This is a genomic window from Nocardia sp. IFM 10818, assembly GCF_054655275.1.
Window position 1 is genome coordinate 906,215 of record NZ_BAAHJH010000001.1, and the last position, 57,671, is coordinate 963,885.

Sequence of the window (57,671 nt, forward strand, 5' to 3'; positions counted from 1 at the left end):
ATCCGACCTGCAGTCCCGACCAGCTGCTGCCGAGGAAAATCGCTGCGGGGAGCAGGAATACGGTGAGCACGGGCAGGCGCCAGGCATCCGGGATCAGGAAGGTGAGCGTCACGCCGATCGCCGCCGCGAGCACGGGCACGACCAGAATGTGCGCGGCCGCGGGCAGCAGCGCCGCGAGCAGCGCACCCAGCACCGTCGTGCACACCAGCAGCCCCACCGGCGTCGCGGTCGGCCCGAATATGCGGCGCGCCAAGGCATACCAGGCGAGCAGGGCGAATATTGCCGCCATGATCATGGCGGCCTGGAAGAACCCGGGCCGATACGGATCGATGGGGACCGCGTATTCCGGCCGGATCAGCTCCACCGCCCGCCACATTCCGTAGGCGGCGCCCACGGCGGCCGGTATGGCGAGGAAGGCCACCACCGCCGAGCCGAGGACGCGCTTGATACCGGCCTCGCCGTGGCGGCGCACCTGCCACACCACCCAGCCCACCAATACGACCATGACGACCGCGAGGGCGATCAGCACCCACGGCGGCACGGTGATGAGCACACCGAACGGCAGGGCGAAGTACGCCAGATCCGTGTCACCGGAGGTGTCGGCGAGATCCCGCTGCCCGAATTCGCGGGCCTGGGCGAGGGTGTTGTCGCCCATCTGCTGCACGGTCGCCGGATTCACGTGGTCCGGATCATCCAGGCGATTGTGGTAGTAGGCGCTGTGCCCGGCGTACGCCCAGTCCAGCACCCGCAGTCCCGCGGGCTCGAAGGCCGCGAAATCGGTATTGCTGCCGGTCTGTTCGCCCGTGGCCAGCTGGGTGTTCAGCGAATCGGTATTCGGATGCGGCGCCGCCTTCCGCACCACGTCGATGAGGCCCGAATCGGGATGGGTGATGCGCCAGAGCATGACCGGACCACCGGCCCCGCGCGCCTCCAGATTGATGAGTACACCATTGCGATCGAAGTCGCCGGAGGCCACGAAGGCCTCCGCGCCGAGCAGCCCCATCTCCTCACCGTCGGTGAGCAGGGCGACCACATTGTTGCGCAGGCCGGTCTCCCCGGCTCGCAGCGCGCGCACGGTTTCCAGGATGGCGGCGACCCCGACGCCGTCGTCGTTGGCGCCCGGACCGGATGGCACCGAGTCGTAGTGCGCGACCAGGTACACCGTTCCGGTCGGGTTCGTCCCCGGTATCCGGGCGACAATATTGTCGACCCGCCCGACGCCGACGGAATCGGTGCCGAAAGTGCCCGGCCACTTTCCGATCCCGGACCTGATCTCCGTCTCCAGCCCCAGCTCACGCAGCTTCGCGGCCAGATAGTCGCGGACCAGATCGTGCTCGGCGGTCCCCACCGGATGCGGCCGTTGCGCGATCTCCTCGACAATCCGCGCGGCCCGCGCCGCGCTGAACTCGGTCCCGGACACCGACTCCGGCTCGTACCCGTGTGGTTGCTGCTCCCAGGCCGTGGCCACCGCCACCAGCAGCAGTACTGCGAATGCCAGAAATCCCGAAAGCCCTCGACCCACCCGCATTCCTAGATCGTAGGCAGGCCGGGGTGGTCGCGGACCCTGATCTTTCCCCCAATTCCGGTGCCCGGAGAATACGCCGCTCGGGTGACCGCGACCCCTGTCGCCACGGTCGGCTCGGGTGTGTAATGGGATTCGTAGACATCAGGATCGGAATCATCGGCGGCAGTATCGCCGGGTGCGCGATGGCAATGGCGGCCCGGTTCGCGGGCGCGGACGTGGTCGTCTACGAGCGCAGCGCGGGACGGCTGGAGGAGCGCGGATTCGGGATCGGCATGCCGCAGCCGCTGCGGGCCACGCTCATCGAGGCGGGCTATGTGGATCCCGGCATGCCCGCACACCCCATGTCGGAACGGGTGTGGATCACCAAGGCGGACGGCGGGGACGAACGCGTGCTGTGGCGGCAGCCCAGTCCGGTCATGGGATGCAACTGGGGACTGCTCTGGCAGGCTCTGCGAGACAAGGTCGCCGATGGCGATTACCGCGCCGGGGTCACGGTGGAGCGGATCGAATCCGACGGCGCCGCACCGGGCCTCGTCACCCGGGACGCGACCGAGCGCTTCGACTGCGTGATCGGCGCCGACGGCTATCGCTCCCTGGCGCGCCTGGGCATCGACGGCCGATCCGAACCGCATTACGCCGGATACGGCCTGTGGCGGGCCAGCTATCCGGAAGCGGCGCTGCCCGTTCCGGTCCCCGAACTGGAGACCGGTTTCGCCACAGTGGTTTTCCCGAACGGTCACGCCGTCTTCTACTTCATTCCCGACGCCCCGCCGCCGCGCGGCACGGGCCGCCGCCGGTTGAACTGGGGCGTCTACGCCTACCCGCCCAGCACCCCGCGCTCCGAGCACGGCCACCCGCCCGGATCCGCCCCGGAACTCGCCACTTTCATCAAAGCCCTCGCCGCACAACACTTCCCGCGCCGCTGGTCCCAGCTGATCGAAGCCACCGCCGACACCGAGATCGCCATGCACCCGGTCTACGACCTGAGCGTCTCGGCCTATACCCGAGGCGCCCTCGCCCTGGCCGGCGACGCCGGCGCCCTCGCTCGCCCGCACACCGCCTCCGGCGCCGTCAAGGCGATCGACGATGCCCTCACCTTCCAGCGGGCCCTGCGGGAGGCCCCCTCGCTTCCCGCGGCCCTGGCCGGTTACAACGAATCCCGGTGTGCGGAGGGCAATCGCCTCACCGCCCTCGGCCGCCGCATCGGCCACGCCCAAGTGGAGGAGACCCCCGACTGGTCTCGCATGAACGCCACCACCATGGCCGACTGGACCCGCCACACCCTCGCCGGCACCGGCCATTACCTCTACGCCGGCCTCGACGAACCACCCACCCGGGCATAGCTCTCGGGGCCTGTGCGCGTCCGGCTTCTTGAAGATCTCGTAGACGCAGAAACAGCCGTCGTCGCCGTGGCCCGCGGCGACGTTCGGCAATCTCCCGCATGACCGGCTTGCGCCGCGAACGGGACCGCATCGACCGGGCCGTCGCGGATCTGCTCGCCGCCCGCTCCGTTCTGGACGTCATCATCGGCGCGGCCCCGCCGCCGGACGCGGCCGGCCCGGACGCCTGCCGCGCGGCCTGAACCGGTTCGCCGGTCAGCGCAGGACGGTCTTGGTGCGCATCAGGAATTCGGCCAGGTAGCCGTCGTGGGGGAGACCGGGGGCCATCCACGGGGTGGGGTGGTTGCCGAGGTAGACATTGGCGATGGTGGGCTCGGCGATCAGTTCGTCGATCAGGATTTCGTCGGTGGTGATGGCGGTGAGGACGAGGGTGTCGCGCAGGGGGCGGATGCCGGCGGCGCGGTCCCAGGGCGCGATCCAGGCGCAGGGGAAACCCAGTTCCAGGCCCAGGGTTTCGGCGAAGGGGGTGTCGAGTTGGTGGACGGCCGGGCGGAGGACGGCGCTGCCGTCGCCGAGGTCGTCGAGGATGCCGTCGCCGCCGAGCCAGGGTTTGGCGCCCGCCGCCCGGTGGCGGAGGTATTCGTCCCAGCGGCGGGCGAGGCCGAGCGGGGCCACCGGCAGGACCGCGCGGTCGTCGGTGGCGGGCAGGCTGGGCAGCGCGGCGAGGCGTTCGGCCAGAGCCGCCGCCACGGGGGCCGGATCGCCTTCGACGAGAATGCCGGTGGCATTGACGCAGCCGACTCCGCCGCCGCTGCTGATGGACTCCACGAGGGTGTCGACGAGTGGCTCCCAGTCGGTTTCGGCGGTGATGAGGATTTTGGAGCGTCCGGGTCCCTGGGGAAGGATGCGGGGGTCGCCCGCGTATTTGCGTACGACCTCGGCTCCGCCGTAGACCATCCCGAGGTCGGCGTGGCGCAGGATCTCGTCGGCCGCGGCGTGATCGGTGGGCAGCAGGACGAGCCGGTCCTCGCCGAAACCGGCCTCGCGCAGCGCGGTGACCAGGCGGTGCGGGGTGAACGGCTCACGCCGGGAGGGACGCACGGCGACGCGATAGCCGAGGGCCAGGGCATCGAGCCAACCCTGTTGCACGGCAGGGTGATTGCCCGCCGCCAGGACGGCGAACACTTCACCGCGGCGCGTCCACACCGCGCTGCCGCCGCGGGTCAGCGGATCGCGCCACGACTCGACCGCGCCGGACGGACGGGCATTGCGCACGCTGTGCCGGATCCGCGCTGCGGCGTCGGCGATTTCGCCGGTGGCGGTGCGTACCACCGTGATCGGTATCCCGGTGGCGGCACTGACGGTGCGCTGATACTCCGCCGCGCTCAGGCCCGCGATCGACTCCGTGGCGAAGGCCCGGGCCGCCGCCGCGAAGGCCGCGATCCGATCGTCGAGGGGCAGCTCCGGCGCGCGGCGCAGCGCTTTCAGGGCTCGGGCCACGTACAGCGGGGGAGCGAGACTCAAGGCCGCGACCGGGTTTCCGGTGACGTCTCGGATGGTCTCCGGTCGCCGGGAGCGATACGCGCCGCCGGGGCCGAGGACATCGAGGGACAGCATCAGTACACGCCCTCGATCACCGTCGCGCCGCTGAAGGACGCCACGGGAGCGACATCGGCGACGGAATCGCCGAAACCGGGTGTCGCCGGGGCGATCCGGGTGGCGTAGTCCCGTTCGATATTGTTGACCAGCAGCGCCGTCCGGCTCATATGGTGCACGACGATCTGCCCGCGCTCGCCGTACGGGACCACCCGGCCGGTGTCGGGATCGATCACCCGGAACGTGGTGTACGGGGCGAAGGAGTCGAAGACGCACGGCTCGTCGTCGCCGAGGCCGGGCCGCTCCACCGAGGTCCCCAGCATCATGGTGCTGCCGTAGCCGCCGACCAGCGTGGCCTTCGGGAACACCTCGTCGCGCAGCAGATCCCGGGTGTCGGGATCCAGATGCGTACCGCCCCAGATGATCGCGCTGACCTTCTGATTCACCAGTTCGACAAGATCGTCGTGCTGAGCGAGGCGTTCCAGCATGGGCGGGGTCGCGAACAGCACGCCCACGTCCTGAGTGGAGAGAATGAAACCGATCTGCTCGATCAGGTGATCGGTGTACGCGGAAGCCATATCCATCCGGCCCTCCGCGAGGAGCTTCTTCACCCAGCGCGGGTCCAGGTCGATGGCGAAGTTCAGCCCGCCGCGCGCCGCCGCCGTGTCGACCGCCATGGCTCCGACATTGTGCGGGCCGGTCGGAACGGCGCTGAGCCAGTTGATGTTTCGTGGCACGCCGTGCGCGTCGAGGCGCTCGCTGAACCAGGCGACGCTGAGCCGCTGCCACTCCGCGGTGAACATCACCCGTTTGGGCTGGCCGGTGGTGCCGCCGCTCTCGTAGACGGCGGCCGCGTGCTCGTCACCGTAGCCCCGCGGAATCAGGTCGCGCACCCCGACATCGCGCAGCTCGTCCACCACATTGGGGAACAGGGCGAGATCATCGAAATCCCGGACGTCGGTGAGCGGATCGAAGTCCAGCGTCTCGGCCCGCCGCAGCCAGAATGGCGACCCGGTCTCGGGGCCGAAGTGCCACCGCATCATCTCCCGGACGAATTCCGCGCCATTCCGCTCTGTCATGAAACATCCTTTCGAGTGATCGAAAATGATTCTGACACAACGAAATACGACTGACCCTCCTGTAGAAGTCTACGAAATGCCGGTCGGTCCCGGTGGCGGTTTTCGTGGCTTCCTGCCCTGGCCGCCCCCACGGCATCGGCTGTGTACTCGGTCACACAAGTTGTGGCGAAAGCAAGGGGATTCCTTGCTGGACAAGGAGTTCGCGTGGCGATCCAGCGCAAGCACACCATGTACGACTCGACGATCGTCGACGCCGATCCGGACACCGTCTTCGCCGTCGTGCGCGACGCCCTGAAAGTGGTGTCGATCGTGTCCGGGCCCGCGGCGCAGAACGTGCACTGGGTGGGAGACGCCGGGCCCGAACGAGTTCCGGCGCTGTACAACTTCACGCTGGCCTTCAGCGGCGGCCTGGTCCAGCAGGAGGTGGCCGGGCGCAACGAGGTGGAGCGCTCGCAGACCTACCGCTCCATCGAGCCGACCATGGGCGTGGACCGCTATATCGCCACCATTCGCGTCCGGCCGATAACCAATGATCCCAACCGCTGCTTCTTCGATTGGACGCGCGAGCTGACGATCGCCGAGGACGCCGAGACCGAAGTCGTCGAAACCATTATCGCCATGATGGCCAAGCAGACCGACGCCATTCGCGACCATTTCGCGCAGAAATAGCGAAAACCGCAGCGCGGCACTATTTATCGAAACAAAGGAGAAAGCCTTGACCGATACGTCCGGTCGGCAACTCGACATCGCCTGGCCCGGTCTGGGTATCACGGTGACCGCGGAGCTCGACGGCCGCAATCCTGAACTGGCCGACGCGCTGTGGGAGGCGCTGCCCTATCGGAGCCTGCAGGGGCACGCGCTGGTCGCGGGGCAGCACCTCTATCACGTGGCGCCCATCCCGTCACTGCTGCATCTGCCCGCGTCCACCCGTATCCCGGACCGGCGCGACGCTCCGGACGGGACGGTGTTCTGTTCCGCGCTCCAGCATCTGGGCATCAAATACGGCGAACTGACCGAACCCATGCCGGCCTCCCCGGTGGGCCGGATCCGTTCGGAGGACATGCCCGCCCTGCTCGAGGCCGGGCAAGCGATCTGGGATTCGGTCTATTCCAACAACGAACCGATCCTCGCGGAGGTCCGCAAGGCGGGAACCGCGGGCGGCCACCGCATTCCGCATCTGACCGCCGCCGATCCGGAAACCAATCGGCTCATCCACGACGTGCACGCCGAGACCGAGCGGATCTGGCTGGACCCGCCGGCCGAGCTCGCCGATCTGCACGGCGGGTCGATCCCTTCCGGCGCGGGGACCTTCGACACGGTGTTGCCCACCCTGCTGTTCGTCAATGGCGAGACCCGCCCGCTCGGGTACGCCACCTACGGCGGCCTGGTCCGCGGCGCGGTCCAGGACATGCCGATGGATTCGCTGCGGCACATGGCGCGACTGCTGGTCGGCATTCCGGCCGAATTCCTGGGCTACTGCGGTCTGGAGAAGCTGTGGGCCTTCACCCAGCGCTTCCTGGCCTGCCTGGACGATCTCGACCGCGACGACTTCCTGGCCGTGACGAGCCAGCTGGCCCTCTACGTCAACTGCCTGGGCGGCTGGAATCTACAGCTGTACCCGTGGGCCACCGGCGACCACCTTCGCCGGCTGCGCCCGGCCGAAGTGGGTCAGCAGGCGTGAGCGAGCTGCCCGAGCTGCCCGAACGGACCGACGCCCTCGTGATCGGCGGCGGCGTCATCGGCGCCTCGATCGCGTATCGGCTCGCCGAGGCCGGCGTCGGCACCGTCCTGCTCGATCGCGGCGCGCTCGGTTCGGGCTCGTCGGGGACCACGGCGGGGGTGGTCCGCACCTACTTCCCGGGCAATGCCCTCATCAGCGGCCTTGCGGTCCGGAGCCTTTCGGCGTATCACGCCTTCGCCGAAAGCACCGGGACCGACCTCGGCCTGGAGCGGATCGGCTTCCTGGTGTTGTTCACCGAGGAAGAGCAGGTGGAGGACTTCCGCCGCGACTATGCCGCCCAGCGGGCCGCGGGTGTCGACGTCGAGCTCGTAACACCGTCCGAAGCAACGAAATTCAATCCTCTGGTCGACCCGGGAGCCATTGTGGCCGCGGCCTGGTCGCCCGCGGCCTACGCTTGCGATCCGGCCGCGATCGTGCGCGGCCACGCGGCGGCCGCCCGGCAGGCGGGCGCTGTCCTGCGCACCGAAACATCCGTCACCGGTATCGATCCCGACGGCCTGGTCCACACGGCGGCGGGCAGCATCCGCGCCGGCGCCATCGTCTGCGCGGCGGGTCCCTGGGCGGGCGCGGTCGCCGCCATGGCGGGCGTCCACCTGCCGGTGACCACCTATCCCGTGGACATGCTCCTCACCGACGCGCCCACCCCGCAGCCCGTGCTGCCGATGACCCTGCACCCGTCCGGCCTGCGGATTCGATCCTGGGGCGAGCGCATTCTCGTCGGCATGGGCCGCCCGGGCGCGGGCGAATCCCGGGAGGGCTGGCTGCGACGGGTCTCGGGGCAACTCGGCGCCACCTTCCCGGCACTCACCGGCCGCGGCCTCGAGCTCGGCTGGAGCGGTGATCTCGATGTGAGCCCGGACGGGATGGCCTTCATCGGCCGCGATCCCGCCCGCCCCTTCCTGTACGCGGCAGGATTCTCCGGCCAGGGCCTGTGCCAGGCGCCCGCCGCCGGAGAGCTCGTCCGCGACCTCGTGCTCGACAAAGAAGGAAATGGTCATGATCGTCTTGGGGTGCAACGGCTTCACCCGCGTCTCGGAATTCTTCGCTGAGAACTTCGGCGCGGTCGGCATCGACAAGCACTACCTGCTCGGCCACGATGCCGGCGCCGCGCTGTTGATCGACGGCGAGCTGGTCGCGGCCGTGGAGGAGGAGCGGCTCAATCGCGAGAAGAAGACCACCGACTTCCCGGTCGACTCGGTGCGCTGGTGCCTGGACCGGGCGGGCCTGCGGTTCTCGGACGTCGATCTGATCGCCATTCCGTGGAATTGGTCCAGCGAGGTCATGGACGAGGTGCTCGCCGATGTGACCTCCGCGCCCATGCCGCCCGAGGTGAAGCAGGGCCTGGTGGACGCGCTGCGCAGGCTGCATACCGAAATCGTCGGTCCCGAGGCGATTCTCGCCGATTTCGCCGCCCGCACCGGTTTCACACCCGATCCGGCCACAGTGGTGTTCGTGCCGCACCACTTCGCCCACGCCATGACCGGCTACTACATGGCGGGCATGCGAGACAGTGCGTTCCTCATCAGTGATGGTCGCGCGGAACGATTCTCGGCGCTGCTGGGGGAGATCCGCGATGGCCGGATCCGCGTGTTCGAGGAGTCTGCGATCGGTGCGGAGTACTCGATCGGCATCCTGTTCAGCGCGATCACCCGCTTCCTGGGCTTCGTGCCCAACAATGACGAATACAAGGTGATGGGCCTGTCCGGCTACGCCGGGCCGCCCACGCCCAACCCGTTCGTCGAGGAATTCGTCGAATTGCACCCCGATGGGCGCTACACCTTCGCCCAACCTCTCGCGACGGAGGATCCGCACAGCCTCGATTCGCTGTTCGAGCGGTATTTCGGTCCTTTCCAGGACACCCTCGAGTACAAGGCGCGGGTGGCCGCGGCCGCCCAGGAAATGCTGAATGTCGTGACCGCCCATCAGATTCGCGCATTGGAAGCCAAGACGGATCTGAACCATCTGTTGTTCGAGGGCGGTGTCGCGCTGAACTGCCTCAACAACACTCCGCTGTTCGAGGGCTCGCGATTCGACGATATGGACGTGAGCTTCGGCGCCAGCGATACCGGCATCGTGATCGGCGCCGCGGTGCACGCCTGGGTCAACCACCCGGACACCATCGGCAAACCGAAGCCCGCGCCGCGAATCACCCCGTATCTCGGACCGGAATACGACGATTCGGCGATCGCGCAGGCCCTGCGCGAATTCGGCGACCGAGTCGAATGGAGCAGGCGCGACGACGACGAACTCGTCGACCTGGTGGCGAAGCTGCTCACCGAGAAGACCGTTATCGGCTGGTACGAGGGACGGCTCGAGCACGGCCCGCGCGCCCTGGGGCATCGCAGCATTCTGGCGAACCCGAACTTCCCGGATATCAAGGACGTCATCAATACCCGGGTCAAACACCGTGAACCCTTCCGTCCCTTCGCGCCGCTCGTGCTGGAATCGGAGGCACCGAAGATCTTCGACATGGGCCGCAAAACCCGTTCGCCGTACATGACTTTCGTCTTCCCGGTGCGGCCGGAGTTCCGCGAGGTGATCCCGGGCGCGACCCATGTGGACGGCACCTCCCGGGTGCAGACCATCACCGAGGCGGACACCCCGCGGCTGGCGGCGCTGCTGCGCCGGTTCACCGCGCTGACCGACGTGCCCTGCCTGATCAACACCTCGTTCAATGTGGCGGGCGAGCCGATCGTCTGCACCCCGGCCGACGCACTGAAGTGCTTCCTCGGCACGGAGATCGATTACCTCGTGCTCGGCGATTACCTCGTCGCCAAGGCCGGTCCCGCCGCATGATGTCCGGCTCGGAGACGCCCACGACCTTGCTGCTGCTCCGCCACGGCGAAACGGCGCTGACACCGGAGCGGCGGCTCTCGGGCAGCGGCGGCTCCGACCCGGCCTTGTCGGAGACCGGGCGGCGGCAGGCCGAGGCCGTCGCGGACCTGCTCGCGTCGCCGGTGCGGCGCGCGGATCACGGCCCGGTGCGCGCGGTGGTGTCCTCGCCGCTGCGCCGGTGCCGGGAGACCGCCGCGGCGGCCGCGCGCCGGCTCGGCCTCGAGGTCCTGATCGACGATGGGCTGCGCGAGGCGGATTTCGGCGGCTGGGAAGGGCTGACCTTCGCCGAGGTGCGCGAGAAATGTCCCGGCGCATTCGCGGCCTGGCTGACTTCACCGGCGTCGATACCGGGCGGTACGGGCGAATCGTTCGAGTCCGTGGCGCACCGGGTCGCGCTGTCGCGGGACAAACTGCTGGCGCGATACGCGGGGGAGACCGTGCTGGTCGTCTCGCATGTGACGCCGGTGCGGCAGCTCATCCGGCTGGCGCTCGGTGCGCCGCCGGAGTCGCTGTTCCGGCTGGACACCGCCGCGGCTTCGCTCTCGGCGGTCGCGTACGACGGGGCGGGAAACGCGGCGGTGCGATTTCTCAATGACACGTCGCACTTGCGGTGAGACCGGTAGGCCGGTGGAGGTGTAGATCGCGGGCGGACCGGGAACCCCGAGGGCAGGGTTGAGTCTCCAGCCCAGTCTTCGCGGCGGACAGCTGTCGGAGGCGATTGGCCGCGCGGCGCCGTTCGCGGTTTGCGCGCACCCATGGACCGAGGTCCTCACGATGTCTGCCCTGCGACCCCCCATTCCGATCATGGCCACGTCCACCATGGCCGCCGACTCGACCCCGTTGTGCACCGTCGCCGGCGAGGTCGATATCCGCTCCGTGGACGCGCTGCGCACCGCACTCGCCGGCACCTTGCGCGAGGGTGCGACAGTCATCGTCGATCTCAGCGGCGTCACCTTCTTCGGCACGCCGGGCCTGCGGGCGCTCATGGACGCTCGCGACTGGGCCGACCAGCACGACTGCGCGCTGTGGATCGTCGGATCGCCGTGCGTGAAGCGCCTCCTGGAGGTCATGGATCTGGCCGACGACTTCGGCATCCTGCACTGACGCCTGGCCCGGCCGGCCGGGGCGCCGAGCGCGCGCCGGTCGGCATTAGGATGGCCGGATGCCCTTGATCGAGGTGACCCATGCGGCCCATGTTCCCGAGGCCACATTGCGCGAATTGGCCGACAAGCTCCCGCATCTGGTGTCCGTGGCGGTCGAATGCCCGGAGGAGCCCTACGACGGTGATCTGCAACCGGGTGACGTCGAGATCCGGTTCCGGGCGCTCGGGCCGCTGGATCGCGGCGGGCTGGACGCGGTGATCGAGATCCGGTCCAAGTATTTCGAGAGCCGGGCGGCGAATCGGCAGCAGCGGGTCGACGAATTGCACGAGCGGATCGCCGAGTCGACGGCGCTCGCGGATTTCGGCATCTACCTGTCATTGCCGGTCGCGGCCTGGGCGCAGACCGAATGAGGTTGCGGGGGAATCGATTCGGTCAGCCGTCACGCATGGCCGCGGCGGCGCGCTTGATCGCCTGCCGGATGCGGTAGTAGGTGCCGCAGCGGCAGACATTGTCGATCTCGTCGATGGCGTCGTCGTCCGGATCCGGGTTGCGCGCGAGCAGCGCCACGGCATTCATGATCTGACCGGGCTGGCAGTAACCACATTGCGCGACATCGAGATCCAGCCAGGCCTGCTGAACGGGGTGCAGGGTCTCGCCGTCCGACAGCCCTTCGATGGTGGTCACGGTGCGGCCGTGCACGCGGTCCATCGGCAATCGGCAGGGCAGGACGGCGGCCTGGTCGAGCAGGCAGGTGCAGGCGTGGCAGACCTCGATGCCGCAGCCGTACTTCGGGCCGCGAACCCCGAGGATGTCGCGCAGTACCCACAGCAGCGGGACTTCCGCCGGCACATCCACGGTGACGGGCTCGGCATTGAGCGTGAACGAGTATTCGGGCACGGCGGCTCCTAGCGCGGGAACGGTTCGAAATCGATCTCGGACTTCGCCGGGAACCGGTGCACGGGTTGCCCGGTGGCCTGGATGAGGGCGGTGGCCACGGCTCCGGCCGCGACCGGGACCGCGAGTTCGCCCGCGCCGCCGGGCCGGTCGCCCGAGTCCAGAATCGACACCTCGAAAACCCGTGGGGTGTCCCGCATCCGGGCGAAGTGGAAGTGGGAGTAGCTGCCTTCCAACGGCAATCCGCGCTCGATGTGCAGTCCCGCGGTGAGCACGGTGGAGATGGCATCGGTGAGCCCGCTCATGATCTGGGCCTCCAGCCCGAGCGGGTTCACCGCCAGCCCGACATCGACGGCGAAGTACGCCTTGGTGACGCGCGGCGCTTCCCCGGTCGCGTCCAGCTCCACCACGCACGCGATCACCGATCGATGCTCCGTATGCAGCGAAACACCCAGTGCGACACCGGGTCCCAGCTCGCGACCCCAGCCGCTCATACGCTCGACCTCGGCGAGCACCCGCCGCGCCCGATCGGATTTCGCGGTGCGCTTGCGATAGGCGAGCCGGTCCTGTCCGAGCAGGCGCGCGATCTCGTCGACCGCGATCTCCTCGCAGACCCGGGTATTGGCCGAGTACACCGAACGCCAGCTGCCGGTGTGCATGCGCACCGGCGCCTCGGTGAGTCCGTAGGTGACGACACCCAGGTCGTACGGGCACACCACCGAGGTGAGGAAGACCGTCTCGGCGAAGGACAGATTCCCGATCATCGGAACCTGGGCGACCATGGCGGTCAGGCATTCTCCGAGGCCGTGCCGGAAATCGGTTTCCACCGCGGCCACCCGGTGCTCGTAGCCGACCACCCGGCCGCCGGCGATATTGGCCCGCACCCGATGGTGACTCGCGGGCCGCGCCCGCCCGTGCCGCATATCGTCGACCCGGGTCCACATCAACCGGACCGGCCGCCGCAGCGCGCGCGAGGCCTGCACCGCCTCCAGCGGCGCGTCGAAGAACAGCCGCCGGCCGAATGATCCACCGGCGGGAACCACAGTGGCGCGCACCGCATTCGGCGGCAGTCCGAGATGCCCGGCAATGGTGTGGGCCGCGACGATCGGCGTCTGCATGGGCGCCCACACCTCGGCCCGGTCGGCACGCACATCGGCCACCGCGCAATTGGACTCCAGGGGGGCGTGCGGAACGAAGCCGAAATCGAAGTCCAGCTCCACGGTGGACGCGCCCGGCGCTATATCCTGCAAGCGGGGAATCACGAAGGGCGCGATGGTTTTCCGCAGCGTCGCCCGGATGGTGTCATCGGATTCGCCGTCGACCGGCCCCGGATTCCACGCCACCCGCGCCGCGTGCCGGGCCGCGATGGCATCTCCGAAGGTCCGCGCGCAGATGGCGACGCCGGTCTCGATCAGCGCGGCGTCGATCACCCCCGGCATTGCCCGGATGGCCGCCAGATCGACCGCCAGCACGGTCCCCCTGATGGTCGGCGGGCGTGCGACGACCACCGGCAGCGCATCCGGAATCCGCAGGTCCATGGTGTATTCGTGGCGTCCGGTCACGATGGCGCGGGCATCCGGCCGCCGCTGCGGCCGGCCGATGATCCGATGCCGGGACCGCGGTTTCGGCGCCGCGACCACGGCGGCCAGCGCCGGATCCGCGGCCGCGCGGCTCAACTCCCCGTACGACAGCCGCCGCCCATCGGCCGCCGCCACGAACCCCTCGGCGGTCCGCAATTCCCCCGCGCCGATTCCGAGCCGGGCCCCGGCGGCCGCGAGCAATCGCGCCCGCACCGTGGCCGCCGACCACCGCACCGGATCATAAAGACTGCGAACCGAATTCGAGCTACCGGTCATCTGGTTGAACAGCAGTTCCGGCCGCGCCGGCGCGAGCTCCACCGCCACCCGCTGCACCGGCAGCTCCAGCTCCTCCGCCACCAGCTGCGCGCCCACCGTGACAATGCCCTGCCCCACCTCCGCCCGCGGCAGCTGCAGCGTGACCCGCCCGTCCGCGTCGACGGTGATCACCGCCAGCAGTCCGCTGGTCGGCGCCCCCGCGAGCATGAGAATGTCACCGAGATCGAGGAATTCGGGCACCGGCGGCGCCTGCCGCCACCCGGGTCCGGCGTCGGCCCCGGCTCGTGGCGCGATCGTGGCGACGGTCAGCAGCGGTGCGGCGACGAGGCAGGAGAGGAAGTCGCGCCGCGTGGTCACGGCGCCATCCTCTCGAGTGATAGCGAAACGGCATTACGACACGCCGGTTCGCCGGTGTGGCGGCGTTGGGCGAGGTTCTTCGCCGAACCCGACCACGCGGACAGGGGGATCGGTCAGTATTCGGCATAGCCCGGCAATGCCGGTACCGCCGGGGCTGCTCGTCTTCAGGAGATTCGCATGGGTTCTTCGATATTCGCGGTGTTCCTGCCGCTCGCCCTCGCCCTGGTCATGTTCGGCCTCGGCCTGACCCTGACGGTCGAGGACTTCGCGCGCGTGCTGCGCTATCCCAAGGCGGCCGCGATCGCGCTGTTCTGCCAGATCGTGGTGCTGCCGCTGCTGTGCCTGGGCCTGGTGTACCTGTTCGGGCTGGAAGGGGCGCTGGCGGTGGGGATGATGCTGCTGGTCGCCTCGCCCGGCGGCACCTCGGCGAATCTGTTCAGCCATATCGCCGGCGGGGACGTGGCCTTGAACATCACGCTGACGGCCATCAATTCGGTGCTGGCGGTCTTCACCATGCCGATCGTGGTCACCCTGTCGATCGCGGCATTCCTGGGCGACGAGGCCGGGATCGGCCTGCAACCGGCCAAATTCGTGCAGGTGGTCGCCATCGTCCTGGTGCCGGTCGCCCTCGGCATGTGGGTGCGGCGGCGTTTCACCGAATTCGCCGAGCGCATGCGCCGGCCGGTCAAGATCGCGTCGGTGGCGGTGCTGGTGCTGGTCATCCTCGCCGCGGTCATCAGCGAGTTCGATACCGGGCTCGACCATCTCGGGCAACTGGGCGGGATATCGCTGCTGCTGTCGATTCTGAGCCTGACCATCGGATACTTCGTGCCGCGCCTGTTCCGGGTCGATACCGGGCAGTCCATCGCCTCGGCCATGGAGATCGGCATCCACAATGCCACCCTGGCCATTGCCATCGCGGTCTCGGTGCTGGGCGACGAGACCATGGCCATCCCCGGCGCCCTCTACGGCATCATCATGTTCTTCCCCGCCGCCGTGGCCGCGACGCTACTGGCCCGGCGGACGAGGGAAGCGGCGCCGGCGCGGCAGCCGACCGGATCTCAGTAGTCGATGCGGTCGGTCTTGGCCAGCCACGCGTCGAACGGCGCGGTGCGGTTCGGCAGGTCCAGCTGGTCGACCGGGGTGGGCCACAGCTCCCGCGGCTTCTTCTCGAACAGGTCGTAGAACTTCAGATCGTCGAATCCGGCCACCGCGGCATCGTGGCGATCGGCGGCGTAGACGATCCGGTCGACGCGCGCCCACAGCGCCGAGGACAGGCACATCGGGCACGGCTCACACGAGGTGATCAGCACGCAACCCTCGAGGGAGAAGGTGTTGAGCTGCTTGCACGCGGCCCGCATGGCGCTCACTTCGGCGTGCGCGGTCGGATCCAGGGTCGCGGTGACCCGGTTGTTCCCGAGCGCCACGATCTCGCCATCCTTGACGATCAGTGCGCCGAACGGCCCGCCGCCATTGGCCACGCTGTCGGTGGCCAGCTTGATCGCCTCGTCCAGCCAGGCATGTTCGAGCTCCTGGATGCTCATTTCTTGGATGGCCACGAGAACTCCTTGTCAAATGAAACTTGTGTGAAGGAGTACACAGCCAATCCGGCGCAGTCAGCTAGGGGTGGAAGACCTGAAGACCCCCGCAGGCTGAGACCCGGTTTTCGTAGACTTTCACAAACGGGCCCCAGCTTGTTACCTGGTCCGCGGGGATCAGTAGGTGTAGAAGCCGCGGCCGGTCTTGCGGCCCAGGTAGCCCGCGTCGACCATGCGGCGCAGCAGCACCGGCGGGGCGTACTGCGGCTCGCCGAATTCGGCGTACAGGGATTCGGCCACGGCGAGCGTCACGTCCAGGCCGACGGTGTCGGTCAGACGCAGCGGGCCCATGGGGTGGGCGCAGCCGCTCACCATGCCCTCGTCGATGTCCTCGGCGCTGGCGAAGCCGGTCTCGTACATGCGAATCGCATTGCACAGGTAGGGGATCAGCAGGGCATTGACGATGAAGCCGGCCTGATCCTTGGACTCGATGGTGCGCTTGCCGAGGATGTCGCGCGCGTAGGCGGTGACCTTGTCGGCGACCTCGCGGTCGGTCTTGAGGGTCACCACGATCTCGACCAGCGGCAGCACGGGCACCGGGTTGAAGAAGTGCACGCCCACCACGCGGCCCGGATTGGCGGTGGCATTGGCCAGCCGGATGACCGGGATGGACGAGGTATTGGTGGCCAGGATGGTCTCGGGGGAGACGATGGCGTCCAGCTTGGTGAAGAAGTCGGTCTTGAGCGACTCGATCTCCGGGGCCGCCTCGATGACCAGTTCGCGGTCGGCGAAATCGTCGATCGAGGTGGTGAGGGTGATGCGGGCGCGGGCCTCGTCGGCGGCGGCCTGCTCCAGGCGGCCGGACTTCACCGCGCGCGCCAGGGACTTCTCGATGCGGGCCACAGCGGCGTCGGCCGCCTCGGTGTCGCGCTCCAGAACCAGGACCGATCCGCCGGCGCGAGCCGCCACCTCCGCGATACCGGCACCCATGGTTCCGCCGCCGATCACTCCGATGCGTTGCACTGTCGCTGTCTCCTTGTACTCGGGTTTCTCGGCGCCCATCTTGCTCGATGGGGCGTGCGCACTTTCCGCAGGGCGAGCATTGTGAGGACTGCGTCTCACTCCACGACGCCGATGGAAATGCGAGGCTTATCGGAATCGCCCGGGGCGGCGACCAATTCCCAGGTGGCGTCGATCATGGGCGCCAGCAGCAATTCGCCGAACTGGCGGACCAGGACCTCGATGATCTGGGTGGATTCGCGCCGGGACGTGGAAGCCAGTCCGGCCTCACGGAGGCCGGCGACCTCGCGGCGGGTCAGCTCGACCAGCGATTCGAGCAGGCGCATCCGGGCTTCCGTGGGTTCCAGCACCACGCGCCGGATGTAGTTCACGACGGCGGGGTTGTCACGCAACATCTTTCGCACCGTCTCGTCGCGTGCGGCGGCGACCTCGGCGGGCGTGCCGGTGGGCGGCACCGAGGAGACCGCGGCGTCGAAGTAGTCGACGACGAGCCGGTCCACGGCGTCGACCAGGCCGGCCTTGGTCTTGAAGTGATGCTGAACCAGGCCGAGGGTGACGCCGGCCTCGGCGGCGACCGCGCGCAGCGAGACCCGGGATTCGCCGTGCTGGGCGAACAGATCCATGGCGGCATTGCGGATGCGCGCCTTGGCGGTCAGGTCGTCGTTGGTGGCCCGTGGATTCAGCACATCGGCCCTCGAGTAGTCGGCATCAGGCGATTCTACGACGTGTAGTAATCAACTGGTCTCATGTCCATAAAATGTTACTGTTGACCTACTGACTATACAATCGTATTGTTCGCTGCCATGGAGGATGCAATGCGGCCGCCCCTCGCCGGTGTCGAGGTCGTCTCGCTCGCGGTGAATCTGCCCGGGCCGCTGGCCGCCGCGCGGCTGGCCGAGCTGGGTGCGACGGTGATCAAGGTGGAGCCGCCCGGCGGCGATCCGCTGGCCGCGGCGGCGCCGGACTGGTACGGGCGGCTCATTGCCGACCAGTCGGTACTCGCCCTCGATCTCAAGCAGCAGGCCGATCGCGCAAAGCTCGACGAACTGCTGGCGACCGCGGATCTGCTGATCACCTCCATGCGGCCCAGTGCGCTGGCCAAGCTGGGACTGGCGCAGCCGCAGGAGCGCTTCCGGCAGGTGTCGCTCATCGAGATCGTCGGGCACGCCGGCGATCCGGAGGTGCCGGGACACGATCTGAACTATCAGGCCGTGCATGGAACCTTGCTGCCGCCGAGCATGCCGACCGTGCCGCTCGCCGACATGCTCGGCGCCGAGCGCGCGGTCTCCACCGCGCTGGCCGCGCTGGTGCGGCGTGCGGAAACCGGTGCCGGACAGCCCTATCGGGTCGCCCTCGAGGAAGCGGCGGCGCGTGCGGGCGATGCGGTGCGCTATCGCCTCACCGCACCGGGCGCGATACTCGGCGGCGCGTTCCCGGGCTATGGCATCTACGAGTGCAAGGACGGTTACGTCGCGCTCGGCGCCGTGGAACCGCACTTCTTCCTGGGCGCACTGGCCGCCTTCGGCGCCGACGGCAGCCACGAGGGCTTCCGCACGGCCTTCGCCGAACGGACCGTCGCCGAACTCGAAGCCATCGCGGCACGGGAAGACCTGCCGCTCAATGGAATCAACGCCGAGACCGGAAAGTAGACACCGATGTCCGCACTCTTCCCCGATTACCGCCCCACCTGGGAGGCCGAGCAGCACCGCGAACTGCGCAAGCACGCGGCCGAATTCTTCAAGAAGGAGGCCGTGCCCAATCGCGAGCGCTGGACCCACGCGCATCAGGTCGACCGCGAGTTCTGGAACAAGGCCGGCGACGCGGGCCTGCTCGGCCTGGATCTGCCCGAGGAATTCGGCGGCGCCGGAGGCGATTTCGGCATGCAGGCGGTCGTTCAGGAAGAACTGGTCTATGCGCACGACAACGGCTTCGGGTTCTCCGTGCACTCACCGATCGTGTCGCACTACATCTACAACTACGGCAATACCGAGCAGCGGAAGAAGTGGCTGCCCGGCATCATCAGCGGTGAGCTGGTGCTGGCCATCGCCATGACCGAGCCCGGCACCGGATCCGATCTGCAATCGGTGCGCACCACCGCCATTCGCGAGGGCGACCACTACGTCATCAATGGCTCGAAGACCTTCATCTCCAATGGAACCCATTGCGATCTGGTGGTGATCGTCGCCAAGACCGATCCGAGCAAGGGCGCGGCCGGTGTCTCCCTCATCGTGGCCGAGACCAAGGATCTGCCCGGCTTCGAGCGCGGCCGGGTGCTGGAGAAAATGGGGCAGCACGCCCAGGACACCCGCGAGCTGTTCTTCTCGGATATGCGGGTGCCCGTGGCGAATCTACTCGGCGAGCAGGAGGGCCTGGGCTTCTACCAGCTCATGGAACAGCTGGCCCGTGAGCGCCTGATCATCGCGAGCCTCTGCTCGGCCCTGGCGGAAGCCGCCGTCCTGGAGGCGCTGCGATACTCGCGCGAGCGCGAGGCATTCGGCCGCCCGATCGGCAAATTCCAGCACAACGCCTTCACCCTCGCCGAGGTCAAAACCGAGGCGCTGGCCATCAAAACCCTTGTCGACCACGCGATCCAGCAATACATCGACGGCAAGAACGACCCATCCACAGCCTCGATGGCCAAGCTCTTCGCCGCCGAGACCTGCGACAAGGTCGTGGACAAATGCCTCCAACTATTCGGCGGCTACGGCTACATGATGGAGTACCCGATCGCGAACATGTACACCGGCTCCCGCGTGAACCGCATCTACGGCGGCACCAGCGAAATCATGAAGGAAATCATCTCGCGCTCACTCTGACCGGGATCAACTCTCGGGACTCACTCAGAAGGGTTTCCCGGAATGACAAGCCAGGCATATATTTTCGAGGCCATCCGGACGCCGCGCGGGAAGGGCAAGAAGACCGGTGCCCTGCACGGGCGTGCGCCAAGTTCATCACTGGATATCGGAGAGGCCGCGCCGTCTTCTTGGCGCGCGCCGAGGAACTGGCTGAGCGCTATGGAGCGCGCTTCCGCGAGCCTGCGCCGAGTAGCGCGCGGCGGTGGCGGGGAGCCGTGACCACGCGCCGCGGAGCGGCTCCCGCTTGAGCCTTAAATCCAAAGAGGACCAACGGGTTTCACGGATATCGGCGCCGCCGTCCGGTGGTCGATTCCAGTGGGTCCCATGGGGTCGGTACAGCTGGGAAGCGATACGACGCTTGGTCCATCACCGCGGATTGGCCCAGAGCTTGAACGGCTGCGCGTCGTCCTGATCGGCCCAATCGGGCTGAGCTGTTGCCACTGCGGCGTGCTTCTTCTCATCCCGGAGGAACTGTTCATAGACCTTGTGTGCCTGCGCTTCTGCGTCCGCTCTCGCCGCCTTGTACTGCTCGATGATGGTCTGCTCGAGCCGTGCGGTTCCCTCGGCAACAGCATGCGGCGACAGTCTGATCTGGGTGATCTGCCCGTAGGCATCCACCTCGATCGCCATACTGCGGTCCGTGGCGCGAGCCTGCGCTCGCACCTCCCCGATGGCCTTGTCGATCTGTTCGGCCCGCGCGCGACGCTGGTCCACGAGCTCCCCACCCCTTCATCCTGGATCGTCCATGCGGGGACGTCTTCCCCCGACTGCTCAGCACTGTACCGGCAACGTGCGTCGGCTTGTCCGCCGTTCATGGCGACCACTACTATTCGGCAGCGTTGTGACCGGTGATGGGGGACTCGTGAAGCGAAAACTGTTGGTGGGGTTGTAGATATGGTTGCCTTTGATCCCGAGGGATAAAGTGAGTGACGAGAAGATCACAATCTCCACGGTACTCGGGTGGAAGCTCGATTCGGCGCGCTTCGCGGGTGCGCAGGCGATGAACGCCGGCATTACCCTCGAGGCTGAATCCATCAATGCCGACAAGGCTATTCAGGGGTCCGAATCCTACTTCGGTGAGGCCGCCGGTGCTGCCGCCCGCACCATGTCGACCAAGTTGAAGAACGAGGCGGTTGCGTCCGGTGAGGTCCTCGATGCCATTCATCGGCAGATCGACACCACGGCCGCTGAATTGCAGTCCGATATTGAAAACCTGCAGTCGGTCGTCGACGAGGTTGAAGAATCGGAGTGGAACCTCTTCTACGATGACGAGACCGGTGACGTGCAGTCATACGATTCGAACTGGGAGACGATCAAAAAGAGCTGGGGCAACCCGGCTTCCGTTGGATGGAAGACCGCTGACTGCCTCCGACTGAGTGCGAGTCTCAAACAGGCGTTCTGGGATGTACAGGAAACCGACAAGGTCGGCGCGCGCAACCTGGCCACGCAGCTCGAGAACGTATCCCAGGATGTCAAGCTGGTGCTGGCCGGCATACCGGACAATGCCGCACTCAAGGATATTCTCCTGAACTACCAGGTGGATACGACGAAGTCCGAGATCGTTGTCTGGCCCGACGCGACTCTGCTGGAACTGATCAGGTTGAAGTATCCTGACATTCAGGCGGTGGAGATGACGGTCGAAGAAAAGGCCGCGATGGATGAACTCTGTAACCCACTCTACGGCGGCAATCCGCTGAACTATCAGACGTTCAACGAAATCAAGAACGAAGCAGAGGCGTTCGGAAAGACCAACAAGTACACCGCAGTATATGACGGCTCGAAGGATGATGGTCATGCGGATGCGGCTCGGCACGCCTACTGGAATGCGCGTATGACTCAGGAGTTCGGTGCCGAGTGGGCGGAGCAGTATTCCAGCGCCCATGAAATGGTCGGCGGAAACGGTCCGCAACGTGAGGCGATGGACCTCAAGAACAATGAGATTGGCCGTCAGATCGGCCTGGCGAATATGAACGCATCACCGGAAGATCTGCAATCAGCGGTCATCGCCGCGGTCGATAGGGGCGACACTATCGTCATCCACAGACCCAACGGGTCCGACGCTCCCGCTCAGATTGCCTTCAGCAATACCGTTGGCTGGGACCAGACCAGAAGTCCTGCGGGCGTGGATATCCCACTTCCCGGAAAGTGAGTGTGAGGTAAGTGAAAGTAGCCACGATCGTTGTCGGCGTCCTGATGGTGCCGCTGCTGGCCGGATGTGCGGCCAAACACGAAAAGCCTGCCGCGAAAACGTGTCTATCCGAAATCCGCCTCGACAGGGAGCCGCAGCCGCTCGGCTCGAGCCAGGCGCTGACGGCGGCGATCAAAACCGCTGGGCGCGGGCAGCAACCCGTCAGTCTCGGCGAGGTAACGCGCGCCGCCGGTTGGTCGGATGGCTGGGACACGGTGATCGACGCTTCTGCGGCTAAGGACGATGAGCGGATGAACACGAGCGCCCAGACCCCGACGGGTACTTGCTGGAAGGGACTACCACCCCGGATCGGTTCCGGCCCGGTGTCTTCCGGGTACTACGTCTTCCTCAAAGATCGGCAGGTGGTGCAGTCCGTGGTGTGGGATACCGGGCATGAATTCCTGGTATTCGGTTCCGTTGAACGACTGACTCCGGAATCCATGCTGAACCCCAAAGGCGGAGAACTCAGAACATACTGAGTTGGGTGGGTCAACAGGCGGCGCGTAGGCGCGAAACCTATTGTGGCCGTGACAGCCTCAACAGCGATCACTTGCTGTCATGCGAGTAGGTCGATCATTGTTCCGATGTCACGGTGCTGTGCTTGCTGGTAGGCGACCCAGGCTACAGCGAGATCCTGCCAAGGGAGCCCGACGGGGGCGTAAACGGATCGAGCGGTGGCGGTGGTGCGGCCCGAGTGCTCGTTCCGTAACAGTGCACCGAGGGTGACCGAGGCCGCTCGGGTGGAAGGCTGTGTCGGTGCCAGGGCACCCCCGGCTACGGCCAGTTCGCGGCTGTCCACCGCGATGACTGCCGATTCGATCAGATCGGTTGCGAGCTCGCGCTTTTCGGGTTCGTCGGTGCCGAGGGTGGTGAAATGCTGTCCCAGCCGGGTGTCCGCGAGGCTCAGCAGGGGTTTTCGTGACCAGGTCGCGAGAAGTACGATGTCGGCGACTGCGGCGATCTCTGTGGCCGAGGTCAGCACGCGGCCGCCGTGCCGGGAAGCGAAGGTCGCGGCTCGGCCCGCATCGATGTCATGGACCACGAGGTCACCGAACCGCCGCAAACCGAGAAGTCCCCTCACCGTGAGCTCGGCCTGCGCCCCCGCGCCGATCACGCCCAGCACCGCATCTCCTCGCGGATCAGCGGGAGCCAGGGCGTGGGTGCCCAGCGCCGCGGACAATCCTGTCCGCCAGGCTGTGATCGTGGCGGAGTCCATCAGTGCGAGCAGTTCCCCGTCTGTGGTGCTGTGCAGCGCGATCACCCCGCGCAACGCCGGTTGGGCGGCGGGGAACTTTGCATTCACCTTCACGGTGTACGCGTCGATGCCGGGAATGATCCCCGGGACCAGCACCATCGCAGTGCCCCCGAAGGGCAGCTCTGTGCGCACACGCTGCCCCACTGCAGGCCAGGAATCCGCATTGCGGAAGTGCTCGGTCAACGCGGCCATGCAGGACATCGGGTCGAGCACCTCGGCCAGGTCGCTACGGGTCAGAATCCGGGTCATGGCGAGGTCAGCATCCACTCGAGCCGTATTCGACACGATATTTGGATCTCGAACGAACCGGCCTCAAAAACACCCTCCGAGAACAGCTTACGAGCGAATCGGTCGTGATCCTACTTCGGAGTGTTTTGATCGCACGGCCTATTACGGGTTGATGCTGCATCGTCTGGGGCGGTCGGCCGAAGCGCTTCCACTGCTGCGCACGTCCCGGGCCCGGTCACGGATATCGGTACCGAATCTCCCGCTCGCTCAGGAGAAGTCGGCGAGGTGGTCGCGGACCCATTCGGTGTAGGTCCGGGGCGCGTGTCCGGTGAGTACTTCGACCACGGTGTTGACCTCGGCGGGCTTGCCGACGGTCGCGGCCATCAGGTCGAAGAGCGCATTGATGAACGCCGGGTCCATGAACTGTGCCATCTGCGCCCGCACCGGGGCATCGTCGAGCTCCTCGAAGGTGAGCGGGCGATTCAGCGCAGCGCCCAGGATCTCGACCTGTTCCACCTGGGTCAGCGATTGCGGGCCGGTGAGGTCGTAGATCTTCCCGGCGTGCCCGCCCGCCAACACCGCCGCGGCGACGTCGGCCACGTCGTTCTCATGCACGACCGAGGCGGCGGCCTGGCCGTACGCGGCGCGGATGACATCGCCGCCGGCCAGCTGCATGGCGAAGGTCAGTGAGTTGATGGCCGGGAACAGCAGACGCAGGAACGTCCATTCGATGCCGGAGTATTCGACCGCCGCTTCCACCTCGCGGTGGTACTGCGCGATCACATCGGGCTGAGTCTCCGCGCCATCGACCACCGCGCCCGAGGACAGGAAGACGATGCGCTTCACCTCGGCGCGCTTGGCTGCGACCAGCAGCGGTGCGACCTCCATGCCGTAGGGCAGCACCAGGAAGATGGCTTCGACGCCCGAAACCGCTTCGGCCAGCGCGGCTTCGGAGGTGAGGTCCCCCGCGGCGACCTGTACGCCGGCCGGGAATCCAGCGGTTTCGGGGCGGCGGGTCAGGGCGCGTACCGGCTGGTCCGCGGCGAGCAGGGCATCCACGGTCTGACGGCCGAAGTGAGCGGTGGCGCCGACGACGAGGTACATGGTTTCTTCCCTTCGAATCAGCGACCCTGGCCGGTCGCACACTTCGAACCGTATCAGAACGGAATGATCTATTCCAAACCAGCTTTCCGGGTTGACCGGAATGATTCATTCAGATTCACGGCCCCGGAAGTGCCCTCGGCGGGGCACGGTATGGATGGGAACAGTACCGACCGGCATCTTCTTTGCCGGTCGACTGATGATTGAAGCTGAATTCACCCTCTGACGGCAGCGGATGATCTTTGTGTCGGTTCGGGCGCGAGGCCATCGACACGAACACTCCCGGTGGATGCTCGGTGTTCCACGGCATCCTCGATCGCGTCGATCACGCGGAGACTGCTCGGCCGCATATCCGTCCAATGCTGTTCCACGTATTCGAGGCACGACGATCGCGAATCCGCACCGAAAACGGTGGACCAGCCGGCCGGAGCCGGTGCGAAGGAAGGCCACAGCGAATGCTGGCCCTCTGCGTTGACCAGGACGAGGAAGGCGCCGTCTTCGTTGTCGAAGGGGTTGGTGTTCAAGGGGTATCACCTCATTGCTTTCGGATGGACAGGTAGAAGGGGAGGACGATGCCGGGTTGTGGCGCCGGTCCGGGATCACCGGCGGCTGGCGCGGCGATAGCCCAGCGCCGCGGGTATCGCGAACACTGCGACCATGCCCAGGGACCAGGCCAGCGTCAGCACCAGCGGACGCGCCAGCGGTCCGCCTTCGGACAGCGCCCGCATGGCCTCCACCGCGACCGAGATCGGCTGGTTCCGGACCACCGGCTGGATCCACTCCGGATAGGCGCCGATCGGGACGAACCCGGTGCTGAAGAACATCAGCAGTGACGTCAGGATGGTCGTGCTTTCCACCAGCGTGGCCTTGGGCGCGGTGGTGGCGATGGCGGTGACCAGCGCCGCGAACCCGAGCCCGAGCAGCATCGGGATCGCGGCGAAGGCCACGGCGGCGAACGGTCCCTGCTGGAACCGGAACCCCAGCACACAGCCGAAGGCGACAATGACCGTGGTGCCGAGCAGGATTCGGACGCCTTCGGCGAGCATCCGTGCGGCGAGGCCGGAGGCGCGGTGGATGGGCAGCACCCAGAACCTGGCCAGCAGTCCCGCCGCTCGTTCCCGCCAGAGCATCGAGCCACCGGCCGCGGACCCAGACAGCGCGCCGACGACCGCGACCATCGGCACCGATCCGTACAGCGCGCTGTGCCCGGAGAATCGGCCGATCTGATCGCCGATCACGGTATCGAGCACGAGCAGCAGCAGGCAGGGGATGACGAGGGTCTCCAGCAGGGTGACCGGGTGGCGGGTCCACCTCAGCAGGAGCCGCCGCGTTTGAATCAGGGTGTGCCTGATGAGCAGGGCCGGGCCGGCCGGCGTTCGGTCGGGCGCGTGCCCGGGGAACAGGGCTACGAGCGGTTCGTGAGCCGGGGCGGTCATGCGTTCCTCCGGGTGTTCAGCCGCCAGGCCAGCGGAACGGTGACCAGGAGCATTCCCGCGATCCAGTACAGCGAGGGACCTACCAGGGCGAAGGTGACAGGGGCGTGCTGGTTGCCGGTGTCGCCGGACAGTGCTCGCAGCACGTCCGCGAACCGGGAGACCGGCTGATTGCGGACGAAAGGCTGTATCCAGTGCGGAAATTGGCCGACCGGAGCGAGGCCGGTGGAGATCATGCCGAGAATCAGCGGCGGCAGGCCCAGGATCTGGGTGGTCGATTCGGGACTGCGCGCCGCGGTGCCGATCACGTCGGCGGCGAGGGTGAGGGCTAAGCCGATGCACAGTGCGAAGGCGAGGTAGGCGAGGGTGTGGACGGTGTCCAGCCGGAATCGGAAACCGATCACGTGCCCGCAGGCCAATGCCGACGCCAGCGCGAGGCACAACCGCGTGAACGCACCGGACAGCCGCGCCGCGACGGGGACGAGCGGGGCGACCGGCATGGCGGTGAAGCGGCGATCCAGTCCCGATACCGCGTCGGAGGCCGAGCGCACCGCCGCCGAAATGGCCGTGAACGCACTCGCCTGCAGGATCACCAGCGGCATCATGAACTGGGCGTAGCTGCTGAAACCCGTTCCGGAGAACGACATCACGCGGTTCATCGGGAGATAGAACCCGGCGGTGCAGACCACCGGGGCGAGGACCGAGGTCAGCACCTCCCCGGACCGCACGGCAGGCACGATCTGCCGGATGCTGAGCGCCCACCACTGCTGTCGTGAGGTAGGGGTCGCACGGACCGATTCGAAGCGGAGCGCGATGGTCACAGCCGCACCTCCGCCGCGAGGCCGCGGACGGCGGTCTCGGCGTGGGATATCTCCGGGCGCGCGACCCGCCCCGGATCCTCGGTGAGGTTCAGGAACACGTCGTCCAGGGACGGCCGGCGCAAGCCGATATCGGCGAGTTCGATTCCGGCGCTGTCCAATAGCCGCAGCGCCTCGGCGACGGTCTGCGCTCCGTCCGGAGCCGGCAGGACGACCCGCTCCGCGGTCGTCGGGCCGGTGGCGTCCACGTACGCGGCGAGTGGTCGCAGTACGTGCGCCGTGATCTCCAGCTCGGTCGGAGCCACCGGGACGATCTCGCAGTAGCTCGCGCCGGTGCGGGCCTTCAACTGGTCGGGGGTGCCCTCGGCAATCACGGTGCCGCGGTCGATCACGACGATGCGATCGGCCAGCGCATCCGCCTCCTCCAGGTACTGTGTGGTGAGCAGAGTCGTGATACCTTCCGCGCGGAAGCTTTTCACCAGTTCCCAGACGCCCTGGCGGCTGCGCGGGTCCAGGCCCGTGGTTGGTTCGTCGAGGAACACCACCTCCGGTCGGACGACGAGCCCGCAGGCGATATCGATTCGGCGGCGCATACCGCCGGAGTACGCGCCGACCCGCCTCGACCCCGCGTCGGTGAGTTCGAAGAGGGTGAGCAGCTCGTCCGCGCGGTCTTCGGCGGCCCGTTTGCTCAGCCCCTGCAGGCGGCCGAACAGCACCAGATTCTCGAAGCCGGAGAGCATATCGTCGAGTGCGGCGAACTGGCCGGTGAGCATGATCGACCGGCGGACCGCGGCCGGATCACGGACGACGTCGTACCCGGCCACGAGCGCTCGCCCGGCGTCGGGGGCGAGCAGGGTGGACAGAATATCGACGGTGGTGGTCTTTCCCGCGCCATTGGGCCCGAGGAGCCCGACGATCTCGCCGGGCGCCGCCTCGAAGTCGACGCCGCGCAGGGCGGGCAGGGCGCCGAAGGATTTCTCGATGCCCTCGACGGTGATTCCGCCACTGGAATTCATTGGTGTGCCTCTCATTTCGGTTATGCCGCCGCGATGTACGCGGTGTCGGCGAGCGCGTCCACCGTGTCGGGCAGGGGAGTCAGGTGGGAGTCGAGCGCCCGCGCGATCGCCGGCAGCGCGTGCGGGGTGACCATTTCGCTGTGCTCGGCGTCGACGTCGTAGACGGTGATCTCGCCGGTGACATAGGGCTGCCAGCCCGTCGGCGGTGCGACCTGGGAGCGGCCCAGGGCTGCCCGGAAATAGAGGATGTCGCCGAGGAAGCGGGCCTTTCGATGTTCGGACATGATGCGCCCGGCGGCATTGAAGGACCTGGTCAGTCGTTCCAGCAGATCCGCCGAGACGAGCGCGGCACCCCACCGGTCGTTGATCAGGTCGGCCGCCTGCTCCGCGGTCGCCGCGGCGGGCAGGCCGCGCAGGCCGAACAGGTCACCGAATTCGGTGAGCAGCGCGCCCACCCCCAGTTCCTCGGTAGGTACGGCGAATGCGCCATTGGAGGAGTCCGTATCGAGCAGCGCCAGGACGCCGACTTCGGCGCCCTCCGCTTGGAGCCGGACCGCGACGGCATGGGCGATGATTCCGCCGAACGACCAGCCCAGCAGGTGGTACGGACCTTCCGGCTGCACGGCGCGGATCTCGCGCAGATAGCGGTCGGCATAGTCGGCGACGGACTCGGCTGCCGGTTCCCCGGACAGCTCGGGCGCCTGCAGACCGTAGATCGGCCGTCCCGACCGTAGGTGCTCGGCGAATCCCAGGTACGGCCAAGAGATTCCGGATGCCGGATGAATGCAGAACAGCGCCGGTTCGTCACCCTCGGACCGGATCGGCAGCAGCACCTCCAGGCCCAGCGCCGTCGCTTCGGTTCCGCCGGTGGGCGAGGCCGAGAGAGCGGACAGGGCAGCGACGGTGCGGTGCTCGAATACCTGTGCCGGCGTCAGCGTGAAACCGGCCGCCCGAGCCCGCGCCACGAAGTGCATGGCGGTGATGCTGTCGCCGCCGAGGGCGAAGAAGGAGTCGTCGATGCCGATGCGGTCGACGCCGAGGAGTTCGGTGAACAGGTGCGCGAGCTGGTGTTCGGTGTGGGTTCGGGGTGGGCGGTATTCGGTGGTGTGGTCGGTGAATTCGGGTTGGGGTAGTGCGTTGCGGTCGAGTTTGCCGACGGGTGTCAGTGGGATTGTGTCGATGATGGTTATTGCGGCGGGCACCATGACCGCGGGCAGTCGCTCGGCCAGATAGGCGCGCAGCCCGGCGATTTCGGGCACCTCCCCCGCGGCCGGATCGGGCACGACGTAAGCGGCCAGTGCGGTGGTCCCCGCCGGTGTGCGCGCCCCGATGGTGATGGCGTACTCGACACCGGGTGCGTCGGTGAGGGTGGCGTCGATTTCGCCGAGTTCGATGCGCTGTCCGCGGATCTTGACTTGGAAGTCGCTGCGGCCCTGGTATTCGAGTGTGGGTTCGGGTTCGTGGGTCCAGCGCACGAGGTCACCGGTGCGGTACATGCGTTCGCCGGGTTCGCCGTAGGGGTTGGCGACGAATCGTGTTGCGGTCAGGCTGAATTGGTGCAGGTATCCGGGCGCGAGCGCGGGGCCGGCGAGATAGAGCTCACCGGTCACACCGGGTGGCACGGGGCGTAGCCAGGTGTCGAGGACCAGTAGCGAGAATCCGTGCACGGGTCCGCCGAGGGTGATCGGCTGGTCCGGTGTCAGTTCGGTGGATTTGGTTGCGACGATGGTGGTTTCGGTGGGCCCGTAGAGGTTGATCATGCGGCGTTCGGGTGCCCATTGCGCGACGAGGTCCGTACTGACCGCCTCACCGCCGACGGCGAGGCACCGCAACCGCGGCAGATCCAACGGGCGCAGAGTGGCAAGCACCGACGGCGTGATCAGCGCATGACTGACCTGTTGACCGCGCAACAAATCTTCCAGGTCTGGCCCGCTGTAGGCCTCCGGTGGTGCGATGACGAGTGTGCCGCCGGAGCCGAAGGCGAAGAGGGCTTCGAGGATGGAGGCGTCGAAGGCGGGTGAGGCCACGTGCAGCACTCGCGAGTTCCGGTCCAGCCGCATGGTTTCGGCTTGCGTGGCAACGAGATTCGCCAGGCCGTGGTGGTTGATCTGTACCGCTTTGGGTTTGCCGGTGGATCCGGACGTGTAGATCAGGTACGCGATCTGATCGAGGGTGACCGTTCCGCCCCGCTCCGCATCCGACACCGGAGCGTCGGCCACGGCCATGATTTCCCGGATGGTGGCGAGGTCGTCCAGACGCAGCCAGTCCATGCCATCCGGCAGAGTCTCACCGCTCTCACCGGCTGTGAGACCGATCAACGCCTGGCAATCGACAAGCACATGTTCGATACGGTCCACCGGGTGGTTGGGGTCCACAGGCACGAAGGCCGCGCCCGTCTTGGCGACAGCCCACAACACCACCAGCGATTCGAGTGACCGGGTCAACGCCGACGCCACGAACTGTCCGGCGCCGACGCCACGGCGCAGCAGCACGCGGGCGAATTGATTCGACCAGGCATCCAGTTCGGCGTAGGTCATGGTGTATTCGCCGAAGACGAGCGCGGTCGCGCGGGGATCGTCGGTCGCGCTCTCGGCGAGGATCTCCGGAAGTGTGCGCGGGGCAACGGATTCGGCACCGCGCACCGGCACCAGCGCATGCCGTTCCCGTTCGGTCACGGCGGTCAGGTGGGCGATGAGCCGATCCGGATGGGCGCTGATCTCGGTGAGTAGCGCGACGAATCGGTCGAGCAGGATGCGTGCCCGAGCGTCGTCCAGGTGGGAGGCCCAGTAGTTGATCGTGAGCCTCAGCATGCCGTGGCCATCGGCGTCGGGCTGCGGCGTGACCTTCAACGTCAGCGGATACGGTGCGGATTCGGTATCGGTGATATCGACTACCTGAATACCGCTGCGGTCCAGTGCGGAACGCAAGCCGCCGCGATCGATCGGGACCGATTCGTAGACAGCCATGGTGTCGAACAGCTGAGGCAGGCCCACGGCGCGGTGGATATCCGCGAGCCCGACATGCTGGTAGTCCAGCAGCCGTGCTTGCTCGACGCCGATGCGAGTCAGCAGGTCGGTGATGCGTTCGGTGGGGTCGAGTCGGATGCGGACGGGGATGGTGTTGATGAACAGGCCGATCATGTCTTCGACGCCGGGCAGGTGCGGGGGTCGTCCGGAGACGGTGGCGCCGAACACCACGTCGGTGCGTCCGGTGAGCGTGGTGAGCAGCATCGCCCAGGCCAGTTGCAGGGCGTTGTTCATGGTCGCGCCCGCGGTCTGGACGACGGATTCCAACTGCGCGGTGAACTCGGCGGGCATCTCTACCGATACCGTGCCGTGCTCGCTGGTGGCGGAAAGGCCCGGCTCCCCGAAGACGAGCGTCGGCGCGTCTATGCCGCGCAGCGCGTCGAACCAGGTTTCGACGGCGGTGCCTTCACGGTCAGCGAGCCAGGACAGGAATTCTCGATAGGACTGAGTCGGCGGTAGCGCCGTGCCGAGATCCCGCTCGCCGGCGAGATATCCGGTGAGCAGTTCCCGGATCAGCAGCGGCATGGACCAGCCGTCCAGAACCAGGTGATGGCTGGTGATCAACAGGGTCCACGCGTCCGCGCTGGTGCGTGCCAGCGTCAGCCGCAGCAGCGGCGCACGACCGAGGTCGAACCGGGTGCGGGCATCGGCACCGGCCAGGCGCTCCAACGCGTGTTCGCGGTCCTGCTCGTCGGCGATCTCACGCAGATCTACTTCGCGCCAGGCTATTTCGGCGGCCTCGAGCACGATCTGGCGCGGGCCGTTGGCGGTGTCGGCGAACGCGACGCGCAGAATGTCGTGCCGGTCCACCATACCCTGTGCGGCAGAACGCAATCGGGCGGCGTCGATGGGGCCGGTCAATGCGGCTCTGGTCTGGAGCAGGTATCGATCGGCGTCCTCGGGATCGAACTGCGCGTGGAAGTACATACCCTGCTGCAGTGGCGACAGCTCCCACACGTCGGTCAATGCCGGGTAGTCGCGACGCCACTGGTCGAGATCGGCCTGCGTGACCCCCGCCAGATCGAAATCCGACGGGGTGAAACCACCGGCCCCAGGCAGCAGCGCATGAGCGGCCAGTGCTGCCAGCGCCCGCGCCCACAGGTCGGCGTACTGGCTCACCACGGCTGGGCAGATCAGCTGATTCGCGAAGGTCCAGGTCGCTTCCAGACCGGCGTCGGACCACACCGCCGCCACTGCCGCCGTCGCCGCACCGGGGTCTGCGGTCGATACGAAATACCTCGGCAGCCAAGCGGAATCATCGTCGGAATCGGCATGGCCGAGGTACTCGAACCGCAATTGCGGCGTCGCCCCCGCGAGCGTCGCATCGCCCTCGAACGGGTACCGGAGAACACCGAAGCCCAGACCGCGGTCCGGGATCTCGCGCAGCTGTTGTTTGACGGCCCGAATCGCTTCCCCCGCCGCCGGCCCGGCGGCGTACGCGTCCACGAGATCCACACCGGACAGGTCCAGCGCCACCGGATGATCAATGGCGAATCGGCCGAGGGTGCGGTCGAGGGCCGCGCCGGACACTCCGGCGTGAGCCCGCTCGCGTCCGGTCACCGCCACCAGGGTCGTCGGGTGGTCGCGCCACCGGCTCACTGCCATGGCGAGTGCGGTCAGCAGGATGTCTTCGGCATCGCAGTGGAATTGGCGGGGCAGGTCGATCAGCGCTCGACGGGCGACGTCGGCCGGTACCAGAGTGTGCAGTTGTGCCACGGTCCGGGCTGTCTTCGACGCGGCAGGCAGGGCCCGCGCATCCAGCGGCGGATCGTCCACGGCCAGTACGCGTTCCCAATCCGGGAGTTCATGGTCGCGCAGCGCGGTTCGTCCGAGGAGCTGGTGTGCCCAGGCGCGCAAGGAGGTGCCGGCGGGAGCCAGCGGTTCGCCCGACCATGCGGCCGACAGATCGGACAGCAGAATCGACCACGATTCGTGATCGACGACCACCTGATGCAGCACCAGCCATAGCAGCGGCGCGGCCTCGGACCGCTCGAGCAGCACGAACCGCGCCACGACGCCGTCGGCGGGATCCAACTGCGCGGCAGCGCGATACGGTATGGCATCGAGTATGCGGCCCACGAGGTACGAGTCGGATTCGACGACGTCCAGCAGGGCGCGGGCCGCGATCGTGCCGGGAGCGCTGATTTCCCAGTGCCAGCCCGTATCGTCGCGCCGCAGGGTGCTGCGCAGGACGTCATGGTGATCGATCACGGTTTGCAGCACCGTGATGAGCTGCTCGCGGGTGATGTTCTCCGGCAACGTGATCAGCGCCGCACGACCGGCGCGGGTCCAGGTCTCGCCGAATTCGGCCAGCGCGCGGACGACGGGTGTGGTTGCGACGGAGCCGATGCCGCCGCCGGGTAGCTCCGGCACCGTGTTCCCGGCAGTGATGTCGTCGGCGACGGCGGCCAGGGCGGCCACGGTGCGGTGCTCGAAAACGTCCCGGGCGGTGAAGGAGAGCCCCGCGTCGCGGGCCCGCGAGACGAGCTGGATGGTGATGATGCTGTCGCCGCCGAGCGCGAAGAAGGAATCGTCGACGCCGACCCGGTCGACCCCGAGGAGGTCGGCGAACAAGCGGGCGAGTGCTTCCTGCGCGGGTGTCGCGGGTGCGCGGTATTCGGCGGCGCTGTCGGTGAAGACGGGTTCGGGTAGTGCTTGGCGGTCGAGCTTGCCGACCGGGGTCAGCGGGATGGCATCGACGACGGTGATGGCCGACGGAACCATCACCGCGGGTAGTCGTTCGGCCAGATAGGCGCGCAATGCGCCGGTGTCGAGCACGGATTCGTTCTCGGCCACCACATAGGCGGCGAGAGCAGCCGTTCCGGCGGGGGTGCGGGCACCGATGGTGACAGCGAATTCCACTCCGGGAGCGGCGATCAAGGTCGCGTCGATTTCCCCGAGTTCGATGCGCTGGCCGCGAATCTTGACCTGGAAGTCGGTGCGGCCGAGGTATTCGAGGGCGCTGGATTCCAGACCCGCCCCGGGTGTGGAGTCCGGGAGCCACCGGACCAGATCGCCGGTGCGGTACATGCGTTCGCCCGGCGCGCCGTAGGGGTTGGCCACGAAGCGGGACGCGGTGAGGCCGAACCGTCCGGAATAGCCGCGTGCCAGCGCGGGTCCGGCGAGATAGAGCTCACCGGTCACACCGGCCGGAACCGGGCGCAACCACGAGTCGAGTACCAGAGCCGCCATGCCGCGGATCGGCGCTCCGATGGTGACCGGATGCCCCGCGCGGAGTTCGGCGGGTCCGGTCGCCCAGATGGTGGTTTCGGTGGGGCCGTAGAGGTTGACCATGCGCCGGCCCGGCGCCCACTGGGCCACCAGGTCCGCGCCGACCGCCTCGCCGGCGACCGCCAGGAACCGGAGGTCCGGCAGCTGGTGCGGTTTCATGGTGGCCACCACGGACGGAGTGATGATCGCGTGCGTGACGCGTTGTGTCCGAAGCAGTTCGGTCAGCTCGTCACCGCTGTACACCTCCGGTGGCGAGACCACCGCGGCGGCTCCCCGGGCGAAGGCCAGCACCTGCTCGGAGACGAACGAGTCGAAGCTCGGCGACGCGACCTGCAGCACCCGGGCTCGGGAGTCCATGTCGAACGATTCCTGTTGGGAGGCAATCAGATCGGCGACGCCGCGGTGGGAGATGAGCACGCCCTTGGGGATGCCGGTCGATCCGGAGGTGTAGATCATCCAGGCGGCATTGTCCAGGTGTGGGCGGCGCAGGTCCGTCGGGTGCGGGGCGTCGACCTCGGAATCGTCGAGCGTGAACCACCGGACGTGGCCCGGCAGCTGCGACCGGAGCTCAGGGCCGGTGAGCCCGAACATCGCACCGGAGTCGTTGAGCATCAGCTCGATTCGGTCAGCGGGCTGGGACGGATCGATCGGCAGGAAGGCGGCACCGGCCGCGGCCACCGCCCAGACCCCGATGATCAGCTCGGGGGAACGAGGGAAGGCCAGTGCGACAACGGTTTCCGGGCCGACCCCGGCCCCGGCCAGGAGCCGTGCGATGCGGTCGGATTCCGCCTGCAACGCCCGGTAGGTCATGGTGCGGTCACCGGAGACGATCGCAATGGCGTCGGGGTTGCGCGCGGCGCCGTCGGCAAGGATCTCGGGAAGGGTGCGCGGCGCCGCGGACTCGGCGACGCGCATGGGCGCCAGCACCTGCCGTTCGCTCGCGGTGACCGCCGGGAGGTGCGCGATGGACCGGCCGGGCCGCGCGGCGATTTCGGTCAGCAGCAGCACGAAGCGATCCAGCAGGTCTCGCGCCTGGTCGGCGTCCAGCTGGGAGGTCCAGTAGTTGATGTCGATCTCGAGGACGTTTCGGCCGTCGGCATCCGGTTGCGGGAAGACCTTGAGGCTCAGCGGGTATGGCGCGGTGTCGATATCGGAGATGTCGAGCACGCGCATGCCGGCCAGCTCCAGCGCCGCGTTCAGGCTCTCCCGATCGATCGGAACCGATTCGTACACGGTGATGGTGTCGAACAGTTGCGGCAGGCCCACGGCGCGGTGGATGTCGGCGAGCCCGATGTGCTGGTGATCGAGCAGTCGTGCTTGTTCGACGCCGATGCGAGTCAGCAGGTCGGTGATGCGTTCGGCGGGGTCGAGTCGGATGCGGACGGGGATGGTGTTGATGAACAGGCCGATCATGTCTTCGACGCCGGGCAGGTGTGGGGGTCGTCCGGAGACGGTGGTGCCGAAGACGATGTCGGTGCGTCCGGTGAGTGTGGTGAGCAGCATCGCCCAGGCCAGTTGCAGGGCGTTGTTCATGGTCGCGCCCGCGGTCCGGACGACGGATTCCAAGCGCGCGGTGATCTCGGCGGGCAGCTCGGCCGAGACGATGCCCGAGGTGGCCGGGCCCGAGTCCATCGGTGCCGGAAGCGCCAGCGTGGCCGCGTCGAGACCCCGCAATTCCTCGGTCCACAACTCGATTCCGGCGTCGTGGTCGGCCGCGAGCCAGGACAGGAAATTTCCATAGGAATGCGCCGGTGGCAGTGCAGCGCCGGAATCGATTGCGCCGGCGACATATCCGGTGAGCAGTTCCCGGATCAGCAGCGGCATGGACCAGCCATCGAGGACCAGGTGGTGGCTGGTGATCAGCAGGGTCCAGGTATCGGCGCCGGTACGGATGAGGGTGAGCCGCAGTAGCGGGGGACGGGTGAGGTCGAACCGGTTACGGGCATCGGCGTGGGCCAGCCGATCCAGTTCGCGATCCCGATCGTGCGCCTCGGTGAAATGGCTGAGATCTTCCTCGCGCCAGCAGACTTCGACGGTGTCGAGCACGAGTTGACGTGGACCGTCCACGGATTCGACGAAGGCGACGCGCAGACTGTCGTGCCGGTCGATCAGGGATTGCGCCGCGGCGCGCAGCCGGGCGGCATCGATCGAACCGGACAGGTTGGCACGAGTCCGGATGAGATAGCGGTCGATATCCGCGGCATCGAATCGGGAGTGAAAGTACATGCCGTGCTGCAGCGGCGACAGGGGCCACACATCGGTCAGTTGCGGATATTCCAGGTTCCAGCGAGCCAGATCCGATGCCGGCACCGGGATCAGGCTGAACGGCTCGACCGAGGCATCCACCGTCTCCTCGGCCGGGGTCGCGACGGTGGCCAGGGCGGCCACGGTCTTGAGATCGAAGACATCGCCCGCGGAGAAGGCGAGTCCGGCCGCGCGGGCGCGGGCGACGAGCTGGATGGCGGTGATGCTGTCGCCGCCGAGGGCGAAGAAGGAGTCGTCGATGCCGATGCGGTCGACGCCGAGGAGTTCGGTGAACAGGTGCGCGAGCTGGTGTTCGGTGTGGGTTCGGGGTGGGCGGTATTCGGTGGTGTGGTCGGTGAATTCGGGTTGGGGTAGTGCGTTGCGGTCGAGTTTGCCGACGGGTGTCAGTGGGATTGTGTCGATGATGGTTATTGCGGCGGGCACCATGACCGCGGGCAGTCGCTCGGCCAGATGGGCACGCAGCCCAGCGATTTCGGGGGTTGGGCCATTGGTGTGGGGCACGATGTAGGCGGCTAGCGCGGTGGTGCCTGCGGGTGTGTTCACTCCGATGGTGATGGCGTACTCGACACCGGGTGCGTCGGTGAGGGTGGCGTCGATTTCGCCGAGTTCGATGCGCTGTCCGCGGATCTTGACTTGGAAGTCGCTGCGGCCCTGGTATTCGAGTGTGGGTTCGGGTTCGTGGGTCCAGCGCACGAGGTCACCGGTGCGGTACATGCGTTCGCCGGGTTCGCCGTAGGGGTTGGCGACGAATCGTGTTGCGGTCAGGCTGAATTGGTGCAGGTATCCGGGCGCGAGCGCGGGGCCGGCGAGATAGAGCTCACCGGTCACACCGGGTGGCACGGGGCGTAGCCAGGTGTCGAGGACCAGTAGCGAGAATCCGTGCACGGGTCCGCCGAGGGTGATCGGCTGGTCCGGTGTCAGTTCGGTGGATTTGGTTGCGACGATGGTGGTTTCGGTGGGCCCGTAGAGGTTGATCATGCGGCGTTCGGGTGCCCATTGCGCGACGAGGTCCGTACTGACCGCCTCACCGCCGACGGCGAGGCACCGCAACCGCGGCAGGTCGGAGGGCCGCAGCGTGGTCAGCACCGAGGGGGTGATGAGGGCGTGACTGACGTGGTGGTTGCGGAGCAGGTCTTCCAGGTCGGGTCCGCTGTAGGCGTCGGGTGGTGCGATGACGAGTGTGCCGCCGGAGCCGAAGGCGAAGAGGGCTTCGAGGATGGAGGCGTCGAAGGCGGGTGAGGCCACGTGCAGCACTCGCGAGTTCCGGTCCAGCCGCATGGTTTCGGCTTGCGTGGCAACGAGATTCGCCAGGCCGTGGTGGTTGATCTGTACCGCTTTGGGTTTGCCGGTGGATCCGGAGGTGTAGATCAGGTACGCGATCTGATCGAGGGCGACCGCTGCGCCCCGCTCCGCATGCGAGATCGCGGTGTCGGTTGTGGTGATGATTTCCCGGATGGTGGCGAGGTCGTCGAGGCGCAGCCAGTCGACGCTCTCCGGCAGGCGCTCAGCGATCTCACCGGCTGTGATGCCGATCGGCGCGCCGGAATCGGCGAGTACGCCCTCGATGCGTTCCATCGGGTGGTTGGGGTCCACCGGCACGAAGGCCGCCCCGGTTTTGGCGACAGCCCACAGGGCCACCAGCGATTCGAGCGACCGGGTCAGGGCCAGGGCCACGAACTGTCCGGCGCGCACACCGCGACGCAGCAACACGCGGGCAACTTGGTTCGACCAGGCATCCAATTCGGCGTAGGTCATGGTGTATTCGCCGAAGACGAGTGCGGTCGCGCCGGGATCTGTACTCGCAGTTTCGGCGAGGATCTCCGGAAGCGTTCGCGGGGCAACGGATTCGGCCCCGCGCACCGGCACCAGGCTGGTGCGCTCCTCGGCGGAGATGACGGTTACCTCCGACAGCGCGGTGGCCGCACCCGCGCTGAGAAAACGGTGCAGGAACGCCAGGAACCGTTCATGCAGGGCGGCCAGCTCCGCCTCGTCGTAGCGGTTCGGGTTGGCTTGGAAGTCCAGATTCGTGCTGTGGCCGCCGATACCCGGATAGACATTGACGAACAGGTCGTCGATGAGGCCGGAGATCAACACGTGCAGACGCCCGACCACCGGACCGAGATTGATCCGATTGTCGAACATCATCAGATTGACCGTCGGCCCGAACGAGGTGGCGATATCCATCGCGCGGCCGAGATCCCGGAAGATGTCCTCCTGCCGGTAGCGCTGCCGCCGCAGCGCACCGGTCAGCTCACGCTGGGTGGCCGCGACCAGATCACCGACCGCCATGGACGGCTCGCGCCCCAACCGCAGCGGCACCACATTGGCGACCATGCCGCCGGAGCGACGCAGGGCCGCCGTGGTGCGGCCTGAAACCGGAAGTCCCAGTGTCACTTCCGGCGCGTCGGTCATCGTGCCGAGATACGCCGCGAAGGCGGCCACCACGATCGGGGCGATGCTCATCGACTCCTCGGCTGCCATCTTGTTCAGCAGTTCCGCTGTCGCTGTGGGTAATTCACCGGAGACGAGGATCGGATGCGCGGCCACGCCGCCACCGCGCCCGGCCAGCGTGACGGGGTCGGTGAGCGCGGCGAGGTGGGTGCGCCAGTGTTGTTGATCGGCGGCCATGCGGCTCGAATTCCGGTAGGCCACATCATCGTCCACGATGGCGCGCAGGTCGGCGGCGCGGGCCGCCGGAATCTCGCTGCCTGCGGCCATGGCGTCGTAGATCTCGCTGACCCGCTGCATCATCGTCATGGCGCCGGTGCCATCGATGATGATGTGGTGCATGCGGGAGTACAGGAACCAGTACTCCTCGTCGATGCGCAGCAGGGCGACGTGGACCAGCCGGTCTGTGTAGAGGTTCAGCGGAGCCGAGTACTCGGCTCGCATCCAGGCCAGCGCGGCCGCCGCCGAATTCGGTTCGTCACGGAGATCGACGAATTCGACCTCGATCTCCACTGCGGGATCGACCACCTGAACGGGTACGCCGCCGGTGTCGATCAGCCGGACACAACCGGTTCCGAATTCCCGCCCTGCCTGCTGGACGGCTCGGGTGAGCAGTGCGACATCGACCGCGCCCGAGAACTCGACGTACTGCGCGATGGATATCGGCGCTGTCCCGGCGACCTGCTGGGCGAACCAGATTCCGCGCTGCGCGGCGGACAACTCGAATGCGTCGGTGAGCGGCGCGGCATCGGCCGCCGAGACGGAATGAGACATGAAAGATCCTGTGTACTCGGAGCGCCCGGAAAACGGCCGAGCGCGAGGAGAAGCTCGAATGGGATGACGGTTCGGAAGTCCGGGTTCAGCCGGCGTGGCGTTGCGTGCCGAGTTCGGCCGCGGTCAGCGGCTCGGCGGAGATGCTCAGGTACTGCTGCAGCGTCAGGCGCTCATCGAGTACGAGCCAACGGACGGCGTCGGAGAGTGTGGTTCGGCGCGACCGCACGGTCACTCCCACCGTGGCGGCGGGAGCGAAGACCTCGCTGCGAACCGGCAGCGCCGCGGCGTTGATCTTCGCCAGCGCATGCCGGACCACGACCGCTTCGAATTCGGGTACGTCGGCGAGCGCCACCGTGCTACCCATTCCCGCGCCCAGCCGAATCAGCATGCGAGCCATCCGATTCGACCACCGGTCCAGGCCCGCGGCGGTGAGATCACATCCGCCGAGGGAGGCGACGACGGCATCGTGGTGCGCGGGTACGGCCGGAAGCTCGGTCACAGTCGTGGCGCGGGTGGGTGATGTCTGCTGCGCGGGCATCGGATCGGATCCTCTCGGGTCGCTGAATGGTTTGTGTCGGCCGGTGGTCGGCGGGCACAGGAGCAGCCGGGCCAACTCGGCACGAATATCTGGCGATGCGGTATCGAAGCCGGGCGGGCCGAAGGTCGAAATCCGTTCGGCCGGAAGGAACGTGGGCGGCCCCGCCACGGAGACGGTCGTCCCCAGGGCCGCCACCACCCATACGAGGCCGATCATCACACCGCGATGAGCCTTTCGTCGGTACACCGGAACCGGTGGCCGGGTGGTGCGCAGGCTGAGATGTCCGCGGAGCATGAGTCTCGTTCCTGGTTTTCGACATGGGATTGAATGAGGCACCCTCGGCCGCCGCCCCCGTGGATGGGGCGCAGGGCTATTCCGCGGTTCGCGCGGAGGTCACAAGGGGTGCTGGTCCCGACCGATGGACGAGGTCTATTACGGCGGAACCACATCAAGTGTGAAGCCCCGGGACAGGCCCGAACAATGGCGAAGTATTTAGCTACCAGTAAGGTTCGCTAATCGCCGGGAATGACTCGAATTTCTCAGCGTGATTCGGTTCCGGCGAGAGTGGCGGAAACCTGCTGCGCTGTGCGGGCGAAGGCCAGGACTTTGGCGGATGCGGTTTCCGCGCGCCAGAACAATCCGTATTCGAAGGGCGGAACGTCGTCGAACGGGATGTAGACCAGGTTGGGGCGAGGGTAGTACCGGGTTCCCTGGGCGGCGGCAATGGTCACGCCTCTGCCGGCGGCGACCAGTGTGAGAAGTTCCTGCCAGTAGGTGGTGATGGGGATGTGGTGGACGGGCCGGCCGCTGGGCGTGCGGACCGGGAAATGCCGGTCGACGAAGTAGCCGGGCATCCCCTCGATCATCAGAAGTTGCTCGTCGGCAAGGTCTTCCAGCGACACCGTTTCGCGGTGGGCCAGGCGGTGGTCGCTGGGCATCGCGAGGACGCACGGGTCGCGCAGCAGAACCGGCCCGCGAACTATCTCGGGTTCGTCGACGGGCAATTCTATGAATTGGATATCTATTTCGCCGCTCCGGAGCGGGCTGACGCGGTTGGACAGATGCACCTCGCGAATGTGGACTTCGCAGGTGGGATAGGTGCTGCGGAACGCTTCGACGACGGTCATCAACAGTTCACTGGCCAGCGGGCTGGAGAATCCCAGGCGCAGCACGCCGCCGAGGCCGCGGGCCGCGTCGGTAACCCTGGCCAGCGCCGCGAGCACGCCGCGGTGGTGCGGGTCGAGTTCATCGCGAAGCTGCCGTCCGAAGGAGGTCAGCACGACCTGGCGGCTGGTGCGCTCGAACAGCGGTGCGCCGACGCGGCGTTCCAGCGCCTTGATCATCTGACTCACCCGCGGGCCCGAGACATGGAGTCGCTCGGCGGTACGGCCGAAATGTAACTCCTCGGCCAGCGTCAGGAACGTTTCCAGTTCCTGCCAATTCATCCGCACCTTCCCACACTCAGCGAGCTCGGCACCCCGTGCGGGCCGGAGCAGTATTGCATTGCGTTCCAACCTTTCTGGCAGCGACGAACTCGTCCGCTCGCGAGCCTGCTCCAGAATCGGTTCCAGACGCGGCGAGTCACTCTAGGCGGCACGGAGCGTTCCGTGTCGCCTAGAGTGTGTGCCAAAGGGGACTCCGCGTCAAGGCGGAACGGGTCGTATCGCCTGGGGTTTATGCTCGAGGCATGTCATCCCGCCGTCCGGACCGTCGAAACGAGGAATCCGCCAAGGCCATCGTTCAAGCCGCCCTGGATCTGTGCCGGGAGGTCGGCTACGACAAACTCAGCATCGAAGGCATCGCGGCCCGCGCCGGGGTCGGCAAGAACACCATCTACCGCTGGTGGCCCTCCAAGTCCGCGGTTCTGCTCGACGGTCTGCTGTCCGCCATGAAGTCGGTGCAGAGCACCTTCCCCGATACCGGAGACGCGTTGGCGGACTTCAAAACCCAGATCATCGGCGCGTGCGAGACGCTCACCCATCCGGACACCGGCCCGCACTACGCCGCGCTGATCGGCGCGGCCCAGCGGGACGCCGAGCTCGCCCACGCCATGTGGGAGCGACTGCTCGGCCATTTGGTCGCGGCCGCCGTCGACCGCGTCCGGAACGCACAGCGGCAAGGGCAGATCCGTTCGGACCTGGATCCCGACCTCATCATCGAATTGCTGTACGGCCCCATCTATTACCGCTGGCTCATCCGGCAGCGCCCTCCGGGGCGGGAACACATCCACACGGTGGTCGACACCGTGTTCGCCGGCGTCGCCTGAGGAACGGGATCTATTCCGGCGGTGGCACTCTCGCGGTCAGGCACATCCGGTCCAGCGCGTTCGCGACCGCGACCGCCATGATCAAGTTCGCGAGGTTGTAGGGCCCGAGCAGCAGTTCCGCACGGCCGTACACATCATCGGACACGCCGTCGGGTGCGAGCATGGTCATGCACTCCGTGAGCGCGAGGGCCGCCCGCTCCGACTCGGTGAAGCGCAGCGAATCCCGCCAGCCCGCCAATTCGTTGAGTCGCTCTTGCTTTTCGCCCAGGCGCAGGGCTTCCTTGGAACGCTGAGACAGGAAGTACGCACAACCGTTGAGCTGCGCCACCCGAATACGAGCCAGTTCGCGCAGCCGATCGTCGGTAAGTCCTTCACGTCGGAGGGCGTTCTCCAACTCGCCGATCAGACGGACCGCCCGGGGTGACACAGCTGCTAGTTCGATGCGCTTCCTGGTCACTTTGCCCCTGCTCCGATCGTCCTCATCTGCCGGAATCAGTGTCCGTGCAACGCAAATCGGGAACAATGGCGAAGTTCTCAACCTCCGATAAGGCGTGCTTAGCGAAACAGCCGCGCCGGCCGCCTCCGGTGCACCGACAGGAGCGTTTGCTCAGGCCACCGACTCGGTGTCGGCGCTGTCCCAGCGGCGGCGCGAAGCCATCACCGCGGCCCGGTGCCGCGCGGACCAATCCGCTACCACCTCCAGCACGGGCAGCAGGCTGCGGCCCATGGGTGTCAACGCGTATTCGACCTGGACCGGGACGGTCGGGTAGGCGGTCCGGGTGATCAGGCCATCACGTTCGAGTCTGCGCAACGTCACCGCGAGCATGCGCTGGGAGATCCCCGGCACGCTCCGATACAGGTACTGGAAGCGGCGGGCATCGCCGGTGAGTTCGGTTATCACCAGGACCGACCATTTGCCGCCGATGTCATTGAGAAAATCTCTGATATCGGCCGCAACCCGGTATCGATCTCCCGTTGTCGTCAGATAGAGGCTTTGCATCAACGTCATCCATCCTCACCGTCAGGTACTCGAACAAGCTTCGAGCAGGGCGCGGACAGGAACAACGGCGAACTTCTCACCCAGCGCTAAGTCGGGTTTAGCGATCGGCACGCACCGGGCGTCATCGAACGGCTTGCACCGCGACGACGGAATATGGCGTCGTCGGCTCCGGCTCGATACCGAAGCGCGCGTTCGGCACGTACAACCGCCCGGCGTACTGGGCGACGGTTGTCGGTATATCGAAACTCGCATCGGTGATCCGGGACCGCACCGTGCCCGCCGTACCGGCGTCGTCGAGCGAGATCACGGTGATCGCGTTGAGCCGGTTCTGCACAACGAACAACGTGCTGCCGGACAGCAGCAGACCGTCACCGTGCGGCACCGCCTCTCCTGCGAGGTCGATCGCCTGGGTCCGGCCGGTGGCGGGATCGACGCGGAACAGGCGCCCGGTGACGGATTGGACGATGATCAGCCCCGTTCCGCCGGGTGTTCGCGCAATTCCATTGGCGTTGAACATCTCCGGCACGTATGCGATATCGCCGGTCAAGGGCACCCGGACCACGGCATCGGCGGGTGGCAGGCCGCCCTCACGGCCCAGGGGCAGGTGGTACAGCACCGGCGTCCGCGAATCGGTGAATCACGCGCCTTCGGGGGTGAAGGTCACATCGTTGACGATGCTGCCCGGCGCGGTTCCGAGGCGATAGGTGGCCAGCACCGCGCCGGTGACGGGATCGAGGACTCGCGCGTCACCACCGGCTCCGCCCGCGACGAACAACCGGCCGAACGGGTCGTGCCGGAGGCCCAGCGCCGGGGATCCGAGGCCCGGGCTCAGCAGCTCGCCGCGGCCGGTCAGCAGATCGGCTCGATAGATCGCACCGGTCGCCAGCGATCCGATGTACGCGACGGGAAGCGCGCCGATCTCGATGCCCTCGGGCCGGAAACCCGGCGGCAGTTCGATGCGGAGGGAAAGAGCGCCGGATGGGCGATGGCCGGGGGCGCGGGAAGTGCGAACCCTGTGCACGGCAGAGCGACGGTCAACAGTCGCCTCATCCGTTTCGCACCTTCGTCAACCACGCCTCCAGACTGAGCAAACCGGGATACCGGTCCTGCAGAGTCCCGAGATCGGCCTGGTAGCCATGGTTTTCGAGCCAACCGAACATAGCCGCGAGCTCGCTCGATACCGCGCGCAATTCCTCGATCGGCTGCCGCTCGAAGCGGGTGGGAACACCATCGATCCGGCTGAAGATCTCGGCTACCTCCCGGACGGTCCGCTCGTCACCGGCGATCTCGATCCGCTCGCCGAGGAATTCGCGTCGATGATCGAAGACGTCGGCGGCAATGCGGCCGATGTCGTGTAGGGCAATCATCTGCACCGCGGTGTCGGGGTCGAGTGCGATCGAACCGACCCGCTCACCATCGATCGCGGCGGGGAGCAGGTGCAGCCAGTTCTCCATGAAGAACACCGGCCGCAGCACCGTCGCGGGCACGCGCCGCGCTCGGATGTATGCCTCGATATCGGCCTTGGTCTGGAAGTGCGTGACGCCGGACCCGCGGTGCGCGGCGCCGACGGAACTGTAGACCAGGTGCGCGACCTCCGCGGCGGCGCAGGCGTCCACCACGTTCTTGCCTTGCCGCACTTCGACTTCCGGCGCCGGGTTGGCGATATCGCAGGCCTGGACGCTGAAGACGCCGTGGCACCCCTGCGCTGCGGCGCGCAGGGACTCCGGGTCGTCGAGATCGCCGGGGACGACCTGCGCGCCCAGCGCCGCCAGCTCGCGGACCGCAGGTGCGCCCGGATCGCGTACCAGAGCGCGTACGGTCCAGCCGCCGGAGAGCAGGCTGCGCGCGACTGCTCCGCCCTGGCCGCCGGTGGCACCTGTCACCAGGATGGTTTCGTGATTCGTGGTCATCGGGTCGCCTTGTCGAGTTCGGTTGTGGGAGTGGCATTTCGGGTGGGGGCGGGTAATTGCCCGGCGACGATGGCGGCCAGCGCGAGGGTGAATCCGGCCAACTGGATCGGGCCCAGGGTCTGGTCGAGCAGGACAGCGCCCAGGGTGGCGGCGACCAACGGCGACAACAGCACGAGCACCGCCACGGAGGCGACGGGCAGGGTGGCGATGCCGTCGAACCACAGCACGTAGGCGATCAGTCCTCCGACCAGGCCGAGCCAGAGATAGCCCAGGGCGGCGGGCAGGTCGATCGCCGGAGGAAGTCCTTCGATAGTCGCGGTGAGCGGCAGCAGGAACAGCCCGCCCGCGGTGAGCTGCCAGCCTGCGAACGCCGCGGGTCCGACACCGGGCGGGCGCCCCCACCGTTTGGTGAGCGTCAGGCCGAGCGCCATGGCGCCCGCGCTGCCCACCCCCGCGCATACTCCGGTGAGGTCGAGCGCCGCCGCCGGTCCGATCACCACCAGCCCGACGCCCAGCACGCCGGCGAAACCCCAGGCGATCCGCCACAGCGACGCGCGTTCGCGCAGGATCGCTACCGCCAGCACCGCCACCATCAGCGGCTGTGCCGCTGCCAGGGTCGCGGCGACACCGCCGGGCAGTCGTTCCGCGGCGATGAACAGCAGGGCGTTGAGCGCCCCGATATTCAGCACGCCGAGCACCGCCGCCTTCCACCACCATGCGCCACGCGGCAGTATCCGCGTGCACATGAGCACGATCAGGCCGGCGGGGAGCGCTCGAAGGAACCCGGCGAACAGCGGATGCCCTTGCGGGAGTAGCTCGGTGGTGACGATATAGGTCGTGCCCCACGCCACCGGGGCAACCGCCGTGACAGCGGCACGCGGGAGTTGCGCGAAGCCCGATCCGGCGGAAACCGGTTGTGTTACTGAAACTTTCACACCTGAACTCTGGCCCGGCACGATTGATGAGTCCAACACATGGTTTTCATCTCACCGATCGTGATCAGAGATCGATGAGCGGTGGCGATACCGATAATGAACGTCATGCATGATTGACGTCTCGTTCATGACGATTGATCATCAGTTGGTGGAACTCCAGCAGCTGCGCTACGTACTGGCCGTCGCCGAAACGAACAGCTTCACTCGAGCCGCCGAACGCTGCATGGTGGTTCAGTCCGCCCTGAGTCATCAAATCGCGCGTCTGGAAAAGGAATTGGGGGCGCGCCTGTTCGAGCGCACCAGCCGCCGGGTGCGGCTCACCACGGCCGGCGCCGCCTTCCTCACGGCCGCCCGGCAATGCCTCGAGGCCGCCGACCGCGCCGCGGCCGAAGTCGCCGCCGCCGTGGGCGAGGTGCGCGGCCGGCTCGCGGTCGGCCTGATCCCCACCGTGACCGCCGTCGATATTCCGGGCGCACTGCGGGACTTCCGCCGCCTGTACCCGGCCGTACGCATCAGCCTCAAGATCGGCGCGAGCGATGACCTGACCGAACAGGTCGAGCACGGACATCTCGACGTCGCCTTCCTCGGTCTGCCCCTAACCGCCCGGCCCAGCGGCGTCGCGGCACAGGAAATGGGCCGCGACCGCCTAGTCGCGGTGGTCGCCTCCGACCACCGCCTCGCCGGCCGGCCGATGGTCGACCTGCGCACCCTCGCCGAGGAGGTCTTCGTGGACCTGCCCGCCGGAACCGCAGGCCGCATCCAAAGCGATGAAGCCTTCCACGCCGCCGGCTTGACCCGCGACGTGGCCTTCGAGGTCACCACCGCCGACTATCTGTCCCGCCTCGTAGCCCCCGGTCTCGCCGTCGCCATGGTCCCGGCAGCCTGGGCGCCACAGCTGACCGGAGTTGTTGTCCTCGAGATCGAGGATGCGCCGGGCCGCACCGAATACGTGATCTGGCGGCGCGGCGACCGCACCCCCGCGGCCACCGCCTTTCTCGAGCTCCTGGATATCGCCGTTCACGACGCGGGAGATTGACTTCGAGGCAGTCCGGCCCGCCCTGTTGGCCGTCGGTGGTCACCGCGGCTGCTGTTCGGCGATGACCGCCCAGTCATCCGCCCCGCGGCCGTCGGCGATGGCCTCATCGAAGACAGCGCGCAGCAGTTGACCGATCGGTAGCGGAATGCCTTGGTCGGTCGCTGCATCAATCGCGAGGTGGAGGTCCTTGCGGCCCAGGACTGTGGTGAATCCGGCTGGCTGGTAGCGACGTTCGGCGATCATCGACCCGTAGCCGGTGTAGACGGCTCCCGGGAAGAGTGTTGAGGTCAGCAGCGCGACGAACTGTTCGGAGTCGACGCCGACCCCCTCCGCGAGGCTGACGGCCTCGCCCAGTGACTGGATCGCGCAGGCGATCATGTAGTTCCCGAGGATCTTCACGATGTTGGCCTGCTCCGGACGGTCGCCCAGTCGCCAGGTCCGCGATCCGATCGCGTCGAAGAACGGCTGCACGCGGTCGAGCAGCGCGCTCTCACCGGCCGCAAGGACGTTGAGTGCTCCGGCTTCGGCGACCGGAACACGGCCGAAGACCGGTGCCGCGACATATCCGACACCATGCTCGGCGTGCGCTGCGCAGACCCGGCGAGCCAAGCCCGTACTCACCGTGGAGAGGTTGACGTGAACTGTCCCGCCCGGGGTCTGAGCGAGCACGCCGGAGTCGATGAACGTCTCGGCCACGGCCCGGTCGTCGGACAGGACCGAGAAGACCACCGGCGCCTGCATCGCCTCTGCGACCGAGGCGGCACGACGGGCACCCGCTGCGACCAATTCGACCGCGGGCATATCGGAGCGGTTCCACACCACGACGTCGTGGCCGGCCCTCGAGAGGGTGCGTGCAATGGCTCGCCCCATGGCTCCCAGACCGATGACCGCAATGCTGCTCACGCCGAACACCCCTTCGTTGAACTGTCTGAAGCGGTTCAAGGATGCCATGGAGTTACGATCGGAATGAACCGTCTGAAGCGGTTCGGCGCGTGTTGTTGCTCACTGTGGAGGTTGGAATGACAGAGGACGTACGTCGTGTGTTCCGGATGGACAACGAGGTGCTGGCGTTCCGGTTCACTGCCACCGTCAGCGACCGTGCCAGCCGGATGCCGAGGGATCGGCTGACCGATACCGCACGGCTGAAAATGTGGCTGGGGGCCGCGGGACTCGCCGTCGTAGACGTCTCGCCGACCGACCTGAAAGCCGCCGTCGAACTGCGCGAGGCGATCTATCGAATCGGGTCGGCGATTGCCGCAGGTGAACAGCCGGAATCCAAGGATGTCCGCACCCTCAACACGATCGCCGCCGCTGGGCACGCAGAGGCTGCGCTGGAACACGGACGCGCAGAATGGCACCTGACGGAGACGACCCCTGTCGGTGACGCCCTCGGGGTCCTGGCCACGGAGGCCATCCGCATCCTCGGGGGCCCCGATCGCGGCCGCATCAAGAACTGCGAAGGCCCCGGATGCGCGGGGCTATTTCTAGACACCAGTCGCGGAGCCAACCGCCGCTGGTGCTCGATGAACACCTGCGGCAACAAGGTCAAGAAGGCACGAATCGCCGCGAGCTGACCCAGCGAAGCCGCGATCAGGCCCCGCCCACACCGTCGTCCATGGTGGAGGAACCCTCTGGCAATGGGCCACTGCCATGCCCTGGCCGCATCACCTACTGCCGACGGTGAAGCGGTCTCGGCCACGATCGATCTCGCGCTGGTAACCGGCCGGGGCCGACCACTAGGCCTGGATCGATGGTCATACGAGGGAGTCGAAGACGAGGCGGAAATGAGGCTTCCCGGAAGTGCCCTCGGCGGGGCACGATATGGATCGGAACACAACCTGCATTCGCTGTGCCGCCCATGACATTAGGCGAACGCCATTAGCGAGGCCCTCGGCCCGCGCTGGGCGTACATAGATTGCCGCCGATCCTGCTGCACTCGCGACGGCCTCTGAATGGGTTCGTGCTCCGCGACTTCGGAGTCTCCTACCGGACCCACACGATTTCTCCACATTTGGTAACCGGATCGGACACAACTGGTCGATACAGTGTCCGCGTGTTTGCTCGTAATACATCGTGGAATCGCTTGAACCTTGTCGCGTACATATTGCATGTCGTTGCCGTCGGCGCGCTGGCTGTGGCGTGGGTGGCGATCGGGCTCGGACTGTACTCGGAGCCGGGAGCGGATCCACGGTTCGAGCTCGAAGCGGGCGGCCGTTTCGCGGCCAATCTCATGGTCTATTGGCCGTTCCTGTTTGTGATTAGCCCGGTGCTGGTCGTCACTGGCATTTTCGGGCTGATGCCATACCGGTTCGCGCCTGGCGGCACCATCGCGGGTGGGTAGTTGCCAGTTTGTTCGCTCAGTGGGTGGGAACCGAGCTGTACTTGTCCGATTACAAGCCGGAGTTATCCGGACACCTCGACACAAGCATCGTCGCGGTGTGCTTCGCACTTGCCGCAGCGTTCGCGGCAGCCTTCTTGCACTTGTATGGCAACCGATCCGGTCGGACGCCCGCCGCCTCGATGCGAGGCGGAGCAGTGCTGGTAGTTGCCATTCTCGTCAGTGTGGTGGTCACGATTCCGCCGCTGATCGCGGGCAGCGGCACCCCGTCCGGTGTCCTGGCTGGGCTCGTCACCGACCCCCATTGCGGCAGGAACTTGTCGGACTGGACCGACGAGGGACAGACGACCGTCTACGCGGGCGGCGCGACACAGTCGTATCCGCCGAAGGATGTGCCCGACAACGTGTTCGGGGTCGTGGTCACACTGCGTAACGGCACAGGCAGCGTCGAAACTACCCCGCCGACCGCGATCTCGTTCCGAGACGAGCTGCCATTACGGTCGGGTCCGCCGGGAACCGAAGTGAGGCTGTATCAGCCTGGTACAGGCAGCGAGTTCGCGTTTACTCGCCTGCGCGCTCCGAATTGTGAGGCTGGCAGTAGCCGGGTGGTTTCGGCGACCTACGAATATGCGGATTACGGCGGAAAGAGCACGTCTCGGATTCAGGGCACGGTATCTCGTAGTGCCTAACGCGCTGGCAGGGGTGTTCGATAGCCGTCGCTGACCTGGATGTCCGCCGAGCGGGCGTCTACGGCGACTCTCGAGGCCCAGGCGACCGGGGGTGGTCCATGGCGTGGAGGGCGCTCGGGTTTGTCATTTCAGCCATTCCGTAGGTATGCCCACCGAGCATGATCAACGCACTGACCAGCCGAGTTGCGGGCATTCGTTCGTGGTCCTCCCTGGCGGTGCACCTGCACTACGCATCGACCCTGTTGTAGACGCGCGCGACCCGAAGCCTGGGCTGGCCGAAGGCTCCAGCTTCCCCGGTATGGACTGCGATCAACCTTGGACGAACCATCGATCGTGTGAAAATAACGTTCCACTACAGCTGGCAGGATGGCGGCGATACAAAGTGGAGCTATACGTCCTACCTCGCGGTGAGTACCGGGGGCGCGAGCTACTCCCCGGGCAACCAGCGTTACGACTTCCTGAATGTGCAACCCGAGGAAGACGGATTCTCTTGCAGTTTGAAGATGCCCGACGGAGTCTACGCAGGGTACTGGCTGGATTCCAAGGATGGTTACCTGCAGGCTCGATCGAGTGAATGTCGCTGGCGGTTCATCGACAAGGGCCCCTATTACGAGTGGTGGCAGGTCCCCACGGGCAAGAGCGTTCGCATGATCGACGAGCGGGTCAAAGGCGGTGAGAGTCAGTACATTCGCGCGATGACCGACCCGCTGCCCGAATCTGCCGCTGCCGAGTTCAATATCGAGCTGGCGTAGCTCAGGCGTCCGTGCCACTGTCGGAGAATCATCGCTACCGATCCAGTCTCGATGCCTGCGCCGAGGAATCGGAGGAATCACTCGGTCCGGTCTCGGGCTGATGTCTCTGATTGCGGTGCCGGGCTTGGGATGCGGAGCAGAATCGCGGCGGCGAGCGCGGCGGCCAGGGCGACGGCCGTGCCGATTCCCATGGCGAGCACCATGCCGTCGGTGTAGGCATTGCCTGCGGTGTGCAGCAGTGTTGCGGCGGTGTGGGGCGGCAGGTGGGCGGCAATGTCCACGGCGCAGGCGAGGGTGTCTTGGACGGCGGCGAGTGAGTCTTCGGGGAGAGCGGTGAATGTCGTGTCGGACACCCGGTTTCGGTAGACGGCGGTCATGGCGCTGCCCAGCAGTGCGATGCCGAGGGCGCCGCCCAGTTCGGTGCTGGCCTCGGAGAGTCCGGATGCGGCGCCGGCTTGGTCGGGCGGTGCCGCGCCCACGATGAGATCGGCGGTCAGGATGATGATCGGCGCGAGCCCCAGGGCCAGCGTCACGGCGCCGGTGATCACCACGGGCAGCCCCGGTGCGCGTCCGAGCTGGGCCAGGACCGCCAATCCGGCCGCTGCCATCAGGAAGCCTCCAGTGACGACGTGGCCGGGTCGCACCTGGGCGAGCAGCCGCGGCGTCAGTATCGAACCGACGATCGAGGCGGCGGTGGAGGGCAGTGCCCAGACGCCCGCCTGTATGGGGCTCAACCCCAGCACCAACTGGAGGTACTGGGCGATCAGGAAGTAGCTGCCGAAATTCACGAAGAACACGACCACGCTGACGGTGAAGGCGGTGCTGAAAACCCGGGAACGAAACAGCGACAGATCGATCAGCGGATCGGCGAGCCACCGCTGCCGGCGCAGGAATGCCACGGCCGCGGCCAGGCCGAGCAGGACCGCCGCCGCCGAGTGGGTGGGCGTGCCGTGCTCGGCGATGTTCTTGACGCCGAATATCACCCCGAGTACGGCCGCCAGCGAGAGTCCGGAGCTGACCACATCGATTCGGCCGGTCTTCGCGGACCGGTGCTCCGGCAGGTACACCGGACCGAGCGCCAGCAGCGCGGCCATGATCGGCACATTGATCAAAAACACCGAACCCCACCAGAAATGGGTCAGCATCACACCGCCGAGCAGTGGTCCGATGGCGGCGCCGAAGGCGAAGCTGGCGCTCCAGACCGAAATCGCGATGGTCCGGTCGCGGGCGCTGCGGAACATGTGGCGCAGCAGCGACAGCGTCGACGGCGCCAGACTCGCCGCGGCCACCCCGAGCAGCGCACGTGCGGCGATCAACGCGGTAGCGCTGGGGGAGAAGGCGGCCAGCACCGATACCGCGCCGAACGCGACCGCGCCGATGAGCAGCAGCCGGCGCCGTCCGATCCGGTCGCCCAGCGGACCCATCGTGAGAAGCGATCCGGCCAGCAGGAATCCGTAGATGTCCACGATCCACAGCATTTGCGTGCTGGTCGGCCGCAGGTCCGCGCTCAGGTGCGGTGCGCCGAGGTTCAGCACCGTCAGATCCATCGAGTAGAGGATGCACGGCAGTGCCAGAATCGCCAGGCCGATCCACTCCCGACGCCCGGCGCCGGGTTCGATGGCTTGGGTATCCGATCTCGAGATCGTCATTCGTCGTCTCCGTCCTGTGCCCGTCGATGACGGCCGATCCGAGCGTATGGAAACCCCATTCGGGTCGAAAGGGACGTAATGGACAGCATGGAGGCATTCGTGCCATGCTCCTTCGTTGTGGCAAAAGGAATTTCGCCCGAAGAACCACTGCACATCAGCATTCTCGCGCTCCCCGACTCGGCGCCGATGGCGGTCTACGGTCTGCACGAGCTGTTCGCCTCCGTGGGAACCATGTGGCAGGAACTGACCGGCGATGCGAATACCGTCCGGCGCATCGAGCCGCGCATCGTTTCCCGCACAGGCACGCCATTCGATACCTATGTCGGCACGCCGATCTGCCCGCACAATGCGATCACCGACGAGTTCTCTTGTGATGTCGTGATCGTGACCGATGTGGCGCTACCCATGGATCCGGCCGCCCCCGGCCACTGGCAAGACGAAATCGCTTGGGTCCGAGCCCGGCTCGATGCCGGGGCACTGGTGTGCTCCACCTGTACCGGGTCGATCGTCCTGGCCGAGGCCGGACTCCTCGACGGCCGCGACGCGGCATCACACTGGAGTGCGGCTGCCCTGTTCCGGGACAGATACGACACGGTCCGATTCCACCCGGATCGAATCCTGTGCGACAGCGGTCACGAGGGCCGGCTGCTGACCACCGGCGGCGCCTCGGCCTGGCACGACCTCGCCCTCTATCTGATCGGCCGGTTCTGCGGGCCGAGCGCGGCGGTACACACCGCCAAGATCTTCCTGATAGGTGACCGCGAGGACGGTCAATTGCCGTACGCCGCCATGACCCGGCCGCGGCAGCACCAGGATGCGGTCATCGAGCAATGCCAGATCTGGATCGCCGACAATTATGCCGAACCCAGCCCGGTCACCCGCATGGTCGAGAAATCGGGGCTCACCGAGCGAACCTTCAAACGCCGATTCCGGATCGCGACCGGATACACGCCGGTCGATTACGTCCAGGCACTGCGGGTCGAACACGCGAAACAGCTGCTGGAGACGACCGGAAAGTCCGTGGACGCCATCGCCTCGGCGGTCGGTTACCACGATCCGGCGTTCTTCCGCCGGTTGTTCAAGCGGCTGACGGGCATCGCGCCCACCCGATACCGCCAGCGTTATCAAGGAATCCGGCGCTCCGCGGACTTCGGCCACGGCAGGTAGGCCGCCCGGCCGTGCGCGGGTCCGCCGGGTTCAGTCGATGTCCTGCCGCGCGGTGCGCAGCGCGGCATCATTGAAGGCGCGGACGCGCTCGGTTTCACGGGCAGCACGCCAGACGAAACCCCATTCGACCGGAGGGGCGTCGGCGATGGGCAGATAGACGACATCGGGGCGCAGGTAGAACCTGGTGACCTGGCCGCCGCAGACGAAGGCACCCGCCCCGGCTCCGACGAGGGTGAGGATTTCCTGGAAGGTGTGCCCGGTGCGGCCGTGCGCGATCGGCCTGCCGCCGGGGGTCTGCCGCGGGATGCGGTCGTCCAGGACCGATTGCGGCAGGCTGCTTGGCATGCGCAGCAGGGTGAACTCCGCCAAGTCCTCGAGGGTGAGCGAATCCCGCTCGGCCAGCGGGTGTTTCGCGGGGATGGCGAGCATGCGCTGTTCGCTGATCAGGGTGGGCCCGGTGACCAGATCCGGTTCGTCGATGGGGCGGCTGATCAGCACCATGTCGTAGGCGTCGCTGCGCCAGCCGTCCAGGCCGTCGGTGATCTGCACCTCCCGGATGCGCACCTGCGCGCCCGGATGCTCGAGCCGGAACATTTCGGTGGCGCGCAGAATCAGCTGCCCGGCGGCGGCTCCCACGAAGCCCACGGTGAGCGAACCGTCTATGCCGCGACCAGCGTCGGTCGCGCGGCGCACGGCCTGCTGGATCTGGTCGTGACCGCGTTGCAGGTCATCGCGCAATCGGCGGCCGATGGGCGTGAGCGTGACGCGGCGGCTGGTACGTTCGAACAAGGCCGCGCCGATGCGGCGTTCGAGCCGCTGGATGGTCTGGCTGACTCGGCCCGTGGACACCCGCAGGCGTTCGGCCGCCCGGCTGAAGTGCAGTTCTTCGGCCACCGCCAAGAATGCCTCGATCTCGTTTCGCTCCAGCATATTTCGTTCGCTTTCGATTGTTTAGTGGGCGTGAACGACCGTTGCCGGTCGCGTCGTTGTTCCGGCGGCCGCACGATCCGATGCTCGGTGGGAGCAATCGCTCGAGCCGTTGCGGAAGGAAAAGTCATGAGCGGCAATAGCAAATACACGCTGGTCCTCGGTGGCACCGGAAAGACCGGCGCCCGGATCGTCGAACGCCTGCGGACTCGTGGGGCGCCTGTGCGGGTCGGATCCCGTTCGGCGCAGCCGCCGTTCGATTGGGACAATCCCGCCACCTGGGCTCCGGTGCTCCTGGACGTCGAGGCCGTCTACATCACCTTCCAGCCCGACCTCGCGGTCCCCGGTGCGCCCGCCGCGGTGCGCGCATTCGGGGAGATGGCCGCGACGGCCGGAGTGCGGAGGGTCGTCCTGCTGTCCGGTCGTGGCGAGGACGAGGCGCAGGCGGCGGAAGCTGGGCTCGCCGAGGTGCATCCGGGCCTGACCGTGATCCGCTCCAGTTTCTTCGCGCAGAACTTCGACGAAGGGCACTTCGCGGAAGAGATCAAGGCCGGGCAGCTCGTCCTGCCGGTCGGCGAGGTGCTCGAACCGTTCATCGATATCGATGACATCGCCGATCTGGCGGTGGCCGCGCTCACCGAGGACGGCCATGCCGGTCGGATCTACGAGGTGACGGGCCCGAGGCTGCTCACCTTCGCCGAGGCGGTCGCCGAAATCGCCGCCGCCACAGGCCGCCCGATCGAGTTCGTGCGCGTCGCACCGGAGGAATACGCCGCCGCGGCGCGCGCCCAGGGGTTGCCGGATGAGCTGGTGGACTTCCTCATCTACCTGTTCACCACGGTTCTGGACGGCCGCAACGCCCACGTGACCGACGGCGTCGAACGCGGACTCGGCCGCAAGCCGGGTGATTTCGCCGACTACGTGCGCAAGACCGCCGAGACGGGCGGTTGGGTTTCCTAATGCTGAGTAAGACAACGGATTCCGATCAGTTTTCGGTCGAGGTCAATGGAATCGAACTGTGTGTACAGGGATTCGGCGATCCGCGGCAGCCGACAATTGTGCTGGTGCACGGCGCGGGGGAATCGATGCTCGCGTGGCACAGCGAGTTCATCCGACGGCTCACCGCGGGTGGCCGTCACGTCATTCGCTACGACAGCCGGGATTCGGGGCGCTCGACCACGTTTCCGGTCGGCGCTCCGCCGTACGGCCTGCGCGATCTGGTCGACGACGCGGTCGGGCTGATCGAGGCCGTTGGTGTCGGACGCGTCAACCTGGTCGGCATGTCGCAGGGTTCCGCCGTTGCGCAACTGGTGGCGTTGGACCGTCCCGAACTGGTCACCACCTTGACCATCGCCTCGGGTACGCCGGGTGGACCGGGACACGAGCAGCCGGACCTACCGGGCATGACTGCGGAGTTGGCGGCCTACTTCGGCGGCGAGACGCCCGCGCCGGATTGGTCGGATCACGCGGCGGTGGCCGAATATCTGGCCGAGTCGATGCGTCCCTTCGCGGCGGCGACCCGGCCGTTCGACATCGGCGCTCACCGTGAGCAGGCGCGTCGCGTCGTGGATCGTGCGGCCGATATCGCCGCTCAGCTCACCAATCCGTACCTCCTTGATCCGGGCGCACCGTGGCGCCATCGCCTGAGCGAGATATCGACGCCCACGCTGGTGCTGCACGGCACCGAGGATCCGCTGTTCCCGTTCGAGCACGGCCGCACGCTGGCGGCCGAGATCCCGCGGGCTCGCTTCGTGCCGCTCCAGCGGACCGGGCACGAGGTATTCCCGCCGCACACCTGGGACGACGTCGCAGCGGAACTGCTCGCGCACACCGCCTGAGGGCAGTGTGATCGCGACCGCCACCCGGGCGGTCTCGTGAGTCGAGGGCATCGTCGTTCCTTTCCTTCATCGATCACCTGGACGACGATGCCGACCGCTCGACCGTGACATGACCGGCGCGGAACTGCCGTGACCGGGCCGTTCCCGCCGCCATGTCACACTCGACCGCGCTGTGCCGTCAACAAGGCAGCAACGGCAGAGACAACAGCAAGTGAGGATGAGAACAGTGGGTATCGAGGAATTGCGCTCCGTGGTTCGCGGTGGGGTGCTGGCGCCGGGAGATGCCGGGTTCGAGCAGGCCGCGCAGCCGTGGAATGTGGCGGTGACGCAGTCCGTTTCCGCCGTCGTCGCGGTGGCCGATGCGCAGGATGTGGCGGGCGTGGTGGAATTCGCAGGTCGTATCGGTCGGCAGGTGGTGACGCAGCCGACCGGGCACGGGGCCACCGGGGATATCGACGATGCCATTCTCGTGCGCACCGCGGGCCTGAACTCCATCGAGATCGATGCCGAGCGCCGGCTGGCGCGGATCGGCACCGGCGCGCAGTGGGGCAAGGTGCAGGCCGCGGCTGCCGCACACGGTCTGGCTGGGCTATCCGGAAGCAATCCGGTGGTCGGAGTGACCGGCTACACCCTCGGCGGCGGCTTCGGCTGGTTGGCCCGCAAGTACGGCTGGGCCTCGGATGCGGTGCGCGCCTTCGAGATCGTCGACGCGGCCGGCCGCCCCGCACGGGTCACCGCCGACTCCGACCCGGAGCTGTTCTGGGCATTGCGCGGCGGTGGTGGGGATTTCGGTATCGTCACCGCCCTCGAGTTCGACCTGGTGCCGCTGCCGCGTCTGTACGGTGGCCGCGTCATGTGGTCCGCGGATCGGACCCGCGAGGTGTTCGACCTGTTCACCGAGCTCACCGCCGATGCCCCCGCGGAATTGTCGGTGTGGTTGCAGCGCTACCAGATTCCCGGTGCGGCTCCGACCGTGGCGCTCGACTTCGCCTATCTGGGCGATCCGGCCGAAGGCCGGGAGGTGACCGCCCGGTTGGACGCCCTCGGCGGTGTGATCGCCGATACCCGAGGCGAGCTCACGCCCGCGGAGATCGGCAAGATCAC

The 57,671-nt window shown here is 67.2% G+C and carries 51 protein-coding genes (2 of these 51 running past the window's edge); 24 read left to right on the plus strand and 27 right to left on the minus strand.

The genetic code is table 11. The features are described from left to right. Positions 1-1,528: the 5' portion of a M28 family peptidase gene (locus tag ACYQ5L_RS04270; protein WP_459955634.1), read on the minus strand. It extends 728 nt beyond the left edge of the window; only the first 1,528 of its 2,256 coding nucleotides appear in the window; its start codon is at positions 1,526-1,528; the stop codon falls past the left edge of the window. A gap of 122 nt (positions 1,529-1,650) precedes the next feature. On the opposite strand from ACYQ5L_RS04270, the gene ACYQ5L_RS04275 reads away from it, so the two are divergent. Together ACYQ5L_RS04275 and ACYQ5L_RS04280 are read left to right on the plus strand one after the other, a co-directional pair. After that, entirely contained in the window at positions 1,651-2,868 is a 1,218-nt protein-coding gene (locus ACYQ5L_RS04275) for an FAD-dependent monooxygenase (protein ID WP_459955636.1), read from the plus strand. Positions 2,869-2,966: 98 nt separating this feature from the next. Continuing rightward, positions 2,967-3,107, plus strand: a complete 141-nt coding sequence (locus ACYQ5L_RS04280; protein WP_459955638.1) for a hypothetical protein — start codon at positions 2,967-2,969, stop codon at positions 3,105-3,107. Between the two features lie 13 nt (positions 3,108-3,120). Here ACYQ5L_RS04280 and ACYQ5L_RS04285 read toward each other — a convergent pair whose 3' ends face one another. Then, entirely contained in the window at positions 3,121-4,482 is a 1,362-nt protein-coding gene (locus ACYQ5L_RS04285) for an aldehyde dehydrogenase family protein (RefSeq protein ID WP_459955640.1), read from the minus strand. Continuing rightward, positions 4,482-5,540 (minus strand): AMP-binding protein, encoded by a 1,059-nt coding sequence (locus ACYQ5L_RS04290; RefSeq protein ID WP_459955641.1) that lies wholly within the window; start codon positions 5,538-5,540, stop codon positions 4,482-4,484. Before ACYQ5L_RS04290 ends, ACYQ5L_RS04285 begins: the two co-directional genes overlap by 1 nt. A 204-nt stretch (positions 5,541-5,744) precedes the next feature. Here ACYQ5L_RS04290 and ACYQ5L_RS04295 point away from each other — a divergent pair, with 204 nt between their 5' ends. From ACYQ5L_RS04295 to ACYQ5L_RS04325, 7 genes are all read left to right on the plus strand, one after another. Then, entirely contained in the window at positions 5,745-6,209 is a 465-nt protein-coding gene (locus ACYQ5L_RS04295; RefSeq protein ID WP_459955643.1) for an SRPBCC family protein, read from the plus strand. 46 nt (positions 6,210-6,255) lie between these two features. Further along, entirely contained in the window at positions 6,256-7,221 is a 966-nt protein-coding gene (locus ACYQ5L_RS04300) for a cucumopine synthase-related protein (RefSeq protein WP_459955645.1), read from the plus strand. Further along, positions 7,218-8,330 (plus strand): NAD(P)/FAD-dependent oxidoreductase, encoded by a 1,113-nt coding sequence (locus ACYQ5L_RS04305; protein WP_459955647.1) that lies wholly within the window; start codon positions 7,218-7,220, stop codon positions 8,328-8,330. The genes ACYQ5L_RS04300 and ACYQ5L_RS04305 overlap by 4 nt, the downstream gene beginning before the upstream one ends. Next, positions 8,278-10,077 (plus strand): carbamoyltransferase family protein, encoded by a 1,800-nt coding sequence (locus tag ACYQ5L_RS04310; protein ID WP_459955648.1) that lies wholly within the window; start codon positions 8,278-8,280, stop codon positions 10,075-10,077. The genes ACYQ5L_RS04305 and ACYQ5L_RS04310 overlap by 53 nt, the downstream gene beginning before the upstream one ends. After that, positions 10,074-10,730, plus strand: a complete 657-nt coding sequence (locus tag ACYQ5L_RS04315) for a histidine phosphatase family protein (protein ID WP_459955649.1) — start codon at positions 10,074-10,076, stop codon at positions 10,728-10,730. The genes ACYQ5L_RS04310 and ACYQ5L_RS04315 overlap by 4 nt, the downstream gene beginning before the upstream one ends. Before the next feature lie 160 nt (positions 10,731-10,890). Beyond that, positions 10,891-11,220, plus strand: coding sequence for an STAS domain-containing protein (locus ACYQ5L_RS04320; RefSeq protein ID WP_459955650.1), 330 nt, complete (start codon positions 10,891-10,893; stop codon positions 11,218-11,220). Positions 11,221-11,278: 58 nt separating this feature from the next. Then, positions 11,279-11,629, plus strand: a complete 351-nt coding sequence (locus tag ACYQ5L_RS04325; protein WP_459955651.1) for a hypothetical protein — start codon at positions 11,279-11,281, stop codon at positions 11,627-11,629. Positions 11,630-11,651: 22 nt separating this feature from the next. Here the strand turns inward: ACYQ5L_RS04325 and ACYQ5L_RS04330 are convergent, their stop codons facing one another. Continuing rightward, on the minus strand, positions 11,652-12,116 hold the full coding sequence (locus tag ACYQ5L_RS04330) for a (2Fe-2S)-binding protein (RefSeq protein ID WP_459955652.1): 465 nt from the start codon (positions 12,114-12,116) through the stop codon (positions 11,652-11,654). A gap of 8 nt (positions 12,117-12,124) precedes the next feature. Then, positions 12,125-14,326, minus strand: a complete 2,202-nt coding sequence (locus ACYQ5L_RS04335) for a xanthine dehydrogenase family protein molybdopterin-binding subunit (protein ID WP_459955653.1) — start codon at positions 14,324-14,326, stop codon at positions 12,125-12,127. Positions 14,327-14,503: 177 nt separating this feature from the next. On the opposite strand from ACYQ5L_RS04335, the gene ACYQ5L_RS04340 reads away from it, so the two are divergent. Next, the gene (locus tag ACYQ5L_RS04340; RefSeq protein WP_459955655.1) at positions 14,504-15,394 is read left to right on the plus strand and encodes a bile acid:sodium symporter family protein; all 891 of its coding nucleotides are present in this window, start codon (positions 14,504-14,506) and stop codon (positions 15,392-15,394) included. Here ACYQ5L_RS04340 and ACYQ5L_RS04345 read toward each other — a convergent pair. The 3 genes from ACYQ5L_RS04345 to ACYQ5L_RS04355 all read right to left on the minus strand — a co-directional run bounded on the left by ACYQ5L_RS04345 (position 15,388) and on the right by ACYQ5L_RS04355 (position 17,570). Next, the gene (locus ACYQ5L_RS04345) at positions 15,388-15,885 is read right to left on the minus strand and encodes a nucleoside deaminase (RefSeq protein WP_379192885.1); all 498 of its coding nucleotides are present in this window, start codon (positions 15,883-15,885) and stop codon (positions 15,388-15,390) included. The genes ACYQ5L_RS04340 and ACYQ5L_RS04345 overlap by 7 nt on opposite strands. A gap of 156 nt (positions 15,886-16,041) precedes the next feature. Then, on the minus strand, positions 16,042-16,887 hold the full coding sequence (locus tag ACYQ5L_RS04350) for a 3-hydroxybutyryl-CoA dehydrogenase (protein WP_459955658.1): 846 nt from the start codon (positions 16,885-16,887) through the stop codon (positions 16,042-16,044). Positions 16,888-16,982: 95 nt separating this feature from the next. Beyond that, the gene (locus tag ACYQ5L_RS04355) at positions 16,983-17,570 is read right to left on the minus strand and encodes a TetR/AcrR family transcriptional regulator (RefSeq protein ID WP_459955660.1); all 588 of its coding nucleotides are present in this window, start codon (positions 17,568-17,570) and stop codon (positions 16,983-16,985) included. A 117-nt stretch (positions 17,571-17,687) separates the two neighbouring features. On the opposite strand from ACYQ5L_RS04355, the gene ACYQ5L_RS04360 reads away from it, so the two are divergent. Together ACYQ5L_RS04360 and ACYQ5L_RS04365 are read left to right on the plus strand one after the other, a co-directional pair. Continuing rightward, on the plus strand, positions 17,688-18,533 hold the full coding sequence (locus ACYQ5L_RS04360) for a CoA transferase (RefSeq protein ID WP_459955661.1): 846 nt from the start codon (positions 17,688-17,690) through the stop codon (positions 18,531-18,533). 6 nt (positions 18,534-18,539) lie between these two features. Next, entirely contained in the window at positions 18,540-19,700 is a 1,161-nt protein-coding gene (locus tag ACYQ5L_RS04365) for an acyl-CoA dehydrogenase family protein (RefSeq protein WP_459955664.1), read from the plus strand. Between the two features lie 405 nt (positions 19,701-20,105). Here the strand turns inward: ACYQ5L_RS04365 and ACYQ5L_RS04370 are convergent, their stop codons facing one another. Continuing rightward, on the minus strand, positions 20,106-20,453 hold the full coding sequence (locus ACYQ5L_RS04370) for a YbaB/EbfC family nucleoid-associated protein (protein ID WP_459955665.1): 348 nt from the start codon (positions 20,451-20,453) through the stop codon (positions 20,106-20,108). Between the two features lie 208 nt (positions 20,454-20,661). Between ACYQ5L_RS04370 and ACYQ5L_RS04375 the strand changes: the two genes are divergently transcribed. Together ACYQ5L_RS04375 and ACYQ5L_RS04380 are read left to right on the plus strand one after the other, a co-directional pair. Then, on the plus strand, positions 20,662-21,888 hold the full coding sequence (locus ACYQ5L_RS04375) for a DUF6973 domain-containing protein (protein ID WP_459955666.1): 1,227 nt from the start codon (positions 20,662-20,664) through the stop codon (positions 21,886-21,888). Between the two features lie 11 nt (positions 21,889-21,899). Next, positions 21,900-22,406, plus strand: a complete 507-nt coding sequence (locus ACYQ5L_RS04380) for a hypothetical protein (RefSeq protein ID WP_459955667.1) — start codon at positions 21,900-21,902, stop codon at positions 22,404-22,406. A gap of 77 nt (positions 22,407-22,483) precedes the next feature. Here the strand turns inward: ACYQ5L_RS04380 and ACYQ5L_RS04385 are convergent, their stop codons facing one another. The 9 genes from ACYQ5L_RS04385 to ACYQ5L_RS04425 all read right to left on the minus strand — a co-directional run bounded on the left by ACYQ5L_RS04385 (position 22,484) and on the right by ACYQ5L_RS04425 (position 41,505). Further along, entirely contained in the window at positions 22,484-23,449 is a 966-nt protein-coding gene (locus ACYQ5L_RS04385; protein WP_459955668.1) for an ornithine cyclodeaminase family protein, read from the minus strand. A 228-nt stretch (positions 23,450-23,677) separates the two neighbouring features. Continuing rightward, complete coding sequence (locus ACYQ5L_RS04390) at positions 23,678-24,514, minus strand: NAD(P)H-binding protein (RefSeq protein WP_459955672.1); 837 nt, start codon at positions 24,512-24,514, stop codon at positions 23,678-23,680. Between the two features lie 212 nt (positions 24,515-24,726). Continuing rightward, the gene (locus ACYQ5L_RS04395; protein ID WP_459955675.1) at positions 24,727-25,035 is read right to left on the minus strand and encodes an MbtH family protein; all 309 of its coding nucleotides are present in this window, start codon (positions 25,033-25,035) and stop codon (positions 24,727-24,729) included. A gap of 75 nt (positions 25,036-25,110) precedes the next feature. Then, the gene (locus ACYQ5L_RS04400) at positions 25,111-25,947 is read right to left on the minus strand and encodes an ABC transporter permease (RefSeq protein WP_459955676.1); all 837 of its coding nucleotides are present in this window, start codon (positions 25,945-25,947) and stop codon (positions 25,111-25,113) included. Next, positions 25,944-26,765, minus strand: coding sequence for an ABC transporter permease (locus ACYQ5L_RS04405; protein WP_459955678.1), 822 nt, complete (start codon positions 26,763-26,765; stop codon positions 25,944-25,946). The genes ACYQ5L_RS04400 and ACYQ5L_RS04405 overlap by 4 nt, the downstream gene beginning before the upstream one ends. After that, positions 26,762-27,778 (minus strand): ATP-binding cassette domain-containing protein, encoded by a 1,017-nt coding sequence (locus ACYQ5L_RS04410; protein ID WP_459955680.1) that lies wholly within the window; start codon positions 27,776-27,778, stop codon positions 26,762-26,764. The genes ACYQ5L_RS04405 and ACYQ5L_RS04410 overlap by 4 nt, the downstream gene beginning before the upstream one ends. A 20-nt stretch (positions 27,779-27,798) precedes the next feature. Further along, positions 27,799-39,522: an amino acid adenylation domain-containing protein gene (locus tag ACYQ5L_RS04415; RefSeq protein ID WP_459955684.1), complete on the minus strand. Its 11,724-nt coding sequence runs from the start codon at positions 39,520-39,522 to the stop codon at positions 27,799-27,801. An 85-nt stretch (positions 39,523-39,607) separates the two neighbouring features. Continuing rightward, positions 39,608-40,060: an AMP-binding protein gene (locus ACYQ5L_RS04420; RefSeq protein WP_459955685.1), complete on the minus strand. Its 453-nt coding sequence runs from the start codon at positions 40,058-40,060 to the stop codon at positions 39,608-39,610. Positions 40,061-40,599: 539 nt separating this feature from the next. After that, positions 40,600-41,505 carry a LysR family transcriptional regulator gene (locus ACYQ5L_RS04425; protein ID WP_459955686.1) on the minus strand — a complete coding sequence of 302 codons (906 nt, stop codon included), beginning with the start codon at positions 41,503-41,505 and terminating at the stop codon, positions 40,600-40,602. A gap of 242 nt (positions 41,506-41,747) precedes the next feature. On the opposite strand from ACYQ5L_RS04425, the gene ACYQ5L_RS04430 reads away from it, so the two are divergent. Further along, complete coding sequence (locus tag ACYQ5L_RS04430) at positions 41,748-42,326, plus strand: TetR/AcrR family transcriptional regulator (protein WP_459955687.1); 579 nt, start codon at positions 41,748-41,750, stop codon at positions 42,324-42,326. A gap of 10 nt (positions 42,327-42,336) precedes the next feature. On the opposite strand, the gene ACYQ5L_RS04435 is transcribed toward ACYQ5L_RS04430, so the two are convergent. The 6 genes from ACYQ5L_RS04435 to ACYQ5L_RS04460 all read right to left on the minus strand — a co-directional run bounded on the left by ACYQ5L_RS04435 (position 42,337) and on the right by ACYQ5L_RS04460 (position 46,171). Beyond that, positions 42,337-42,783, minus strand: a complete 447-nt coding sequence (locus ACYQ5L_RS04435) for a carboxymuconolactone decarboxylase family protein (RefSeq protein ID WP_459955689.1) — start codon at positions 42,781-42,783, stop codon at positions 42,337-42,339. A 150-nt stretch (positions 42,784-42,933) separates the two neighbouring features. Next, complete coding sequence (locus ACYQ5L_RS04440) at positions 42,934-43,335, minus strand: winged helix-turn-helix transcriptional regulator (protein WP_459955690.1); 402 nt, start codon at positions 43,333-43,335, stop codon at positions 42,934-42,936. 112 nt (positions 43,336-43,447) lie between these two features. Then, complete coding sequence (locus ACYQ5L_RS04445) at positions 43,448-43,942, minus strand: hypothetical protein (protein WP_459955692.1); 495 nt, start codon at positions 43,940-43,942, stop codon at positions 43,448-43,450. 21 nt (positions 43,943-43,963) lie between these two features. Then, entirely contained in the window at positions 43,964-44,347 is a 384-nt protein-coding gene (locus ACYQ5L_RS04450) for an NHL repeat-containing protein (protein WP_459955693.1), read from the minus strand. Between the two features lie 25 nt (positions 44,348-44,372). After that, complete coding sequence (locus ACYQ5L_RS04455) at positions 44,373-45,236, minus strand: NmrA/HSCARG family protein (protein ID WP_459955695.1); 864 nt, start codon at positions 45,234-45,236, stop codon at positions 44,373-44,375. Then, positions 45,233-46,171 (minus strand): EamA family transporter, encoded by a 939-nt coding sequence (locus ACYQ5L_RS04460; protein WP_459955696.1) that lies wholly within the window; start codon positions 46,169-46,171, stop codon positions 45,233-45,235. The genes ACYQ5L_RS04455 and ACYQ5L_RS04460 overlap by 4 nt, the downstream gene beginning before the upstream one ends. Positions 46,172-46,298: 127 nt before the next feature. Here ACYQ5L_RS04460 and ACYQ5L_RS04465 point away from each other — a divergent pair, with 127 nt between their 5' ends. Continuing rightward, positions 46,299-47,207: a LysR family transcriptional regulator gene (locus tag ACYQ5L_RS04465; RefSeq protein WP_459955697.1), complete on the plus strand. Its 909-nt coding sequence runs from the start codon at positions 46,299-46,301 to the stop codon at positions 47,205-47,207. A 39-nt stretch (positions 47,208-47,246) separates the two neighbouring features. Here the strand turns inward: ACYQ5L_RS04465 and ACYQ5L_RS04470 are convergent, their stop codons facing one another. Beyond that, the gene (locus ACYQ5L_RS04470) at positions 47,247-48,158 is read right to left on the minus strand and encodes an NAD(P)-dependent oxidoreductase (protein WP_459955699.1); all 912 of its coding nucleotides are present in this window, start codon (positions 48,156-48,158) and stop codon (positions 47,247-47,249) included. A 98-nt stretch (positions 48,159-48,256) separates the two neighbouring features. Here ACYQ5L_RS04470 and ACYQ5L_RS04475 point away from each other — a divergent pair, with 98 nt between their 5' ends. The 4 genes from ACYQ5L_RS04475 (at position 48,257) to ACYQ5L_RS04490 (ending at position 50,986) form a co-directional block, all read left to right on the plus strand. After that, the gene (locus ACYQ5L_RS04475) at positions 48,257-48,781 is read left to right on the plus strand and encodes a CGNR zinc finger domain-containing protein (protein WP_459955701.1); all 525 of its coding nucleotides are present in this window, start codon (positions 48,257-48,259) and stop codon (positions 48,779-48,781) included. A 479-nt stretch (positions 48,782-49,260) separates the two neighbouring features. Continuing rightward, a complete protein-coding gene (locus ACYQ5L_RS04480; RefSeq protein WP_459955702.1) occupies positions 49,261-49,548 on the plus strand; it encodes a hypothetical protein in 288 nt (95 codons plus the stop codon). Between the two features lie 23 nt (positions 49,549-49,571). Then, entirely contained in the window at positions 49,572-50,234 is a 663-nt protein-coding gene (locus ACYQ5L_RS04485; protein ID WP_459955704.1) for a hypothetical protein, read from the plus strand. Between the two features lie 335 nt (positions 50,235-50,569). Then, a complete protein-coding gene (locus tag ACYQ5L_RS04490; RefSeq protein ID WP_459955706.1) occupies positions 50,570-50,986 on the plus strand; it encodes a hypothetical protein in 417 nt (138 codons plus the stop codon). 77 nt (positions 50,987-51,063) lie between these two features. Here the strand turns inward: ACYQ5L_RS04490 and ACYQ5L_RS04495 are convergent, their stop codons facing one another. Next, positions 51,064-52,635 (minus strand): MFS transporter, encoded by a 1,572-nt coding sequence (locus tag ACYQ5L_RS04495; protein ID WP_459955707.1) that lies wholly within the window; start codon positions 52,633-52,635, stop codon positions 51,064-51,066. Between the two features lie 117 nt (positions 52,636-52,752). On the opposite strand from ACYQ5L_RS04495, the gene ACYQ5L_RS04500 reads away from it, so the two are divergent. Then, positions 52,753-53,802, plus strand: coding sequence for a GlxA family transcriptional regulator (locus tag ACYQ5L_RS04500; RefSeq protein ID WP_459955709.1), 1,050 nt, complete (start codon positions 52,753-52,755; stop codon positions 53,800-53,802). Between the two features lie 30 nt (positions 53,803-53,832). On the opposite strand, the gene ACYQ5L_RS04505 is transcribed toward ACYQ5L_RS04500, so the two are convergent. Continuing rightward, positions 53,833-54,732, minus strand: coding sequence for a LysR family transcriptional regulator (locus ACYQ5L_RS04505; protein WP_459955711.1), 900 nt, complete (start codon positions 54,730-54,732; stop codon positions 53,833-53,835). A 126-nt stretch (positions 54,733-54,858) separates the two neighbouring features. Here ACYQ5L_RS04505 and ACYQ5L_RS04510 point away from each other — a divergent pair, with 126 nt between their 5' ends. From ACYQ5L_RS04510 to ACYQ5L_RS04520, 3 genes are all read left to right on the plus strand, one after another. Further along, a complete protein-coding gene (locus ACYQ5L_RS04510; protein ID WP_459955713.1) occupies positions 54,859-55,689 on the plus strand; it encodes a Rossmann-fold NAD(P)-binding domain-containing protein in 831 nt (276 codons plus the stop codon). Beyond that, positions 55,689-56,567, plus strand: a complete 879-nt coding sequence (locus tag ACYQ5L_RS04515; RefSeq protein ID WP_459955714.1) for an alpha/beta fold hydrolase — start codon at positions 55,689-55,691, stop codon at positions 56,565-56,567. The genes ACYQ5L_RS04510 and ACYQ5L_RS04515 overlap by 1 nt, the downstream gene beginning before the upstream one ends. A 226-nt stretch (positions 56,568-56,793) precedes the next feature. Beyond that, positions 56,794-57,671, plus strand: the 5' portion of a protein-coding gene (locus ACYQ5L_RS04520; RefSeq protein ID WP_459955716.1) for an FAD-binding oxidoreductase. It continues 433 nt past the right edge of the window; the window shows 878 of its 1,311 coding nt (coding positions 1-878); the start codon lies at positions 56,794-56,796; its stop codon lies beyond the right edge, outside the window.

Coding starts and splice junctions, on each gene's coding strand:
- ACYQ5L_RS04275 (WP_459955636.1), top strand. CDS start 1,651: ATGGGATTCGTAGACATCAGGATCGGAATCATCGGCGGCAGTATCGCC.
- ACYQ5L_RS04280 (WP_459955638.1), top strand. CDS start 2,967: ATGACCGGCTTGCGCCGCGAACGGGACCGCATCGACCGGGCCGTCGCG.
- ACYQ5L_RS04285 (WP_459955640.1), bottom strand. CDS start 4,482: ATGCTGTCCCTCGATGTCCTCGGCCCCGGCGGCGCGTATCGCTCCCGG.
- ACYQ5L_RS04290 (WP_459955641.1), bottom strand. CDS start 5,540: ATGACAGAGCGGAATGGCGCGGAATTCGTCCGGGAGATGATGCGGTGG.
- ACYQ5L_RS04310 (WP_459955648.1), top strand. CDS start 8,278: ATGATCGTCTTGGGGTGCAACGGCTTCACCCGCGTCTCGGAATTCTTC.
- ACYQ5L_RS04315 (WP_459955649.1), top strand. CDS start 10,074: ATGATGTCCGGCTCGGAGACGCCCACGACCTTGCTGCTGCTCCGCCAC.
- ACYQ5L_RS04320 (WP_459955650.1), top strand. CDS start 10,891: ATGTCTGCCCTGCGACCCCCCATTCCGATCATGGCCACGTCCACCATG.
- ACYQ5L_RS04325 (WP_459955651.1), top strand. CDS start 11,279: ATGCCCTTGATCGAGGTGACCCATGCGGCCCATGTTCCCGAGGCCACA.
- ACYQ5L_RS04340 (WP_459955655.1), top strand. CDS start 14,504: ATGGGTTCTTCGATATTCGCGGTGTTCCTGCCGCTCGCCCTCGCCCTG.
- ACYQ5L_RS04360 (WP_459955661.1), top strand. CDS start 17,688: ATGGAGGATGCAATGCGGCCGCCCCTCGCCGGTGTCGAGGTCGTCTCG.
- ACYQ5L_RS04365 (WP_459955664.1), top strand. CDS start 18,540: ATGTCCGCACTCTTCCCCGATTACCGCCCCACCTGGGAGGCCGAGCAG.
- ACYQ5L_RS04390 (WP_459955672.1), bottom strand. CDS start 24,514: ATGTACCTCGTCGTCGGCGCCACCGCTCACTTCGGCCGTCAGACCGTG.
- ACYQ5L_RS04400 (WP_459955676.1), bottom strand. CDS start 25,947: ATGACCGCCCCGGCTCACGAACCGCTCGTAGCCCTGTTCCCCGGGCAC.
- ACYQ5L_RS04410 (WP_459955680.1), bottom strand. CDS start 27,778: ATGAATTCCAGTGGCGGAATCACCGTCGAGGGCATCGAGAAATCCTTC.
- ACYQ5L_RS04415 (WP_459955684.1), bottom strand. CDS start 39,522: ATGTCTCATTCCGTCTCGGCGGCCGATGCCGCGCCGCTCACCGACGCA.
- ACYQ5L_RS04420 (WP_459955685.1), bottom strand. CDS start 40,060: ATGCCCGCGCAGCAGACATCACCCACCCGCGCCACGACTGTGACCGAG.
- ACYQ5L_RS04425 (WP_459955686.1), bottom strand. CDS start 41,505: ATGAATTGGCAGGAACTGGAAACGTTCCTGACGCTGGCCGAGGAGTTA.
- ACYQ5L_RS04430 (WP_459955687.1), top strand. CDS start 41,748: ATGTCATCCCGCCGTCCGGACCGTCGAAACGAGGAATCCGCCAAGGCC.
- ACYQ5L_RS04440 (WP_459955690.1), bottom strand. CDS start 43,335: ATGACGTTGATGCAAAGCCTCTATCTGACGACAACGGGAGATCGATAC.
- ACYQ5L_RS04455 (WP_459955695.1), bottom strand. CDS start 45,236: ATGACCACGAATCACGAAACCATCCTGGTGACAGGTGCCACCGGCGGC.
- ACYQ5L_RS04465 (WP_459955697.1), top strand. CDS start 46,299: ATGACGATTGATCATCAGTTGGTGGAACTCCAGCAGCTGCGCTACGTA.
- ACYQ5L_RS04470 (WP_459955699.1), bottom strand. CDS start 48,158: ATGGCATCCTTGAACCGCTTCAGACAGTTCAACGAAGGGGTGTTCGGC.
- ACYQ5L_RS04475 (WP_459955701.1), top strand. CDS start 48,257: ATGGACAACGAGGTGCTGGCGTTCCGGTTCACTGCCACCGTCAGCGAC.
- ACYQ5L_RS04495 (WP_459955707.1), bottom strand. CDS start 52,635: ATGACGATCTCGAGATCGGATACCCAAGCCATCGAACCCGGCGCCGGG.
- ACYQ5L_RS04505 (WP_459955711.1), bottom strand. CDS start 54,732: ATGCTGGAGCGAAACGAGATCGAGGCATTCTTGGCGGTGGCCGAAGAA.
- ACYQ5L_RS04510 (WP_459955713.1), top strand. CDS start 54,859: ATGAGCGGCAATAGCAAATACACGCTGGTCCTCGGTGGCACCGGAAAG.
- ACYQ5L_RS04515 (WP_459955714.1), top strand. CDS start 55,689: ATGCTGAGTAAGACAACGGATTCCGATCAGTTTTCGGTCGAGGTCAAT.